This window comes from Rhizobium sp. O111 (assembly GCF_055616315.1).
Genome location: NZ_JBSHXL010000002.1, coordinates 1025001 through 1082671 on the forward strand (window position 1 = coordinate 1025001; position 57671 = coordinate 1082671).

The following is a 57671-nucleotide window of genomic DNA, read 5'->3' on the forward strand; positions in this document are numbered from 1 at the left end:
GAAGCGTCGGACCGGTAGTCTCGTCGACAGCAGCGGTCAGCCGGTCAACGAGGGCATGCTATCGGCGGCGCTCGGCGGGATCGGACGCGATGCCTACCGGACGATGTTTTCACTCGACGACCACTCCTTGAAGGAGGGCGGTCAGGCGATCATCCAGAGCAAGGGCGAGCTGGGCGAATTGCTGTTTTCTGCAAGCTCCGGCCTGGCTGGCCTCAACAGATCGCTGGTCATGGCGGCGGACGATGCGGCGGCCATTCATCGCAAGCGTTCGTCGAGCACCAAGCTCGCCGAGCTGAAGCGAGCGCTCGAGACGCTGAAGAACGAGCGCAACGCTATCGACACCTTCGCGGCCGCCTATTCGGTGCTCGCGGCAACCTTGGCGCAGGCCAGCGCATCCTACGATGCGGCTGGCGCGGAGTTGGCCGAGGCCAAGCTTCGCCACACGGAGCTAACGCGCATTCTCGCGACGCTGCCGCTGACTTCGGAACTCGATCGCCTGGCGGCGGAATTCGCTGGTCTTGGCGAACTGCCGCGCCCGCCGGCGGATTGGTTCGCGCTGCTGCCGCAGCTTTCGCGCGACGAGACACGACTGCAGGCGCTTACGGAGACGGCGGAACGCTCCATTCGGCAGCTGTCGGATGAGATCGATGGCATGATCGTGGATGAAGAGGCGCTATCGATCGCCGCGATTATGGAGACGCTTGAGATCGGGCGAGCACGCTACCGGGCGGCCGCGGATGATCTGCCGAAACGCAAAATCGCGCTCGCCGAGCAGGAAGGCATCCTGTCGCGGTTGCTCTTCAATCTCGATCAGGCGGGACATGAAAATCCCGAGAGACTGCTGCTACCGGCTCCATCCGTCGGCGCCATCCGCGACTTGATGGAGAAACGCTCGGGGATCGACGCGGAAATCGCCTCCGCGGAGCGCGAGCTCAAGCGCGCGAAGGATACCCTCAAGCGCTTGAAGGAGGACGCGGCTGAGTTTGGTGATGGAACCGAGATAGCCCCAGACACGCAATCGCGCATCGAGAGCGCGCTGGCGAGGTTGACGGATACCGACCTGCTCTCGCGTCTTGCGATCGAGGAGCGGTCTTATCGTCAGCTGCAACGCAATTTCGATGAACGGACAGCACTGCTAGCGCCCTGGTCGGGTGATATCCATGATCTGAAGGACATGAAGGCGGCGGAAGCCCGGCAGCTGGATATGTGGCGATCGCAGGCGACGTCTATCGACAGGCGCGTGAACGAGCATCGCGGCAAGCTTCGCGACCTCACCAGCGAGCGAGCCGCGAGTTCGGCGCGGATCGCCGCCTTCGCGAGCGAGGGTACGATCGACGACAGCGCAGCACACGCCCTGCGCGGCGCGCGCGACGCGGCCTGGCAGAACCATCTCTCCACGCTAGACAGTGCCACCGCTTCGGTGTTCGAGCAGGCGATGCGGCAAGACGATGCCGCGACAGACAACCGGCTGGCGCGTGCCAAGGAGCTCGCCGAGCTCCGGCAGCTGACGCTCGCAGCCGCCGCCAGCGCGGCCGCCATCGACCGGCAACAGGAGCTGCTTGCGGAAGCACTGGAAGAACACGATGGATTGGCGGACAAGATCGGCGGTTATTTGCCTGACGCTGTCGAGGCCGGACCGGATGCGTTGGAGCGCCTCTTGGCGCTTGAGAACTGGACAGGCAGGCGGAGTGCTGCGCTTTCGGCCCGGGACGATTTGAAGAAGGGCGAGTATGAGCTGGAGGCGCTACGCTCCGAGCTTGGGCGGCATCGCACAGAGCTTGAGGCAGCCCTGACCGAAGCCGGCGCGCGGTTTGATGCCGACATGCCGATCGCAGACCTGACGCGAGCGGCGGCGAGACTGCTGGCCGACAGCAGGAGCAGGGAGGAAGCGCGCGCCAACCACAAGAAGGCAGTGAGCGGCCTGACGCGCGATATTGCGGAGCGGGAGCGCGACCATCAGCAAGCTGTCCTTTCCGCGGATGCATGGCGCGATGCCTGGACGGAGGCGCTGTCAGGCACATGGTTTGCCGACAAGGCCAAATCCGTCGCTGCCGTCGGCGCCATTTTGTCCACTCTTGCAAGCTTGCCCGGCGTCCTGAAGGAGCGTCAGGATCTGGCGCAGCGGGTGTCGGCGATGGAGAATGACCAGAAGCAATTTCGGGTCGAACTGGCCAACATGCTGGGCCGGTTGGAATCCGATATACCGTCGGGCGACGTGCTCGCCGCCGCCAATGCGCTTGTCGAGCGCTATAACAGCGCCTTGCGCGATCAACAGCACCGCGCGGACAGGCAAGCAATGCTCGAAAAGCTGCAAGCCGACCGCCAAGCGCTCGACGCAGAGCTTGCCGTTCATAACGCCCGCAAAGCGGAGCTGACAGGCTATTTCGGCGCCGATACGCTTGCTGCCGTGGGGACCTACCTCGAAGCGGCCAAGGAAAGGGACCGGATCGAGCGGCGGATGGCGGAGCTTCGCGAGCAGATTGCCCAGGGCCTGCGCGCCAAGACATATGAGGGTGCGGCACGGCTATTGTCCGATATAGACCCCGCCGAGGTCGAGCACAGCGCGCTCAATCTCGCCGCCCGGATCGAGGACCTGACGGAGCGCGCGCGGGAGCTTTACGCCGACATGACCCGCGCCGAGGACAAGCTCGATGCCGTGGGTGGCGACGACGCCGTTGCCCGCATCGAAGCCAAGCGCCGGACGCTTCTGCTTGAGATCGAGGCGCTCGCCATTCGCTACCTCACGCTTCGAACCGGCACGCTTGCCGCCGAACAGGCGCTTCATCTCTACCGCGACAAGCATCGCAGCTCGATGATGAACCGCGCGTCACAGGCGTTTCAGACGATCACCGGCGGCAATTACTCGGGCCTCGCCACGCAGCCGGATAAGGACAAGGAGATCCTGATTGGCGTATCGCGCGATGGCGGATCGAAACTCGCCGATTCCATGTCGACGGGAACGCAATTCCAGCTTTATCTGGCGCTGAGACTCGCTGGATACGAAGAATTCGCGGCCGTTCGCCCGGCCGTGCCCTTCGTTGCCGACGACATCATGGAGAGTTTCGACAATCCGCGCTCCGAAGAGGTGTTCCGCCTGCTTGGACAGATGGCGAAGGTGGGCCAGGTCATCTATCTCACGCACCATCTGCATCTGTGCGAGATCGCCAAATCCGTCGTTCCCCACGTGAAGATTCATCAGCTGGGATAGGGCGTTCGAGGTCGAGGAAATAGTGATCACTCAGCATTGGGCGCGACTGGAGTGCACGATCGAGATCTGGAATCTCGCGGGCTTTCTTTCGTGAGACACGCGTAGCTGTTCCGTCGGGAGCACAACCCGCTAACCCCATCGGCGTCCCGGGAGTGACCGCGTAATTGGCGAACAGCTAGCAGCAATTTTACAAACGACTGGTGTCTGCCGCCGATCACGCATGGCGGCCTGCCAGCCCCCGGTAAGCGCTCGGATCGGGAACTGGTACGGCTGCGATCAGCGCCTTGGTGTAATCTACCGTCGGGTTCTCGAAAATCTCGCGCCGGGTGCCTGTCTCCACGATCTTTCCGCCGCGCATGACCGCGACCTGGTGCGACATGCGCTCTACCACGGCCATATCGTGGCTGATGAAGAGATAAGCGATTCCCATCGTTTCCTGCAGCTCAAGCATGAGGTCTAGCACACGGGCGCGAACCGAAACATCGAGCGCCGCGACGCTCTCGTCAGCAACGATCAGCTTCGGCTCAAGCGCCAACGCACGGGCGATGCAAATCCGCTGGCGCTGGCCACCGGAAAATTCATGCGGGTAACGGCCGGCAGCATCCGGCGACAGGCCGACACGGCGCAACAGCTCGGCCGTGCGGTCCTGCCGCTCGCTCTTGTTGCCGATACCGTGGATCACCATCGGCTCGGCAATCGCAGCACCCACGGCCATCCGGCTGTCGAGCGATGCATAGGGATCCTGGAAGATCATCTGCGCGCAGCGCCGGACCGAGCGCATCTCGCGATGGCTGAGCCCGGAGATATCCTGACCGTCGATCATGACACCGCCGGTGAACGGGATGAGGCCCAACACGGCCTTCCCCGTCGTTGACTTCCCCGAGCCGCTCTCGCCCACAAGGCCCAGCGTCTCGCCGGGCATGATGTCGAACGAAACGCCGCTGACCGCGTTGACCGGTGGCTTGCCCTTGGAGAACCGGCTGACGGGTGCGCCGTAGCTGACGTTGAGGTCGCGCACGTTCATTATGGGCGCCGCGCCGGGCTTGGGCAATTCGGCCTTGCCGGGCGTAATGCGCGGTGGGCCATCGGTTCCGGCATGCGCGCCGAGCCGCGGCACAGCGGCCAGCAGCTGGCGGGTGTAGAGCTCCTTTGGCCGCTCGAAGATTTCCAACGACGATCCGCTCTCGATGATGCGACCGCTCTGCATCACCAGCACGCGATCGGCCATTTCGGCAACCACGCCCATGTCGTGGGTGATGAGAATGATCGATGTTCCGAATTCAGCCTTCAGCTCGCGCATCAACTTGAGGATCTGCGCCTGAACCGTAACGTCAAGCGCTGTTGTCGGCTCGTCGGCGATCAGCACCTTGGGTCGGCATGACAGCGCCATGGCGATCATCACGCGCTGTCGCATCCCGCCCGATAGCTCGTGAGGAAATTGATTGAGGCGCTTCGCCGGATCGGTGATCTGAACAGTATCTAGCATGCGCAGCGCCACGGCGTCGGCATTTTCGCTGCCTTGATGCTCGCGGATCGCCTCGGTCAGCTGCGCGCCGATCGACATCACCGGATTGAGCGACGTCATCGGCTCCTGGAACACCATGGCGACATCGCCGCCGCGAACGCTGCGCATCGCGCGGTTCGAGAGCTTCAGCAGATCGCGCTCGCCAAGCACAATGTTGCCTGATGTGACGCGCAGCGACGCCTTTGACAGCAATCCCATGATGGCAAGCGAGGTCACCGATTTGCCGGATCCGGACTCTCCGGCGATGCAAAGCGTCTCGCCGCCCCCCAGCTCGAAGCCCACGTCCCGTAGAACCGGCTTCAGCCCGTCGGGCGTCAGTGCGTCGACGTTGAGTTTGCGCACCGACAGGACGGGCGAGGAAGCGGAAGACGATGTCACGCGAATACGATCCTCGGGAAGTAGAAGGACACGACCCAATTCGGCTGGTCGACGATCTCGCTGATCCTGAGATCGCCACAGACCGAGCAAAGCAGATAGGCGTCGACCGCGCTCATGCCGTGCTCGGCACCGAGCAGGTCGATCATCCGCATGACGCTTTCGCGCGCGCCCGTCATCAGATCGGGACCGATCCCGGTGGTGACTTCGTAACCAGCGCCATCGAGGTGGCGGGTAACAGGCTCGGTTGTCGTGAAGCGCGGCGTCTGCAGACGGGCATCCTTCACCAGCTCGATCGTCGCCTCTACGTTCATCTGGCTTTCGATCGCCGTGCCGCAGACCTCGCCATCGCCCTGAGCGGCGTGGGTGTCGCCGATCGAAAACAGCGCGCCCTCAACCTCTACCGGCAGATAAAGCGTAACGCCCGCCGTCAGATCGCGAATGTCCATATTGCCTCCGACGCGGCGCGGCGGAACGACGGAGTGAGTGCCGGGTTCGGCGGGCGCCACGCCGATTGTTCCCGCGAAGGGCTTCAGCGGCACACGGCCACCGGGGCCATAAAGCGCCGGTGCCATGCTGGCAGCGTCATAGGACCAGACGTGCAGTGCAGGATCCTTGAACTGATCGGCGAGCAACCCGAAGCCGGGAATATTAGCCGTCCAGCCGTGGCCGGAGGGCTCGAAGCGGCGGATCGTGACCTTCAGCGCATCACCCGGCTTGGCGCCTTCGACATAAACAGGACCGGTGACCGGATTGATCTTACCGAAATCGAGCGTGTTCAGCGTATCGAGCGTAGCATCCGGGCCGAGCTGACCGCCGGATGAATCCAGACACTCGAAATGGATGGTCTCACCGGCTTTGGCAACGACGACAGGCTCGAAATCCTTGTTCCAGCCAAAATTATGCTGGGCACGGTGAATGGTGTAGGTGCAGGCAACGCACATATCATGTCTCCCTAGTTTCTTGGCGCCCTCCCGATCTGACCGGGAGGGCGTTTTTTTTATCGAGGGCTTATTGGTTGACGTAGATCGCGTCGTAATTGATGACGCGCGTCGGATCGATGTAGATGTTGTCGGCGCCGCCCATGCGCAGGGACTTGGCAACGACGCGGCGCTCGTTGATAACAGGCACCCACGGCGCATCGGCCATGATATCGGTGAAGACCTTGCCCCACGCGGCGGTGCGCTCGGCCGTTTTTGCCGGATCGGACATCGAGTCGGCCGCGACCGCGCGCTTGTCGAGATCGGCGTTGCAATACCACGACCAGTTCCAGCCGCCGGCGACGGCACCCGAGCAACCGAGGATCGGACCGTAGAAGTTCGACGGATCTGGGAAGTCGGCGATCCAGGCCATGCCACCCGACCAGATCATCGGTGCTTCGCCTTCCGTGCCGCCAGCAGCGATGACATTCGCCTGCGCCAGCGCGCGGATTTCAGCCTTGACGCCAACGGCGGCGAGATCCTGCTGGATCGCCTGGGCGATACGCGGCTGCGGATCGGTATTGGTGGCGTAAAGCACCGTTGAGAATCCATCGGCAAAGCCGGCTTTCGCCAGCAGCGCCTTGGCCTTGGCCACATCATACGCATAGCCGGTGAAAGACTTGTCATAGCCAGGCATCAGCGGCGGCAGCGGCTGGTTGGCAGGCGTCGCGCGACCGTTCAGGATACGCGTGATGCGCTCCTTGTTGATCGCCATGTTCATGGCCTGGCGAACCTTGACGTCGTCGAAGGGCTTCACCTTGGTGTTGAGCGTGATGTAGCCGGTGTGCAGTTGCTCACCATCGACGATCATCTTCGCGCCGTCGGCCGAGTTTTTGATCTCGAGGAATTTGGCCGGCGGGATGCCATCGCCCGCAATATCGACCTCGCCTTTCTGCAGACGAAGAAGTGCTACGAGCGGCTCCTGCCCCACCTCGACGCTGAAGCTGTCGATATGCGGAACGTCCTTGACGAAGTAATCCTTGTTGCGCTCGAAGAGCAGCTTCTGGCCGATCGTCCAATCCTTGAGAACGAAGGGGCCGGATCCGACCGGCTTCTTGCCAAAGTCCCCGCCCGCGGCCTCAACGGCTTCTTTCGGCACAACCGAAGCGAAGTTGATAGCGAGCACGTGCAGGAAGGTAGCATCCGGGCGAGATAGGGTGAAGATCACAGTCGACGCATCGGGCGTCTCGATGCCTGACAGCGTGGTTGCCTTGCCGCCGGTCACATCCTCGAAACCCTTGATGGCGCCGAAGAAGCCGGCGCCTGGTCCCTGCGTCTTCGGATCGACGGCGCGTTCGATCGAGTATTTCACATCCGACGCGACGACTTCGCGGCCATTCGAGAACTTCACGCCCTTGCGCAGTTTGAAAGTGTAGCTGAGACCATCGGGCGCTACAGTGAAGCTTTCGGCAAGCGACGGCACGAGGTTCGGCGTACCGGGCTCGTAATCCATAAGGCGCGAATAGAGGCTCTTGATCATCGACCAGTTTACCCAATCGTAGCCGATGGCCGGATCTAGCGTGGTAATGTCGTCCTTGTAGGTGACGACGATGTCGCCGCCCTGCTTGGGCGCGTCTTGCGCCATGAGCGACAGCGGAGCGAGTGCCACCATCGTTGCCATGGTTGTGGTGTGAAGCCAGCGTTTGAACATTCTCGGTTCCCCTTCTTTGGTTGCTGTCAACGTGTGCGAATGCGTGGATCGATAAGTGGCGCAATGAGGTCGGCGAGCAGGTTGCCGATGACGATGGCGAGCGCAGATACCAGCGTGACGCCCATGATGATCGGGATATCCACCTGCTGGATCGCCTGCCAGGCAAGCTGGCCGATACCCGGCCAGCCGTAGACGGCCTCGACCACGACCACGCCGCCCATGAACTGGCCGATATCGATGCCGATCATCGCGATGACGGGCAGAATGGCGTTCGGAAGCGCGTGGCGGAAGACGATGCGGCGGGAGGACAATCCCTTCGCGCGGGCCGTGCGGACATAATCCTGGTTGAGGACATCGATCATCGCCGACCGAACCATGCGCGCATACCAGCCGGCGCCGAGAATGCCGAGGGTGGTGGCTGGCAGCACGACATGGGCTAGTGTGCCGTAGCCGCTCATCGGAAACCAGCCGAGCGTGACGGCGAAGACATATAGGAGCAGCAGCGCGACGACGAACTGTGGCGCCGACACGCCGACGAAAGAGGCCATCATGACGACCCGATCGACGAAACCGCCGCGGCGCACCGCTGCGACCGTCCCAAGCATCAGCCCAAGCACCACCTCCACGAAGATGCCGGCAAGCATCAGCGTCAGCGTCGCGGGAAGGCGCGCGACGATCAGGGTCCAGACATCGGTCTTTTGCGCGTAGGAACGGCCAAGATTGCCGGAGAGAAGATTGTGCAGATACGTCCAGAACTGCAGCAGCATCGGCTGGTCAAGCCCCAGCTCGTGACGAATATTGGCCACGGTCTGCGCCGTTGCGCTGCGGCCGGCGATCATGCGCGCGGGATCGGCAGGCAGCGCATAGAGCAGTACGAAAGTGATGGCAGCCACGCCGAGCAAGATCAGAGCGGCCTGGACGAGGCGGCGGAGAACGAGAAACATTAGCCCCGGCCCCGCTGCGTCGGATCGAGAATATCGCGCAACGCATCCCCTACCAGGTTGAACGAAAGAGCCGTCAGCAAAATCACAGCGCCAGGGAAGAACACCAGCCAGGGTGCAGCCTGAAAGTAACTCTGGCTCTCGAAGATGATGTTGCCCCAGGACGGCTGCGGGGGCTGAACGCCGATGCCAAGGAACGACAGGGTCGCCTCCAGAAGCACTGTGGTCGCGATACCGAGCGTGCCCCAGACGATCGCCGTCGGGATCAGATGCGGCAGGATGTGCAGGAAGAGCACCCTGAGATGTCCGGCACCCAACGATCGCTCCGCCATGATGAAATCACGCTCCGACAGGCCACGTGTTTCGGTATAGACGATGCGCGCCACCTGCACCCAGTTGACCAGCGCGATAACCATCGCAACGATCCAAAGGCTCGGCCTAAGCAGAGCAGCCAGGACGATCGCGAGCAGCAGCGCCGGAAAGGCCATCATCAGATCGGTGAAACGCATCAGAATATTGCTGGCGATGCCCTTCACATAACCCGCGACGATGCCGATCATCAATCCGATCGCAACCGCGATCCCGTTTGCCACCAGGCCGATGACGAGCGACGTGCGTGCTCCATAAAGCAGGCGCGAGAAGAGATCCCGCCCAAGCGTATCGGTTCCAAGCAGGAACTGGCCGCCGGGAGGCAGCGGCGCTCCCTCGATCGAGAGTCCGTCGAACATCTGATCATCTGGATTGAACGGCGCGATCCAGGGCGCGGCGATCGCCAATACGATGACAGCGACGACGATCGCGAGACCGAAGACCGCCGCCGGCTGGCGCAACATGGCTTTCAGGACACGCATCAACCGACCTCCGGCAATGGCTCGGCACCGCCGATGATGAAGGCCGCGAGCTGTTCCATCGGCAGGCGCCGGCGCATCGCGCAGTCCCGCAGGATCGCGTAGGCGCGTTCCTCATTGACAGCGTGGACACTCATCAAGCGCTCCACGGCTGCATGAACCAGCGGACGCAAGCGCACGCGCTCTTCCAGGAACTTGACGCGCTCGGCCACCGTCTGTCGTTCCTGATGAATCGATACGGCCATGACGAGCGCCGGATAGACAGCGGAGGCGGCAACAGGCTTTGCGATGATGGCGCCCGCCCCCTGCTCCAGCGCCCAGGCGATGCGGCCCGGCGCTTCGGACCCAAGCAGCGCCACGACAGGGCAAGCCGGCATTGTGTCGCGCCATGGGAGAAGGTCATCCCAACCTTGGTCGGCATCGACGATGACCAGATCCGGCACCGCGGCAGCGCCCAAAGGCGCCCATTGCAGCGTCGGCTGCGCACCGAGCAGGCGAAGCTGGCGGACCAGCCTTTCGGTGTTGCTGTCTTCGCGATGAACGACCGTTACGCACCAGCCGTTGAAATTCGGTGTCTCCCTCATGACACCACCCGCAGTCTCGGTGCGGCCGGCTGGCTGCGCCCGGTGAGGTAAGGATCGGCGGCAAGTGGCGGTCGCGAACTTATGACGTCGAAGCCGTTCTCGGCGTTGATGCGCCCGAGATGAAAAGGCAGCGCCGCGTGATTTGTTTCGCGATCAATCGACAACGACCCGAACAATGTTGGCCAAGCGGATGAGTGCAGCATCCGGCGCACCTCGAGCGGATTGTCGTCGTCAACCGCAACGATCGCATCGGCACACAGCTTCGCAGCCGTATAGGCGCCGGCAAACACGCTCGAAACACGCCGCTGGCTGCCGAATTGCGCCGCGACCCGTGCCTTGAAGGCAACATTGTCCGCCGTGTCGAGATTGTCGAAATAGGAAGCGGCGCAGAGCTGTCCGAGTGCTGCACCCGGTGACATCTCGTCCAGTTCGCACTCCATCAGGTCGCAGCTGACAACTGGGCAATTCTCGGCCCGAAACGCCGCGTCGCGTTCGCCGAGTTTGCGGATCTCCGCAAGGAAGGCATAGCTCGAAGGGCCGATCAAATTGTTGAGAATGAAGCCTGGGCGGCGCTGCTCGATATCGGCGACGATACGATCGACGGACGTTTCCTCAAGCGGCAGGTAGCGCTCGCCAAGCACTTCGCCGCCGGCATTGTGTATGAGCTCTCTCGCCAACCGGTTCATCTCCCAGCCCCAGACGTAATTGGCGCCGACCAGATAGGGGCGCGCACCAAAACGCGGTATCAGATGATCAAACAGCGGTATCAGGTGCTGGTTCGGGCAACCACCGATGTAGATGACGTTCTCGTTGGCTTCGAACCCTTCATAGGGGCACATATACCAGAGCAAAGCGTCGTGTTTTTCGACAAGCGGAATGACTTCCTTTCGCGCCGCCGATGTGATTGTACCGACGATATGGCGGCAGCCGGCGCGCAGAAGTTCGCGCGCGCCTTCGAGATAGGCAGAGAGGTCGGCATGCGGATCGAAGAACACCGGCTCCACCGCCCGGCCGCTTGCCGCGGCGAACTCCGACAGCGCAAACTCCGCACCATCGCGCGCATCCCGTCCCATCGGCGCATATGGGCCGGAGGTGGAAAACAGAACGCCGATCTTCAGTGCATCAGCCATGCGGACCCCAAAAACGAAAAACCCCACGACGCGGTCCCATCGATGATGGGGACGTCATGGGGCGAAACTGCCCAGCGACTATCGAAGTCATGTGTATGCGGAGACCATTTGCCTAATCCGCAGGCCTGCATAAAATACAGGCTCATAGGTTTTGTCAAGCGCGATCGACAATTCCAAAAACACGCTACCGACGATGCCCCGCTTGACCTCAAGCCCAGTGCTTCCCAGGTATCCTTGAGCCTATCCGAATGGCATGGGCGCAGCAGGAGATAGCACGATGCAGATTACCTACCACGTCGGACAGCACAATGGTGGCTATGGATACCGCCTTGGCGATGTCTGGTCCGAAACATTTCCCACGCATGGCGCAGCACTTGCCGCGGCAAAGGCCGCCGCGAGCCGCCAGCATGTCGAAGGCCGTGACGCCGAAATCCAGTATCAGACCGCGGATGGTTCGTGGCATACGGAACATGCCAGAGGCGGCGATCGCCCCGATACCGAGGTGATTGACGATCGCTGAGCGTTGGGCGACCTTTCGCCAGAATTTCACCGACACAGGAATATAGAATGGCCACGACACCCCGACGCCCCGTCAATGCAATGGATGCGGCGGAAGCCTTGTTCAAACCCGCCAAGAAGCAGCCGGCTGCTGCCATCGAGCGTCCTGCGATCCCGAATACGAAGGAGATGGTGTCGATCAAGATCGACAGCGATGTTCTGGCGTTCTTCCAGGAAGACGGTCCCGGCTGGCAGGAACGGATCAATAACTGCCTGCGCGCGGCGATGAAGGCTGGCCGCTGATCCCTGGACGAGCGCATCGCATCGCCGTGGTGCTAGCCGAGATGCTTGGCAGGGGGCCACGACGATGCGTGCTGCGTGGCAAACTCAGACTAGCGCCCGCCTTCAACGAGGGAAATGGGGCATGAATATGACGTGTACGTAAAAGGAAATATATCAGATCGAATATCTCTTACTCGGGACATTTTCTTATCGAAACGCCCCGATCCGTAGCGATCGGAACCGAAAGCAGCGGCAACGACCTTGACAGCATAAGCCTTGCGCTCAAAAGCCGGGACATATGTTTGCTTAAGGTTATCGGCATGAAACTCCTCACGTCACTCTCCGCGTTTGTCGGCAAGACATTCGCCCTCTGGGTCATCCTCTTCGCCGTTCTCGGCTTCCTGCTGCCGGATGTGTTCAAGCACGTGACACCCTATATCGTCACGCTGCTCGGCATCATCATGTTCGGCATGGGCCTGACGATCTCCGTCGATGACTTCCGTGAACTCAGCCGCCGCCCGGTCGAGGTCGCGATCGGCGTCGTCGCGCACTTCGTCATCATGCCGGCTCTCGCTCTGCTCTTGACCGTGCTCATCCCGATGCCGCCAGAAGTCGCCGCCGGCGTCATTCTCGTCGGCTGCTGCCCCGGCGGCACGTCGAGCAACGTCATGACCTATCTCGCCAAGGGCGACGTTGCGCTCAGCGTCGCCTGCACCAGCGTCACCACGCTGGCCGCCCCGATCGTCACGCCATTCCTCGTCTGGATGTTCGCGAGCCAGTATCTACCTGTGAACGCCATGGCGATGTTCATGAGCATCCTGCAGGTCATCATCCTGCCGCTGGCGCTCGGCTTCCTGGCGCAGAAAGTGCTGCCTCGCCTGGTCGAAAAGACAGTCCCTGCCCTGCCACTCGTCAGCGTCGTCGGCATCGTGCTGATCGTTGCGGCCGTGGTCGGCGCCAGCAAGGGCGCCATCGCGCAGTCCGGCCTCCTGATCTTCGCTGTCGTAGTCTTACACAATGGGCTTGGCTATCTGCTCGGCTTCTTCGCCGCCAAGGCGTTCGGCCTCAATCTCTACAAGCGCAAGGCGCTGGCCATCGAAGTCGGCATGCAGAACAGTGGCCTTGGCGCCGCGCTCGCCACCGCCTATTTCTCGCCGGTCGCCGCCGTGCCTAGCGCCATCTTCAGCGTCTGGCACAATATCTCCGGCGCGCTTCTGGCGAACTACTTCTCCAGCCGAACCGATGAGGCCTCGGAAAACAAGGCAGTCGAGGCCTCCTGACCTCGCGCGCAAAACACCACACAATCGATCGAATGGCTGGCCGAAAGCGGGCCATTTTCATTTTCGATCAGGTGCTCGGCGAGGCCTCACGATAAAATAACCAGTTGGTGAATTGTTTACTTGAACGGCCGGTTCGAATCGTCAAAGGTAAGCACGCTAACCAATCCCGTCATCGATTTGCCGTCCCTCGCGGACCCGCGCCGATACACCTCTATTTTGGAATGATACCGTGAGCAGCGATGCTTTAAACCGTGTAGCGAAGCCCTCGGCTTCGATGGCAAAGGCGACTGCGGCAGGATGGGGTAAGGGCCTCTCCACGTTGGTCCGCATCACCGTCATGGCCTTGCGCCACCCATGGCAGTCCGGCCTTGCGATCGGCGCCACCCTGATTGCCTCTTCGTTTCAGTTGATGATCCCGCGCCTGCTCGGGCATGCGGTGGATCACACCCAGGCTGTCGTCGAAGGCGGTGCCGCGGGGCTGGTCGCCCAGGATGCGCTGTTGACGACCGCCTTGCTGCTGCTCGGCGCCAGCGTGATGCGCGGCGTCTTCACCATGGTGCAGAACTATTACAGCGAAAGCGTCGGCCACCACATGGGCTACGAGCTTCGCATCGCCTGCTACGAAAAGATCCAGCGGCTCTCCTTCAGCTTCCACGACAGCGTGCACTCCGGCGACCTGATCACCATCGGCCTGCTCGATCTGGAAGGCGTGCGCATGTACTTCTCTACGGCGCTGGTGCGCATGGTGCTGCTGACCATGCTGATCGGCATCGGCGCCTACATGCTTCTATCGACCGACGTGGTGCTCGGCCTCCTGGCGCTGAGCTTCGTTCCCTTCGTCGGCTGGCGTTCATCGGTGACGCAGCTGCGGCTGCGCGCCACTTGGCTGGTGCTGCAGGAGCGGCTTTCGGTCCTGACCCGGATCATGGAAGAAAACCTTGGCGGCATTCGCGTGGTCCGCGCCTTCGCGTCCCACGCCTACGAGATGTCCAAATTCGAGGCTGCGTCGAAAAGCGCGCTGGAGCTCGCGCATCAGCGCGTCGGGATCCGTGTCATCAACACCAGCGCCATGACCTTCTCCTTTTTCGCCGCGATGGGCCTCGTGCTCTGGGTCGGCGGCGGCAAGGTGATATCGGGCGAGATCACCGTCGGCACACTCGCATCCTTCCTCACCTTCATGACCATCCTGCAGATGCCGGTGCGCCAGCTTGGCCTGATGGTCAACGCTTTTGCCCGCGCCTCCACCTGCGGCACACGACTGTTCGAGCTGCTCGATCTCGAGATCGCCGTTCGCGATGCGCCTGATGCGAAGGAATTGAAGATCACCGACGGTACACTTCGGTTCGAGAATGTAAGTTTCAGCTATCCAAGCACGCCGACGCAGCAGGCGCTGCGGGGCATCTCCTTCGAGGCGAAACGCGGCGAGACGATCGGCATCGTCGGCCCTCCCGGCAGCGGCAAGTCGACGCTGGCGCATCTCATCCCCCGTTTCTACGATGTCACCGGCGGCCGCGTCACCATCGATGACCAGGATGTGCGCAAGGCGACACTTCAATCGCTGCGCCGCTCTGTCTCCATCGTGCAGCAGGATTCCTTCCTCTTCACGACATCGATCGAGAACAACATTGCCTATGGCGACCCGTGGGCGAAGGAAAGCCGCATTGCCGGCGCCAGCGAGAGCGCGCAGTTGCACAACTATGTGCTCGGCCTGCCGACGGGCTACGATACGGTCGTCGGCGAACGCGGCGTTTCGCTCTCTGGCGGCCAGCGCCAGCGTCTGTCGATCGCCCGAGCCCTGATGCTGAAGCCCGCGGTGATGGTCTTCGACGATTCCACGGCCGCGATCGATGCCGCGACTGAGCAACGCATCCGCTCCGCCATGCGCAAATACGCCGCCGACCGCGTGACGATCATCGTCGCCCACCGGCTGAGCTCGCTGATGCATGCGGACCAGATATTGTTCATCGAGGAAGGCGAGGTCGTCGAGCGCGGCACACACGAGGAGTTGCTGGCCGCGAACGGGCGTTACAAGGCGCTTTACGATCTGCAGGTGCGTCCCGGCGACGAAGCCGTGAGCGCCTAGGGAGGAAGACATGGCCGAGGAAATGGAAACCGAACGCTCCGACGTTCGCGAGGACGGTCGCCGGCCGCCGCGCGCGGTCGTTGGATCGCAGCGCGTCGAGGAGGAGATGTTCGGCAAGGCCTTCGACGGCAACGTCATCAAGCGGATCTGGGCCTTCGTACGGCCCTATCGGCGCGACGTCGTGCTCTCGGTCTGCGCGGTGCTGACGTTCACGCTGATGCAGCTGCTGATCCCGCTGATCATCCGCTATGCGATCGACCACGGCATGCAGCAGGATGGTAGCCATTCGGCGCTGACATGGGCCGTCGTCGCCTTCCTCGTGGCGATCCTCATCAATTACGGCGCGAGCTACGCACAGGAGACGCTTGTCGGTAGCGTGGCCGAAAATGTGCTCTTCGATATTCGGCGCCAGATGTTCTTGCACCTGCAGCGCGTCTCGCTCTCCTTCATGGACAAGACCGAGGTCGGCCGCCTGATGTCGCGCCTGCAGGGCGACGTCAATTCGATGCAGGAATTCCTGGAAACATCGGTTCTTTCGGTCGGCGACATGACGCTGCTCGTCGGTATCGTCGGCGTCATGCTTTATCTTGATCCTAAACTTGGCCTGCTGACACTCTCGGTTCTACCAATCCTGTTCATCGTCCGCCTCTTCTGGCTGCCGCTTGCCCGCAAATCCTTCATGGCGGCGCACGAGACCAATTCTGTGGCCAACGGCGCCCTGGCCGAGGCGATCCATGGCGTGCGCGCCGTACAGAGCATGGACCGGCAGGGCGTGAACTTCACGCTTTACGACGACAAGGCGAAGGCGAACCTTCAGACCCATCTCACCGCCGCGCGTTACGCGCAGGTGATGGTGCCGATCGTCGATTCACTGACGGGTGTCGCGATGGCGCTGGTCATCGTCGTCGGCGGCGCGCGTGTGCTCAACCAGGCGCTTGATGTCGGCGTGCTCGTGGCGTTCCTATTCTACATCCAGCGCTTCTTCGACCCGATCCGTTCACTGACGCTGCAATACTCCGTCATGCAGCGCGCCATGGCATCCGGCCAGCGACTGACAGAAGTGCTGGACGTGCCGATCGACATCAAGGACGCAGCCGATGCGGTGGTTCTCTCCAAGGACATGGACGGCTCCGTCGAGTTCCGCGACGTGGTCTTCGGCTACAATCCGGAGCATCCCGTGCTGAAGCATGTCTCTTTCAAGGTCAACCCAGGCGAAACGGTCGCTCTTGTTGGACCGACCGGCTCTGGCAAGTCGAGCTGCATGTCGCTGATCCACCGCTTCTATGATGTGCAGCAAGGGCAGGTGCTCGTCGGCGGCCATGATGTCCGCGCGCTCACACAGGATTCGCTCGGCGACCAGATCGCCATGGTGTTGCAGGAGCCTTTTCTCTTCACCGGAACCGTGTTCGAAAACATCCGTTATCACAAGCACGACGCAACGCGGGAGAAGGTCATCGAGGCTGCCAAGGCCGTCGGCGCGCATGAGTTCATCATGCGCCTGCCAGAAGGATACGACAGCATGCTGGGCGAGCGCGGCGGCAATCTTTCGCTCGGGCAGCGGCAGCTTCTGTCATTCGCGCGTGCGCTGGTGGCGGACGCGAAAATCCTGGTGCTGGACGAGGCGACGGCGAATATCGACAGCTATACGGAGATGCTGATCCAGAAGGCGCTGGTGAAATTGCTGGAGGGTCGCACCGGCCTAGTCATCGCCCACAGGCTGGCGACCATTCGCGAGGCCGACCGGATCATCGTCCTGCAGAACGGCGAGCTCGTCGAAAGCGGCAGCCACCAGCAGCTCATGGCAAACCGCAAGCTCTACGCACGGCTCTACGACCTCAACTACGCGTCATTCGACGATATTCCGGAAACCGTTCTGGAAGAGACGACGGCAAGCGGATCGGCGACCTATAATACGCGTCAGCAGACTTGACACTACGTCATCGCTTGACATCATTCCAGAGTTGCATTGGCGCCGTGAAACCATCTTGGAGAGCGCCGCCATTGGATGGTTTCTGAGTCACTCGCCGCTACCACCGACACCAAATGATGGCGTTGAGATGCGAACCGCTAGCCAGCTCTAACCGTTCGCGGGGCTCTGACCAGGGCGGCTTACCGACTTCGAGGGCCAACCGATGACATCCTCGACTGCCAGGCACGGCGGGACTGAGATTGCGCGTGGAGCAAATCTCAGCCCCGACTTCCGCTGCTTCGCTGAGCGCGGCATCCCATTGGCATTCCCTTTGCCCCTCCATAGCCACGCGACAGGCTTGTCTCTTGCAGTCAGACACCAAGCTTGCCTCTCACGTTCCGACACGATGGGATGTTGTTTCCCTCATAAATTGTAGATAGAAGTGAGCGTTGCGAAAGCGCTTGGCACGCGACCGCCACGCTCGCCGCAAGGTCGGCACAGGCAGCGGCGACGCTACGGCCAAGACAATCCCCACTTCAATGTTCGAGACGCGCCCCGCTCCTGCCGCCTAGCGGCTCCCTTCTGACTGAGCAATGCCGGCCTGCAGTGAAACTGGTTTCGGAGGCTTGGACTGAGGCTCCGGCAGATTGCGCCCGCTTGCCGTGTCTCTTCGCCTGTCTGACGAGCGGCCGTTGGTCACGCCTTCGGCGGCTGCGCTGCAGGGCGGCCCGTTAACCGTTGCGATGGGACGTTGCCGTGGGACTTGGCAACACGGCGGTGGCTCTTCCGGCCTGACGATAGTGCTCGACAACACTTTGCCGCTTGCAACGCCGGTGGTCATCCTTTTGAGAAAGAAGGAGACCACTATGAGTACAACGATGACGCTGCGAGATGGCACAGAGGAATGGGTTAGCCGGTGCTACTTTCCGACAGAAGAGCGCCTTGCTTCTCTGGGAGTTGCGATCGGATGGGTCGATGAACAGGGAAACGCGATTGATCGGGTGCCTGACAGACTAGACCAGCGGTATGCGGTGCTTTCGCCAGATGGCCACGTCTGGATATCGTGCCCGCTGTTCGCGACGGGCTTTGAGGAACTCTCCCTCGAAGACGCGTTGAAATTGGGCTTTACGACGTCCGAGTACCAAGCTGGCATCAGGCACAGGCTTCTGACGTCAGAACTCCTTCAAACGGAGGAAGGACTGATGGCTGAACAGATCGCACCGCGCGACGAGGCTGAAGCAATCTGTAGAGAAGGCGTCTTCACTGACTGGAACGAACCAAGCGAAGCCCGCCGGGTTCCCTATCCATGCGAGCAGGACTTTGAAGGCTATGAAATTGTCGGCTGGGTGGATGATACGCCGCTCGATAGACTGCGGAGTGAATACCTGGTCAGAGATCTATCGAGCGATGAGGTTCGGCAAGACGTCAAGGCATCAGATTGAAACCGTCTGCAATGCCGTCGGCGTGCCAGGTTGCAATGTGCTTGAGGCATCGCACCTAAAGTCAATTGAGATCATTGGTATCGAGACAGCAGATGGTTATTTGGTGCCGGACGCCCGCCGGGACATCGCTGCGGTCGCAGTCATTGAGCGCTATCACAATTCCGGTCGGGTGGGCAAAGGCTTCGTCAAAGGTTTCGGACTGAAGCGTGGTGAAGTATCGTCGAGCACGAACCATAGTAATCATCATGTCTGCGCGATCGGCACCAATTACGATGACATGCAGCTAGCTCTGTCGGAGCTGAAACTAATGGGTGGCGGCTACTCGACGGCAAGGTCATCGGAAAACTTGGGTTGCCCGTCATGGGAATGATCTCAGACCTGCCAGCGGAGCACTTGGCAGCGGAGATGATCGAGTTCGAGCGGACGATGGTCGAGGATCTCGGGTGCGCAGACGTGAGGCGTCCAATGTACGCATTGAACTTTCTGTGTTCGCCAGTAGTCATGAATTATGGGATCACAGACCTCGGACTCGTTGACTTGTGAACATGGAACGGGTCGCGCTTTTTGTGGGCAACTGAGTTTCTACGTGTCCGCTACCCCATCGCATCCAAAGCTTCGTTGCGCGCAGATGCACTCGCTGCTCACTGTTTGGTTGGGTTCTGATACTCCATCATATACCTCCGCCAGGCTTCTTGCGACAGCTGATCAATCCTTGAGCCATATGCCCCGACCTTAGCCCGAGACCGATCTCGTGCCGACTGGGCTGGCGAATTGGGAATCACTACGACTCCGCCCACCAGTCCCCCGAGTCCGCCCATTCCTCCTTTCGGAGGCGAAACATCCGTCCGCAACTCGATCACCTTGCTACCCTGTTCCTGTGCCGAAGTGGTCACCACCAATCCATCAGCCTGCGCTTCTTTCACCAGTGCGTCGAGTTGCACGGCAAGCGAGGTGGGGGTAGTCGGCCCCCCCGCGGGCGGGATCGGAGAGAAGATCGACGCATCCGGTATTTCGATCTTGGCGCCAGAATTGATTGCGTCAAACTGAAAGATTTTAAATTGGACAGGATTACAAAGCCTAGTCCCTAGTTGGAGCGGCTTCTCCTTAAGCAGTGTGAGCAGACTTCCTACGGGTGTCATCACGCTGAAAGCGGTATATTTCGCATGCCTGGCACGCAATATGCCAACGACGTTGAACATGTAGATCACGGGCCCGCCGCTCTCGCCTCTTTCAGCCGGTGTTGGGATGAGTTTGACAAACGGCTGAAAGTCTTTGTCGCTTGACTCAATCTCAATAGGCATCGGGGAAGGCGTGTGCATTCCGCCGGGGATGCCAAATCTGACCGCATCTACGAATGTGACATCCTCTGGACTCAGTCCGAGTGCACACATTGGCGGAGGTACCGCGGAGCTGAGCCTAAGGACGGCAACATCGTCACGAAGCGTCTCCACCGTGCCATATAGCGGAACGTTCAGCAGAGATGACGACAATGCAATTCTCGGAGGGCCACAGTTCTTATCCAGTGCGAAGACGTGGCTGGCGGTGACGGCGACGTCTTCACCGATAAGAAACGCCGTCCCCTCGGATTTACAGATGTTCTCGCCGTCAAGGTTAAAGACCACTTGAGGCGAAGAGACGTCCACTTTTAATATGGCTCGCGAGAATACCTGCTCGACCTGCTTTTGCATCTCGGCAGCGTGAGCCTCGGCATTGAAAATCAGCGAAATCGGTATGATTGATTGAGTGAGGTTTCGAAACAGGCTCATCTTTTAGCCTACTTCAGAGAGACGTATTTCATGAAGCGGCTCTGCGGCGAGGTCGACATGTTCGCGATAGTTATCGCCCCACCGCTGCCGGGGGAAGTCTGGTTTCCACCTAGTACCTGCACCAGATTATTCGACGGATTACGCAGATAAAACGCCACGTGGCCTTGGCCAAGGCAGTGAGCGGTTGCTGCGTCTGTCCCGGCGTTCTTGAACACCGCAAGCTCGCCCCGTACCGGGTTCTTAACTTCAGTCCAGCAACGGAACGAACCAGAGGCGGCACTATTTGTACTGTGGTTTTTGAGATTTTCGACCTTGAACGGCTTGCCGCTTTTCGAGAAGAAACTGGGCGACTTTCCTATCTCGTCCGCTCCTGAAGCGTGAGCTCTAAGGATGCACCAATTAATGAAGGCGGCGCACCAAGCGGTGACGTCACCCTCTGGTTTTGTCTGCGTAGCAGAAAAGAAGTGGAAAATGACTGGGTTCGCGCGCTCTGGCCACTCCCGCGCAAAACGCCGCGCCTCTTGACCATAGGCTCCTGCACCCACGCTGAGAAAATATTCAGCGACCTCAATGGGAGAACAATTATAAGGCGAACCGATCAAGACCTGATACGCGGCATCTACCTCGTCGTCACGAGGACGAGCTGTCCCGACAGCGTCAAGTTCGATATAGGACGCCGGTGGCATTCCTGCCTTGGAGACGAGATCTTCAGGCAGTGGCGGCACAGAGCCTATAATGGCGACATCGCTTTCACTCGCCAGTACACTTCCGGTGAGGCTGAGCATTGCACCAATACCACCAAGCACAAATCCGCGCCTATACATCGCCCACCTCATCGTTATTGGAAAGGTCCCCAGTCAATATTAGTGCCTCATCGTCGACCGAAATGCAAGTCAAAGTTTTATAGTCTGATTACTATAAAATCGCTTGTGTTGCATTACGCCTTCCGTCATCAGTACGACTTGCAGTGGCACGCTGTGAATCTGATGAAAGGTTGGGAGCCGCGAATGAGGTACTTACTCGCATTACTTCTTTTGTTCATGGGTTCGGCGACGGCCAGCTCGCAGACGGTTGCAACTGGAAGAGAAGGACCGCTTAAGGCCGGGACGCTCTACTATGTGACATTCAGTTGCAGCACAGATCTTGCTAGGGCGCGCGGAACTCTCGGAGGCTTCCTAGGTCTTGGGGGCTATCAATCAGCCACCCACTTCTTCAGTCTTACCGCCGAGGACAATGACCTGTCGGATGGGAAGATCGAGCGACGAGACAGTGTCAAGTTCGTCCACGTTTTCTCGAACAACAGTGGGAATGTCATAAAGCAGGATTGCCGAGGCCAGCTTCTTATGAATGGCAGCGACCTCCCTAAGGTCACTGTATATTTCAAGAGGACAAAGAAACACCTGCCGGATACCGCGATCAGAACGATCGTTTTATTAAAGGATCTTTCGTCGCCGTTCCTACGCCTTGTGCGAGGCGATGAAGCGGCAGATAAGGACAAGGAGGCCGTAGCTGAAGCGGGAAAGATTCTTACAAGCTACGAGGCATACCTTCGGCTATTTGAGAACGAGGTGAATTCCGACACCATAGAGAGGCCTTTGGCAGTTGGCACAAATCTTATCAGGACAGATGCCTCGACTGTGCGCATCAGCGTCAAACCGGTCAATGGTTGCGTCTTGTCTTCTAGCGTCCCATTCTCCAAGCTTTACGACAAGCTGGTAGACTTTCAGTTTAGCGTTGACAAAAAATCCCCGCACGACGCCTGCGTCGACTTCTTAAGCGCGATCCGGAGGGCGGGCTTCACCCATTTCGATGACCGCGCGTACATCCTCTATCATGAGGATCTCTTCACCGAGAAAGAAAAATATCTCGAGTGCCTACAGGCGGACGACCTTGTACCTTCAATGCTTGAGAACAGGCGCTTCTATTCCGATCTACCTAAATCGATCGTGATAACCAGAGCAGACTTTGACCGCTACGTCTCAGAGCCCATTGCTTTGGCACGTGCGGCGACGAGGGATGCGGACCTGAGACCGCGTGTCGAGGCGCTCGTGGATTTGCTTGGGAGATTCGGAAAACAGAAAGGTATCGTACCTGATGATCGACCTGAATTCGACAAACTAGCTGCCGATCTCGTGGAGGTGAATGATAAGACCGACGAGGCTCTCATCTCGCCCAAGGTCGAATCCTTGGCAGACTTGAAAACGATAACCACTGGCACGATTGACGCTGGTCTCAAACGTCTCACAGACGCCGGCTATTCGCAGTTCGGCTGCTACCATCTCGTTCGCTCAGCTTCTGGACTTGAGAGTTACGATGGCGCGGAGGCGATGATACTTGCGGGACTTCCAGACGACACGGACAAAAAAAGGACTCTGGGCCTTCGGTTGATATTCGATGACGATCGTCGGCTGGTCAAGGTATTGGTGACTCAGCGACTGGTGCCCACTCTGCGGACATCGGTGGCTGGCTGCTCGCTATAGCTGTTCCCTGGCTTGGCTATGCCGCGGCCGATAGTGCAATGTCGCCTCAAAGCAATCCGACTGAGAGATCCTTTCATCAACAGGCACTAGCATCGCATTGGCAATGTGTCCTATCCATCTCCCGACTGGGATCGGGTCCTCAGTACCGTGTTTTCCGAGGATGCTTTTTGTTCCGTTTTGCCTCCGCCATTTCCTCCGCTGCCGCACCTTCTATAACTTGCAAGATCTCGGCGTCCCACCGCCGGGTGAGGAGCGACACCACGTTGAAGGCGCCATAAAAGGTGTGATGTAGTGTTATCGAACCTTCGTCTCCCAAAGGTGCAATCACATTGCAGAAATAGACGGGCTGCATGTCAACGTCCATCGACGTGGGCGCCGTCATGTCGGGATGAACTTTGGAGAGCTGCTCAATGAATTCCTGTGCGGAGGTATTCAGGGCGTTATCCTCTGCATCCGAGCTAATAAAATTGGGGTATCTGTGGTGAAGGCGGTGTTTCTCATCATCGAAGCGCTTGCGGAAATGAGCATAGAAAGTTGCGTGGCAGATACTGTCCAAAACTCTATCGATACGCTCGACGTCTACCCGATAGGCACGAGTTCCATCGCCTAAGGTTTCGGAGCCGTCTATGAGAACAGCCGCATACCCGCCAGATTGGCGAACTTGCGGAAGAACCTTGTTGACGAAAGTGTCGCGAGCTAGATTTCCTTCCCGCGAGCAGTGGATGGCAATATGAGCCAAAAAATATTGATCGTCATTTGATCGAGCACTGTTATGAAGGAAACAAGAAGGCACCGTCTTAAGTTGCAGTTTCGAGTTTTTGGGAAACAACGCTTTCGGTGGATAGTGTTCGCGACTTGTCGCCTTCTCTCCGCACCGGTAGCATCTTGCCATTCTTCACACTCCCGGTAGCTCACGCGTTTAGCTGAAACGGCTGGACCCACTCGACCTTCGTAAACGAAATGCGGAAGCAAGTCGCTTTCTTCAAGATCGGCATTCAGGCAGTCGCGATGAAGCGCCTAAACCTCACTGCGAACAGCGTCGGGCTCCGCATCGATTGCCCTGTAGCTACTAAATACGGCCGCGTCCAGACCCGTTGCAGCCCCGAGCCTTTTGCGACGCTGCGGCGTCCCGCTCAAGACTTTTGGCTAGACAAGATGATCGGCCCAAAATCCCAAGTCTCGGGACCAAGCAAGCTGCGCGGCTACGTTATCATATTCTGGTATGTCAGGATTGAGGAAGCCGTGATCGGTGTCATACCTGTCTATGACGGGCTCCTTGCCGTGTGTCTCAAGCTCTCGCTCCAAAGCATCCACCATCGACGGAGTGGACCATGTATCTCTGAGCACGAAATGGTCCTTGATTGGATTTTTCACTTCGCCTGCCGCGGCAAGAGACGGCGATGGAAGCCTATTGTAGCACGACGATGCGCTTAACACTTCAAGCCGGATAGCTCCCAGCACCGACACGATGCCTCCAAGACAGAAGCCGGTCAAACCTACCTTGCAGGCGAACTTCAGAAGGAAATTGGCAGCCGATAGAACCTGCAAGTCGGCGGCGCTCAGAAAGTCGAGCGCGTTCATAGCCTCCCCGGCCACCCCCTCGTCATGATAAGGCACCGTCCGACCCGCATATAGATCGGGAGATATGGCATGATAGCCAGCCGATGCGTACTTGTCGCATACCGATTTGATCTGGTCTTGCAGTCCCCACCACTCCTGGATGACAACTACTCCAGGTGCCTTGCTTGACCCCGCGCTGGCGAAGTAAGCCGATCCGCCTTCTAACTGCACGATTTCACCCATTGACTTGAAGTCTACCCGGCATCAACCATTGCTAACATCAGGCGGCCGGCCTTGAACCTGATCGCAGGGAGTCGAAATTCATCGACTTCAGTAGCTTTGGTGCAACGAATCCTTCGCGGCAGCGAGGTTTCTCTTGAAATGCGCGACCCTCTCGCCAAGGATTCGAAGCTCTTCCGGGAGTTTTGCACGCCGCGCCATCACCTTCGCAAGTGCCTCTTCCTTGCGCTTGAGATCTGTGCGATTGCTCGCGATCCGCAATGCCAGATCCTTGGCGCGTTCGGAGGCGAGCTCGGCTACCGACTTAAGCTTTGCCCGAAGCTGGCGATAGGCCATCTCGAGATGCGTCGCACAGAGCCCAAGGTGCTGATAGAAAGAGACCTTGAGATCTCCCGTCCATCCACGACCGGCTCTCAGCTTCGCCAGAAGCAGCCGTTCGGCGCGGCTCATCAGCGCCGCATATTCGTCGAGAACGATAGCGAGAGCGGGTCTACCGCCCTCGCGCAAATCCAATCTCGTTTCGAATGTTCTGATCAACCGACGCCGCCCTCCAAACCAACCTTAGAAGAATGGTCCGGGCAAAATCGATCGGCCGCATGCGCCTTCGGTAGGGAGCGCCTCCAGCGCCGCTTCAACCATTTGTGACGAATACCCGAATGATCCTCCGTGAAGAGAGATGCCCCTGCATCCCCTGCAGCCGCAAAGGGCTCCTCGCCGGATATCGGAGCCAACTCGAAGCGCCGTCAAACGTCAGCACTTGCCCGTTCGGGCATCCCGCATGTGGAATGGGGCGTTTATGGCAACGATGCGTCCGACAGAGACTCCACTTGGGTAGCCGTCCGCCAGCTTTTGCGAAGCGAACAAACGCGTAATCTTCGACATCCCTGCGGGGGCTCCAAGAAAGCGCTAAAATGCTCGTATCAATGGGGGCCGGGTCCAAAACGTCGACGGTTGCTTTTTTTCGCAATCCATTGGATTTTAACTGCCTGATTACCTGCATGGAAAGATCCCCTCCTTATGGACGTTTCGAAACAGGACAGTCCGCATGACCGAAGTCGACATCAAAGCTGAAGCGCTTTCCAAGGCCAAAAAACAGATCTTGAAGATCCAGGAGGCGATGACAGCCCGCGTCCTAGAGATGGCAGCCGAAGTAGAAAAGCTCATGGCGATCGTTCCTGTTGCCGAAGCCAAGCACTTCCTGAAAGCGCGCTGTAACTTGCCAGCACGAGAGCTTTCTAGCTACGTCGGCTTTGCGCAGACCCTCAAGGGATCGGAGGAGGTTCTGCGCAAAAGCCGTGCTTCCTTCCCGGTGGTGAAGGCCCTTGTGGAAGCCGATGCCGAAACTAGACGGGAAGTTATCGAGCGCATGCAGATTGGTGCTCAGGTGGACACCAAGGACGTTGCAGCCATCCGCAGACGCCTTGCCGAAGCAAAGCTCTCGGGCTCCGATATCCAGACTGCTGTGAACAAGAAGATCGTAGCTACCGCGGCGCGGACTCACGTGAAGGCGACCATCACGTCGTTCGAACGCCGGGTCTCCTCTTTTTCAGAAGAGCTCAGGCTTCATTGCAAGAAGGGCAGTTCTTCATCCGCAGTTGTGCAGACCGGGCTGCGTCACGAGGCAGGAAGTTTGCTAGCGCAGTTCACGTCTCTGTTCGGAGATGAACTGCCTGCTGTTTCAAGCTTCAAATCGAGGTCGTCAGGCTATTGGATGGCACGCGCACATGAAGTTTTGAGGGACTTCGCAAATGGCACGCTTACCGAGATCGGTCCGCAGCACACGAGCTCTTTGCAGGTGGTCTCGGGGAAAAGCAGGATTTTGTTTGACGGGCGCTGGCGCAAGGCCCTGACCGAGCCCCCGAAGGGGTTTGCTCCACGTGTGATTGAGCTGTGTGCTGGTGCCGGTGGTCTGGCTCTTGGGCTTGAGCGTGCTGGGTTTGAGCACGTCGCACTTATCGAACGCGACAAGCACGCTGCGGCGACGCTTCGCAAGAACCGGCCGGACTGGAACGTAATCGAAGCCGACATCCGGCAGATTGATTACACCCAGTACAGAACAGACAATATCGACCTGCTGGCTGGCGGTCTTCCGTGCACGCCGTTCAGCACTGTCGGCGAAAAGAAGGGAAAGCACGACGAGAACGATCTCCTGATGGAGGGCGTGCGGGCGGTATACGAGATCAGACCCAAGGCATTTCTTTTCGAGAACGTTGAAGGGCTGCTGCATGCCCGCCATGCGGACTACGTGGCCGCTCTGCTTCAGAAGCTAGCTAAGGCCGGCTATGAAACTACGATAAATCGCATCAACACACGCGATTACGGCGTTGCGCAGGATCGCTCGCGGATCATGATCGTTGGTTTTCAGAAGAACCTGGACTCGCATTTTGTGATGCCGCCGAAATTCCCGCAACTAGCCAAGAACATGGGCGACGTCCTCGCGGACCTCATAGGCGCCAACGGTTGGACAGGCGCTGATGCCTGGGTCCGGATGATGAGAGAGCGGCCTGAGCAGGATCGATTTGGCAGATCACTTGGTGCTGGCGCATTGTCGGACACTATACGGAAATACCAGGGAAGTCCTCAGGAGGGCGAAGCGCGGCGCGCAAAGAAGAACGGGGTCTCATACGCGCCGCCCGCAAAGTCTGCGCCCACGAACGAAGACGCCGCCAAGCCGGGCTTTTTGCCCGGACTTACAAACCGTATGCGCGCCAGACTGCAGGACTTTCCAGATAACTGGCACTTTGCGGGCGGACTTCAGAGCGTCACCGATCAAATCGGTAATGCGGTTGCTCCGGCGGTGGGCCAGGCAATGGGGCTGGCATTGTCTTCTGCCCTTAAAGACTGGCAGTTCGATTGGTCTGCGATCTTCGAACCTATGAAGAGTGGAAGCCGACAGCTGATTGATGCGCCATCAATAGCTGCCGAGCTCAACTTGACGGCTAGCGATCCGAAGGTGGACTTGGCAGGCGCTCTTACCGCCGCTGAAGCGTAGAAAGACGGCACCTCTCCTTTCATCAGTAGATGCGCCGTCCTTTTCTGCGCCCCGAGCCCAAGATTTATTTGTGTAGTCGGGTGACTATATCGTCTGACAGCACGAAGTCTGCGATCGGGGTCTTTGCAACGACGCGGTCTTTCAGAATAGCACGAGCTGTATCAACGATGATCAGCCACGCCCCTGCCATGATGACCGTATCCTTCAAGACCAGCCGTCCGGCGCCCGATAGGTATGGGAAGCCATGCTGGGCGTCCCCGAGAGCCGGGACCCAGGCTTCGGGCGTGGTAATGAGAAAGGAAAGCGTCACGATGGGCGTCGCGAAGGACAGGGCCGCTCCGGCAAGGCCGCCCCACTTGGAAAAGAAGCCGGAGAGCGTCAAAGCCGCGATGATCAGTTCAACAGTCCCCAGTCCGTCGGAGAATTGGTAAGTGTGATTTTCTGTCTGCCAAGCACGCTCTTCCGGCTTCAGTTCGCCTTCTTTGGTCAGATGCTGCTTGTACTCTTCAGGGTGCGCGTAGAAGAAAGACATAACCGGGCTGTTTGCGACGAACGGCGTGATACTGTCGGCCTCGTAGGGTACGAACTTCAATAGTCCGATCCAAATGAAGACGATGGCGATGGCGATGCGGGTTGCGCCGATGCCGATCCGGCTCGATCTGGGGCTGGCAATCAGTCCGAGGGTGTTAGTCAGAATTGCATTCATTGCTGTTGTCCGTGATACACGAGTGGTCGAAGGCGGTCAGCCCGGATGCACCAATCATCTGCCGTAGGGGACAAATGTTGAACGCTCATCCGTCTCAGCTTTTGGCTCCATCGTATCAAAGTAGAAAATATGACCGGTGTGAAATGGACGTCTTGAGTGAGTTGATCGGTCTCGCGCGTCTGCGCCCTGCTGTGGACGTCCACTGTTTGCTGGGAGGACGATTTAGTGTTGACCACGAGCCGACAAGAAGGGGTGTCATGCCTTTTCATCTTGTCCTCGGCGGCGAGTGCGTCATCGAGCTTGAAGGCGGACAGCGAGTCGAGCTTCAATCCGGCGACATCCTATTACTGACCAGGGGAAGCACCCATAGTATTGTGAATCGCCATCCAAGCGGCGCGACAACAGATCTCGTGATTGAGGACGGCCCCTTGATGCAGCGGCGAACAGTTGGCGTCGCCGCGGACGTAGATCTTCTCTGCGGTCATTTCGACTACGATCCCAAGGCAAGCGGGCTTCTGCTCGACACACTACCCGACGTCGTTCAAGTCTCACTTACAGGCCAGCAGTCCGACGTGCGGCTTGCTTCGATCGTGGGCATTCTAAAGGACGAGACAGCTCGAGAACTGCCGGGATCACTGACGATCATGGCCTCGATGTCACTTGCTCTTCTAGCCATGGCTCTTCGCAACGCCGGACCCGACGTCGCCGGGCTTCCAGGCCTTATGAAAGACTATCGCCTATCAAAGGCGGTCAGCGCGATGCTACAAGACGTATCACGCCATTGGAAACTCGAAGAGCTTGCCGATATATCTGCGATTTCGAGGGCCACATTTGCCAGGCATTTCAGAGCTGCGTCTGGCATGACTGTCGGCGAATTTTTGACGGAGTTCCGAATGACAAAGGCGGCGGACCTTCTTACGCGGGGATCCTACCCCGTCGCCGAGGTGGCGGAGGCCGTCGGCTACGACTCAGAGGCAGCCTTCGGGCGTGCGTTTCGTCGAAGCCGCGGCACGACACCTAGCAAGTTCAGGCACAGTGCCGTCGGCAACCGATCCTAGATGTGATCTGCATCAGCAGGCTGGCTTGGCAGAGCTCCTGCTCATCAAGCGCCGATGCGTGCCTTTCGGGCGGCCCCTCACCTCTCGAACCTCTTCTGGTAACCGACGCTTTGTCATCGGTTAGTGATTTTGCGACGTGTTTTCGTCTCTTTACCCTTAAGGATGGCGAACAACTCATCGAGGGTTGGGTCGCAGATAACGCCCGCGAAATCGTCCACCGAGATAATGACGAAGTGACGACCTTCAAGCGCGAATAGTTGTGGCGTTCCGTCCCCAGCCGCAACAGCTATGGAAAACAGACGAACGCGGGCCTGTCTTAGGGACAACGCGCCGCCGCACGCTTTTGTCAGCACTTGCAGCGTAGCTGCCATCAAATCGTTACCCGGTTTCGCGCGTAGCGCTACGATTTCGCTCCTCCAGTCACGACCCATGATTTCCCCCGAAAGATGAAAACATTACGCGGGCGGTCTCACCGTCTACCGAACCCTTATCGACAAGAATGGACGCGAGCGCTTCGACGAAGGGCCGATTGTCTGTGACGATGGTGATAGCATTCGCCAACTGCGCGCCTAGGATCACCTCGACCTGTCGGCTGACGGCGGGCGTAGTGCGCCGCAAATGTTCAAGCTCATGCGGATTTTTGGCAGCGAAGTAGTTCAAGGAGCTTCCCATCCCGTAGAAAGCAACCATCGTGGTCGCGAGATCGGCAGCATGGTGCAGATCTCCACCAGAGCCACCTGCACCATTCATATGCGCCCCGAACACCACTTTCTCGGCGGCCATCCCAGCAAGATCCACGGCGATCATCGTCAGATAATAGTCGTTCGTCATGAGACGCTCGCCGCCATCGAAGTGGGCGGCCCCTCCGATCCCGACTTTTCCGAAGCTCTCCATCAACACGACGCCAGTTAGCTCGCCGTAGTCTAGCGCGAGCCCGACGACGACATGACCAGCCTCATGGATAACGATGCGGCGGCGCAGCTCTCCATCGATCGGCTTCTCTTTCGGAAGACAGGAGAGGGCATGTTCTAGCCACCTACCACTACTTCCTCCCCGCCTTACTTTTCGCCGCGTGTCACGCGCTAACTGAGCAAGGTCTGCTCCGGTGAAACCGGCGGTCTTCCATGCAACCTGATCAAGCTCTTCGACATTCAACTTCCCACCGAAATGGGTCGACAGTATCCCCCTTCGCGCAGCGAAATCCGGGGAGGCAAGTCTATAGTGCCTGCCCAGTCGCCCTGGACGTAGCAACGCTGGATCAATGCGGTCAGGGTTGTTGCAGGCGCCGACAACGACGACGCCTTCCCGCCGGTACGCTCCGTCTAGGCATTCCAGCAAAGCAGCAACGACCTCGGTGCAATATTGGATGTGGTCGCCAGAAAACTTGGACCGATCTCCGATGCTGTCGAACTCGTCCAACAGGAGTACACACGGGGCCTGCTCAGCAGCGAGCCTGAAGGTCGACCTCATCGCTGCGAGAGTATCGCCCAAGTGCCCTGCGGCTTGCCACTGCGCCAGAGACGACGCATTAAAGGCGCAGTCGCAACTACGAGCGAGTGATCGAGAGAAGAGCGTCTTTCCCAACCCCGGCGCGCTGCTCAAAAGAATGCCGGCATCGACGTCTTCCCACGCCAGCTTCCCATCCTTCCACTCCGCTAAGTCAGCCTTCAGGTCCCGCGCCCACTCGGCAGCCTCTCCATATCCACTCAACTCTTCGAGCAGAGGGACCTTTGTGTCCATTCCGCTCCATCGCACGGCCTCTAACCTGTCCAAGACATCGGCATGCGCCCGTCCGGGGCGAAGTGCTGAAAGCACATTAGAAATCGGATAAGCCAGCAGTTGTGTGGCCTTGTCGTGGTCAAGCACGGCATCATGGTTGGTCTTGACCGCCTCGACGAGCATCTCTGCATCCATCGGAACGATAGGAACGATCTTGTCGGCCGACGCAACAACGAATGCTGGCACCCCTTCCTCCTTCAGAAGAAAGATGACAACGCGCTTGCTGAGCCGGAGGACGATCTTGATGTCGCCGTGGTCTCTGCGACCCCGGTCGCTAATGACCTCACTGCCCAGTTCGACGTCGGCCAAGATCTTTTCGGTTTTCTGTAGATGATCAAACGCTCGTTCCAGATCTTTTCGAGCCTCCGCCGGTATCAGGAGCGCCAAGGTGAAGGGCGCTCCCTCGAATACGGGTGGGTGAGCTTTTAGCGAGTTTTTGAGGGCGACCGCCCAAGCGGTGGTCGCGAACCCAAAGGGTATTTTAATATCCGTATGGCGGTACATCTCTCCTATCTCCGAAACACGCTGACAGTGGTATGGGGAGCGATTAGTTCGACATCGAGATCAATGGTCACCCAGCGGCGAAGGATCAGAGAAGACAGGCCAGCCATCGGGCTGATCTCGCGGAAGACCGACAAGCACTCGGCTACGGTTGCCGAACCTTCCTGTTCGAGCGCGGCCAGCAAGCGTATTCGGTCGCCCAGAGGTGTCTGATAGCTAGCGTATCTGAGGAGATCTTTTGCATTCTGGAGGCGGCACCCTGCCCTTACCTCCTTCGAAGATACAAATCGGTGCCTGATGCGCCGGCAGGCGGCCGCTTCGGTGACCTCCGGATCGCCTTCGCCATCGACAACGTGGAAATAGACATCTCGCCCGTCGGCGTAGCTCGCCAGAAGATCTACCGGCGGCCCCTCCCACCCGATTTCCAGCAAAACTTCATCCATGCCATATGGCCTGCAGCACCATCCACTAACGTCATCATCGACGTCGAGAAGGCAGGCGAAATCGCGACCGAGCTGGTTGCGGAAAAATGGAGGATTCGAGCACCGAACAGTGCCGTAGGGATGGAAGCGTTCTACAGGAAAATGGGCTGAATTACGGGCCGCACGACCCATCGCATTCGAAGGATTCATCGTCGTTCTCCACAGCAATCACCAAGGTTTCGCCGCGTTCGCGGCGAGACATTCAGCGTTGTTGAGGTTGTCGACGGGTCCTAATCATGCGAGAACAAATACAGAACTGAAAAACGGGCGTCAAGGCGCCCCCGCCAGATTCTTTTCGGCGATACGATCTGTCATCATTCAGCGCAGGCGACAACGAAGATTAGCCCGTTACTTGCTGCGCTCGAGCACAACAGTGAATTGTTGGTGGGTTGGCTGGCCTACACTTCAGGCGACGCGATGGACCGACGCCACTCGGCGAACTCTTCATTGCTCATGCCTTTGATGAGAGCCGCGGCTGACAGAACAGCCCTCAAATCGTCGAGTGAGAGCTTGTCCAAATTGCGCTTAATGTCCTTCTCCACTGCCTCGCGACTGCGGTTTCCCATCTGGCGTTTCGTCATCGAGCAAACTCTTAACCACGTGGTAAAATGCAAAGCTGTTTTGCCAGCGGCGTCAACATTCATATGACCAGTTTTCTCAGACGGGAGCGGAGAGTTTGGCGCTGGCGAGAGACGGGTGTCGCGGAGGGCACCGGGTGACGATGTAAGGTAAGCGCGAATTTCTGCACACCTTCTGAAGAGGGGTGCTCTGATGCATGAAGTGTCCACTAAAAACAGGTGGACACCTAATCATGGACGATACTCCTAAACTGCAGGTGCGGCTTGTTGGTCGCGACGGCCGCCGTCGATATGACCCGGCTTCTCGGAATCAACTAATCGCAGCGTGCTTAGAGCCTGGCGTTTCGGTCTCACGACTGGCGCGGGAACACGACGTGAATGCCAATCTTGTTCACAAGTGGATAAAGAAGGCCAAAGCGGAGCGGCCGTTGCCTTTGGTTCCCGCGTTTGTCCCGGTTCAGATTGCACCGGAATTGAACTCAGATGGCGGCGGTTTACCGAGCAAGAGTGTGCGATTGGGCAGGCCGTGTCCTGCGTCGAAGGTGAGTGCACTCTTGCCCAATGGGATCAGCCTTACCGTTGAGTGCGACGATGAGAGTGGCCTGATCGCAATCATAGGAGCGTTGAGCCATGTTCAGACTGGGCGCTGATCTGAAGGTCTACCTCCATCGGGAACCCATCGACTTCCGCGCGGGCATCAACAGCCTAGCGGTCCTTGTGCAAGAGGTGATGGAGCTAGACCCGTTTGCTCCATCAGTGTTTGCCTTCTGCAATCGCAGGCGTAACCGGGTGAAGCTCTTGTTCTTTGATCGGTCCGGGTTTGTTATGGTCCTGAAGAAACTAACGGAAGACCGGTTCAGGTGGCCCCGCCGGGAAACCGCGGTGGTGACGCTGACGACAGAGCAACTCCACTGGATCCTCGATGGCATCGATATCGATGCGATGATCCGCCATCCCGTGCGGCAGTATCAGATTGCTGGCTGAGGATGGCGAATTGAGATTGACGCGCAGGGGCGGTTCAGATTCAAGAATCTGATGACGCGCACCGGCGAACCGAGCATTGCAGAACTGATGGCGCAATTAGCAGCCAACGCTGCCGAAATCGCTGCGCTCAAAGCCGAGAAGGAAGCGCTCTCGCAGCGGGTCGTCAAGCTGGAAGAAGAACTGGCACTGGCAAAGCTCCATCGCTTTGCGCCCCGCAGTGAGAAGCACATTGATCGTCTCTTCAACGAGGCCGAAGAGGCTGCGGTCGAAGGTGGTCGCGAGGAAGACGATGTTGTCGAGCTTCCGGATACTGGCTTGCCTGCGGCCGAGGGCGTTACGGGCAAAAAGCGGGGACGCAGGCCTCTGCCGGCAGACCTGCCGCGCGAGCGTGTTGAATACGACCTTGCTGACGATCAGAAGGCTTGCCCGTGCTGCAAAAGCCCAATGCATCGCATGGGCGAAGCCGTTAGCGAGCAGCTCCATATCGAGGTCAAGGCAAAGGTCCTGCAAAATGTGCGGTTCAAGTACGCTTGCCGCCACTGCGATCGTACCGGGATCAACACGCCTGTGGTAATCGCACCGATGCCACCGCAACCCTTGCCGGGCAGCATCGCTACTGCTTCGACGCTGGCCTTCGCGCTCGTGCATAAATACGTCGACGGCACGCCGCTCTACCGCGTGGCGCAAACATTCGAGCGTGCTGGCGTTCCGATCAGCCGTGGCGCTCTTGCGCATTGGGTCATCGGCTCGAGCGAGAAGCATCTATACCGCATCTATGATGCTTTGAAGCTGCGACTACGATCGCAGTCTCTCATCCATGGCGATGAGACGACGGTTCAGGTGTTGAAGGAAAAAGACAAGGAAGCGACCAGCACGTCGTACATGTGGGCCTATCGCAGCAGCGAGGACAGTGACGAACCAATCGTGCTTCTCGACTACCAGCCCGGCCGCGGTCAAATCCACCCACAGACCTTTCTCGGTGACTACGACGGCATATTGGTGACCGACGGCTACACAGCCTGGCGCACATTGCATGGCGCAACCCATGTCGGATGCATGGCGCATTCACGGCGGCGCTTTGTCGAGGCCCTCAAAACCAGGAAGAATGGAGGCGGACCGCCGGAGCAGGCGCTCCGGTTCTTCGAGCAGCTCTATCGGATCGAAAAGCAGGCAAGAGACAAGACCCCAGATCCAGGGGAGACAAAGGCCGATTGCATTCGCCGTTTCCGCCAGCAACACAGCCTGCCTGTCCTGAACGCCCTAAAGGCGTGGCTCGACAATATCGCGCCAAAGATCGTGCCGGATACCAAGCTCGGCGATGCGGTGTCCTACACCCTGAACCAATGGGATTACCTGACGCGTTACACCAGCGACGGCAGGATGCCGATCGATAACAACATTCTGGAACGCGAGATTAGAGTTTTTGCCACCGGAAGAAAATCGTGGCTGTTCAGCGATACCGTCGATGGAGCCAAAGCCAGCGCCGTGATCTACAGTCTCATGCTGACCTGCCGCGCCTGCGGCGTCGATCCGCTCGCCTGGCTGCGCCATGTGCTCACCGAGTTGCCTCAGCGCAAGGAAACTGCTGGCATTGGCGACCTGCTGCCGTTCAACTTCTCCAGAAACTCAGCCGCCTAACTAGCCGCATGTCGCTCTCAATGTAAACGACCTGGCCCTAATACAGCCGTCAACGCGCATGGAAAATCGCGCTTACGATGTAAGCGGCCTCCCTTTTCGTGCGATCGATGACATTGAGCATGAGCCTCTGCTCTAGTCAGAAGGGCCTATATTCCTTTTTGGATTGCAGCTTGATAGAAATGAGCGCACCTTGCGTTGCCGGCATTGACGCTGGCATGAGATCGACTGTCGTCGACCCCAAACCGACGCAAGTCGATCTCGCTAATGCAGTGTGTCGAGATCCGGATGCCGCTAGCTCACTCTGTCATGCACAGAGGGCACAAGTCGCTCGATCGCTACTCCAGGCACTGGCACTCAACCGCAACCCAATGATACAAGCATCACATAGCCACCTGGGTTCACATACCGGCTGTGTTTGTTAGGAGGCACACGTCCGCCGATGTAAGATCGGAAGGCGCATAGTGCTGCAGCTGAGGATGGCTCCTATGGAATGGTTCCCGATAGTGTTCTTTACGTTCAAAATTCTCGCGTTGGGTATCGGGATGTACTTTGCAATCAAGTGGCATTACGACCAACTAGACAAGCCGAAGAGAGGCGCCGCGCTCCGCACCAGCGCCAAGATGGCTGGACTGTTCGTGGTAGGCCTCGTGAGCGTGGGGCTCATCGCCTTCCTCGTTAGTAGGACACTGGGCTTGGACCTGAGTCTGAATTGACGCCATTTTAGCTCTCCGCTTTCATCTGGCGCACCGAAGGATACGCCACCTCGGTGTCACTAGACCGCTTGCAGGAAGATTTCGATGCCGATGCCAAATCTTACAATAGCTATCCTGGCCTAGACGACATCCTTGCCTTGTCAGCACAATGCGAGGCAGACCATGAGATACTTTGAGAACGACCGCTCTACCCGAAATGCAGCCGTCGGCACCATCCTCATCGCAGATCCGTTTATAGAGCGCACGGCATCTCTGGCCACGGGCCTGCGCGAACTTGGCTATGATGTAGTCAGATGCACCACTCTCGGCGACGCGACGTCAATGTGTCTCGATACCCGCCCCGATTTTGTATTGTCGGAACTGCGGTTTCCCGATGGTTCCGGAATGACACTCGTTCGCTGGATTGCGAGCCATCTGCCATCAACGAAAATCGTGGTGCATACTTGGTTTGCAGATATCCCAACCGCAGTTGCCGCAACAAAAGCTGGGGCAAGCGATTTCGTGCCCAAGCCTACCGACCAAGATTTCCTGATTAGCATCCTGCTCTTCGGAACCGACAGCATTCCGCACGACTGCCGGATTGAGGCACCAGATCGAATCCGGCGAGAGCATGTGGAGGAGGTCATGAGGATCAGTGGTTCGAACGTCTCAGACGCCGCCCGCAAGCTGCACCTGGATCGCCGCTCGCTTCAGCGAATGCTCAAACGCTTCGAGGCCGGCACTTCGCCACACATTTAGGCTGCCTTGATCGGCAGTGTAAACTCGAAGCGGCAGCCTGGCACTCCTGCCCTCGCCAGACGCATTTGACCACCATGGCTTTCGACGATTGTGCGGCAAATCGAAAGTCCCATACCCATGCCGTTCACCTTGGAAGTCTCAAACGGCCGGAAGATATTCTCGGCACGATCCAAAGACACGCCCGGCCCGTTGTCGTTCAAGCCGACAGTCATAAACTCCCCGTCCGAACCCACGTCGATGGTAAGAGTTCGGTCCCTCTCTGTCATTTCCCTCATCGCCTCGATGGCATTGAGAATGAGGTTCACGAAGACCTGTTGCAACTGGACGCGGTCCACTGGCACTGCAGGAATATCGGCGGGAATCTCCAATTTTAGCGCAACCTTGCTCTTCTGAAGCTCCCCGCGTGTTAGCGTAATGACGTCGCCAACTAGCTCGGCCATGGCGATCGGCTCGACCGAAGCCATCTCCTTCCGAAACATCTTGCGAATTCTTGTGACGATCTCGCTGGCACGTCTGCCGTCGTCTATGACGTTTTTGAGGCTCTCTCGAGCCTTGATCACGTCCGGTGTTGCTTTCGAAAGCCAACGCAGGGCGGCGCCGCCGCTTGCGACGATCCCTGTCAGCGGCTGGTTGACCTCGTGCGCTATCGAGGCTGCAAGCTCACCCATCGTCGTCGCGCGGGCGACATGTTCGAGTTCCGCTTGGACTTCTCTCAAGTGTGCAGCGCTCCTGAGCAGCTCGGATTCGACCCTCTTGCGCTCGGTGATGTCCATCGTCGTTCCGACATAACCTGTCACGTCACCTGACACCCCGGTCACGGCGCGCCCGGTGGAGAGCAGCTGGATGATGTTTCCGTCCGGCAGCGTCGCCTGGTACTCAAACTGGAAATCTCTTTTCTCGGCAACCGCTTCCTTCATCGAGCTCTTCACGATCGCGGCCTCTTCGGGCCGCATTCTCGCGAGCATGTCGTCGATCGTTCCTCCAACCTCGGAGACGTGGTAGCCGAAAATATTGCCGTGCTCCTCGGACCATTCGAGCTTGTCGGTCAAAACGTTCCACGCCCAGCTACCCGTGCGGGAAATACGCTGTCCTTCCGCCAGCATGGCCTCGCTCTTCTTGAGCGCATCCTCGGACAGCTTGCGTTCTAGGACGAAGCTCGCCAGCTGAGTGAAGCGGTCAATGGCCTGCCGCTCGCGATCGCCCACTGAACGCGGAGTGTTCGAGTAGACGGCGATCGTGCCGAATACCGAACCGCGGCCAGACATAATCGGAGTGGACCAGCAAGCTTTGAAGCCAAAACGGTCGACCAGATCTCGCGCGCAATCCCAACGTGGGTCGGTGTTGACATTGTCGACCCACACTGGCTCTTGCCGGAAGGCAGCTGTTCCGCAAGAGCCGAATTCAGGGCCGACGGGAATTCCACAGACTGCCTCACTGAAACCTTCCGGCAGCTTATGCCCGCCGCCGGGCTGTAGCGTGCGTCCCTCTTCGTCTTGGAGCATTATCGTTACGAAAGAAGCGTCTGTGAGCACAAAAAGCGTCTGGCAGAGGGAATCCAGAATTGTCGAAAGCGGCTGCTCGGTCGTCATCATCTCGAAAGACCGCTTCTCCCCCGCCAAAAGGATTTCAGCTCTCTTCAGGTCGTCGATGTCACTCTCGGCGCCATAGCACCTCACAATCCGCCCTGTGGCGTCGCAGTGAGGTTTCGCTCTTACGATGAACCACCGGTATTCGCCATCATGCCGTCGCTTGCGGGCTTCAAGCCCGCTTACCTCGCGCTTGGTAACGATCCGATGCCATGTGGCTGCCGATTCAGCACGGTCGTCCGGATGAAAGACATACTTCCAGCCGCCGTTGCAAGCTTGCTCGGGAGTGAGCCCGGTATATTCGTACCATTCCTTGTTGAACCATTCATTGGCGCCGTTCGCGTCGGCACTCCAAGTCATCGAGGGCATGGTATCGTTCGCCATCCTGAACTCGTGCTCGCGCTCGGCCAGGTCGGCTTTCTCCATCTCCAGTTCGGCGAACAGCTTTGCATTATCGAGCGCGATCGCGGCATGCGGCGCGATGGCCATTAGGGTGGCAATAGAATTTTCTTCCTTCCGGACGCTCGAAAGATGGAGAATGCCGATTAGTCGCGATTTCTTCACGAGCGGGAAAAAGTGTCCACCATGTTGGCGAAGACCATTCCCCTGGCCAGCAGTCCCAGAGGGTGCGCCATCCGCTGCGTTCACGGGCTCGAGCGTCCGGGTTACCTCAAGAATAGCGGCTCTGTTGAATTCTTGCCCACTATCCTGCTTGCGCTCGACAACGAGAGTTACTTGGTCGTCGTGGCAGGATGCGGTAGCGGTGGTCGAGACGTCGTGGTTATCCACATCGATCAACGTCGCCCGTTCCGCTCCAGATAAATCCATCGCCGTTTCGAGAATGACCTCGAGTAGAGGACCATATCCGATTGTTGAGGACATGCGCTGCGAAATCTCGAGAACGGTTTCTAACTGACCGCGCTCACCGGCTATTGGAGGCCGATTCTGGACTTTGCTGGCCAATAGATCTGGATAAGCACCTTCAAGCTGCGCAACTTTGCCTTTGGCGTCCCATCGGAGGTAGCAATCTCTTGCCCTAAGTAGGTGGGATTTTGCCGACTGCTCCATGCCGGATGCGTGATAGAACCGCGCGGCCACTTCGCATGCTAGTGCCTCGTCCGCCAGCAATCCGAACCGCGCCGCAGCATCGATTGCCTGCTCGTAGAAACGCTCAGCTCTCTTCGCATCTCCATCGATGCGAGCGATCTCAGCCAGACCAAGTAAATGCTTGCTCTTGAAGGTGTCGGGGCACGTATCAGCCCAGCGGGCGAGCCAATCGACATGTCCCACAATGACGGCCCGGTCCGCTTCAGAACCGTGATCGTACACCGCTGCGAGCGCTAGCGCTGAGAAGAAATGGAAACCGACGAGTTGCAGGTGTCCTGTGCATGACCAGACAAGATCTGAAATGCGGCTTACCGCATCCACTGCCCCAGCGAAGTCGCCGTAGCTATATGAGGCTTGAGCCTTCAGTATCCAGTAGAAGCAGATGTAGGTCGGGGTCTGTTCTGGCACGAACCGAGCTTCGAAGCTGCCAACATCGAACCCACTGTTATCGAACACATCTGAGGTCCCTCTCCCGAACATCATCGTGGAGACGAAAGCCCTCTGTGAGTGGAGCGCCATCAGCGGCGCGGCGAAGCTCGCTTTTTCGACGAAGCGCACGGAGTTGTCGAGTTCCGCCGATACCTTACGAAGGCCGACGCCTTGAGCTAGCATGTAGGCGATAATGCGCACGTGGGCGTAGCAGGAATACGGGATATCGTGGCTCGTAGCCGCTGCCGCGATGCACGACTTGGTCAGTTCCATGACCGTTCGCAAGGGACGGGCCCATACCGCTACAAGTTCGATGTAGCTGATCGCCTTGACTTCGTGTTCACGGAAGCCGTGAAGGTTCACGAGGCTTCGCGCAGCCTCACAAAACTTCAGGCCATCCTGGTAGCGACCGAAGTGGTTGCTGAGAAAAAAGCCGAACAGACCGAAAGCCAGTACGGCCGCTTTCGTGATGCCATGGTCAAAAGTCAGGTTGACCATGTGGCTGAGCGTGACGCCCAGCAGTCTTTCGTCAGTCAGTTGCGCGGAATTCGTCATGGCAGAGAGGACGCTGATTACCGCCTCCACCTCGGGGTTCTCCATCTTGGGGAGATAGACGAGCTCTTCTACCGATCTTCCATATAGTCGCTCCCACACGCTGATGGTGGCGGCCTCCAGTTCAAGCTGATCTGGCCGCAATGGGATTACCAGACCGAATTCGCTCAGGCAGGACAGAGCAACGGAAACGCTTTCCGGGACCTCCGATCTACGAAGATGCCAGTCTATTTGCAGGCAGCAGACCGCGGCCCTTTCAACCCTGGTGTTCGCCAGCGTCAATGCAGCTAGAATATCTCGCTGCGATGCCGGGAGATCCGCGGAAGCCAGGCTGGACACGGCTTGCGCCAATGCCTCGGCGAACTTTTGTCGACCCTCGGCGCCGACGATCGACGTCTCACGATCTTCGGGTTGGCTGGGAAATTCGATCTGAGATGACATCCGTTCGCCCTGGGGCCGCGCCTCTCGGGCGCAGCTGACTCTAGTTGTGGCACTAATAGCAGCGATTACGAGCTGTACCTATCTCCATTGCGAAGAAAATGCCCGCGCGGCACTGCCCATCTGGATGACCCATTATTTCCCAATAGCCATCTGGACCCGAGAGGTGCAAGTCGAAGAAACTCAACGCATACCGAGCCCTTTCCAAGTCTATGGGATGAAAGGGACGCACAGTCTTGTACGAAACGGGTACGCATCGATGTTGTCGGCTGATCCGTACGACGAATCGGACGATGCGATCGTCAAATACGGATGACGGCAATCCCCTTAACGATGTCCCGAGCTGCCGAGCGCACATTCGACCGGCAGAGATCGCTTCCGTTCCATAGGCTATCTATGACCATCCTGGCATCCTACACCTACCGTAATGGCAAGCGAGCAGACGAGGTCCTGCTCAATTCCACAAGCTTTAAGTCGGTAAACGGCGAGTTCGTCTGGATTGCGCTCTCTTCACCGACGCCGGATGAGCTTGAAGCCTTAAAGACGATGTTTGCTCTTCATCCCCTTGCAGTAGAGGATGCTTTAGCTGGCAAGCAGGTACCCAAAATCGACGTCTACGGTGACCAGCTATTCGTCGTGGTCAAGACCGCCTACCTCGAGGGCGACAGGATTGCCTACGGCGAGGTGTGCATCTTCGTCGGCAAAGGGCATGTCATCTCGGTCCGACACGGTCCCGAAAAATCCCATCGGTCACTGCGTGAACAACTCGAGCAGTCTCCTCAGCTTCTTTCGCACGGTCCAGACTATGTGCTGCACGGCATCATCGATTTCGCGGTCGATGGCTACCTTCCAATCATGGAGACGATCGAGGACCGGGTGTTGGAACTCGAAAAGCATATCCTTTCCTCGTTGCTCGATCCCGACCAGATCAGGCGTATCTTCCGTATGAGACGCCAGGTGATCAAGTTCCAGCGAGTGCTTGGTCCAATGGGTGAGCTCGCCGGGAAGCTCACCCACCTGGACCTACCGTGCGTCAACATCAACGCCCGTCCGTTCTTTAGTGACGTTCACGACCATATCAGACGCGTCGAAGGCCTTGTCGGAGGGCTGCGAGAGATAATGACCTCGGTGTTTGAAGCCTCAAGCCTTCTTGAGCAGCAACGCCAGGGCGCGATTACCCGGCAACTGGCTTCCTGGGCTGCAATTCTAGCAGTACCGACGGCAATCGCCGGGATCTACGGGATGAATTTCAAGAACATGCCGGAGCTGAAGACGGGTACTATGTCGTGCTGAGCGTCGTCGCTGTATTATGCACGCTCCTTTACCTTCGGTTTCGCAGGAGCGGTTGGCTGTAGAGCGAACTACCGGTCACACGTTGCGCGCCCCCGGCCAGGTTGCCCGCCACGGCCAGTTCACCCTCCCCCGCAGGTGTCGAGATTTACAAGAAGCGAGTGCTCGATGCGCTTAAATCCGCAGAAATCCCGGATGATCATCATGCGACCCGTCGACTGATCATCCACATTTACCCAATGGAGAGCGCTATGACTGAGAAAAGCCTTACGACCGCCGCAGGCGCGCCCGTGGTCGATAATTTCAATATCGAAACAGCGGGCCGCCGCGGCCCGGCCCTGCTGCAGGACGTATGGCTGATCGAGAAGCTCGCCCATTTCGATCGAGAGGTCATTCCTGAACGGCGCATGCATGCCAAAGGCGCCGGTGCGCACGGAACCTTCACCGTCACCCATGATATTCGGCAGTACACTAAAGCCGCGGTTTTCTCCGAAATTGGCAAGCAGACACCAATGTTCGTCCGGTTTTCGACGGTTGCCGGCGAGCGTGGTGCGGCCGACGCCGAACGCGACATCCGCGGCTTCGCAATGAAATTCTACACCGAACAGGGCAACTGGGATCTCGTTGGCAACAACACGCCCGTCTTCTTCTTCCGTGATCCGCTCCGTTTTCCCGACCTCAACCACGCCGTGAAGCGCGATCCACGTACCGGGATGCGCAGCGCCGAAAACAACTGGGACTTCTGGACGCTGCTTCCGGAGGCGCTGCATCAAGTCACGATCGTCATGTCTGAGCGCGGTATTCCGCGAAGCTTCCGGCACATGCACGGGTTCGGATCGCATACCTACAGCTTCATCAACGCAGAGAATGAACGAACTTGGGTGAAGTTCACCTTCAAGACGCAGCAGTCGATACGGAATCTCTCGGACTCGGAAGCCACCGCACTGATTGGGGCCGACCGAGAAAGCCACCAGCGTGACCTATTCGAGAGCATCGAGCGCGGAGAATTCCCACGTTGGAAGATGTACATTCAGGTGATGAGCGAGAAGCAGGCGGCCTCGCATTGGCACAACCCCTTCGACTTGACCAAGGTCTGGCCACATGCGGATTATCCGTTGCACGAGGTGGGCTATTTCGAACTCAACCGCAACCCTGAGAACTTCTTTGCCGAGGTCGAGCAAGCGTCTTTCACTCCCGCCAACATAGTGCCGGGGATCAGTTTTTCGCCGGACAAGATGCTGCAGGCGCGTCTGTTCTCCTACGGTGACGCCGCCCGTTACCGCCTCGGTGTGAACCATCATCAGATCCCGGTAAACGCTCCGAAATGCCCAGTCCATTCGTATCACCGTGACGGCGCGATGCGAATTGACGGCAACCATGGCGCGACGACTTCGTACGTGCCCAACTCGGCTGACCAGTGGGCCGAGCAGCCAGACTTCCGCGAGCCTCCACTGGCCTTGGAAGGCACGGCTGCCCACTGGGACCACCGGGTCGACGAGGATCACTACGAGCAGCCTGGCAACCTCTTCCGAGCGATGTCTGCCCAACAGAGGACCGCGCTTTTTGAGAACACTGCTCGGGCTATGGCGGGCACTTCCGTCAAAGTCCAGGAGCGTCACATCCTCAACTGTACAAAGGCCGACCCAGCATATGGAGCGGGAATCGCCCGTGCGCTTGGCTTCGCCCTCAACAGCGCTGCCGAGTAGGTTTCATCTCGACAATTCGAACGCCCGAGTGTTCTGCTGGCGCTACGAATTATCGAGAGAAACCAGGAGAACGACGCTGTACAACGCACCGGTTCAGCGTCGTCGACACCTTTGTCCCCCGCCCTCGAGGGCGGGGATGACGGCTTGCCCGTCGCCGGGCCCCCGTACTCAGTAGGACTCGTCGCTAGCAGTCCAGTTTCCGGTCCTTGGACGTCAGATACCTTACAAGATCACGGGCGTGGACGGGCAGTGCGGAGAAACTGCGCGCACAGACGAGGAGGTGGCGCAGCGCCCAACCGTCTGACAGCGCGACGGTCCTGAATGCCATTTCGGCTTGATATCGCAACGCATAGACCTCGGGCACGATCGACAACCCGATACCGCTGCTGGTCATCGCGCAGATATCTTCAAAACTATCGAGTCGAACGCGCAGCTTGAATGGTTTTCCCTCCCTTGCGGCGTGCGATGCGAGATGCCCTTGAAGCCCGCTCTCAGCAGGAAGGCCGACAAAAGGCTCGTCCAGGACTTCGCTAAACTTGGCGTTCTCTCGTTCTGCGAACCGGTGGTCTCCCGGTACGACGAGCATGAGACGATCAGTCTCGAAAGGCCGGGTTTCCAGCGTCCCGGTATCGGCCGTATCTGCCGCAATGCCGATGTCAGCGTGGGCGCCCGCCACCGCTGCAATGACATCGACGCTCTGTCGTTCCTCCAAGTCTATGTCGATGGTGGGGTGGTCGGCCAGGAATCCACGTAGAATTTCGGGAAGGTGAGCCATAGCGGCACGACCGGAAAACAGCGTTACTCGCCCTCGAAGTCCGCGGGCGTAAAGTTGCAGATCTCCCCGCATCTGCTCCATCTGTCCAAGAACGATCCTGGCATGATGGACGAGCGCCTCCCCAGCGGCGGTTGCTCGAACACCTCGCGGGCCCCGATCGAGAAGCAGCACGCCGCTGGCCTCTTCCGTACCCCCTATCCTGGCGCTCGCAGAAGGCAACGCCATTCCCGCTTTTTCGGCTCCCTGCGTGATGCTCTCCCCATCAACGACCTGGAGGAATAGGCGCAGATCAGCCAAATCGAAGCGCATCGCTTTTCCTCTGAGGACCCTTCGGATTTACCTAAGGGTCACCTTGTATCTCCCGCATTGTAGAAAGTCGCCCACTCGAGGAACCTATCATCGAAATTTTCCAGGGAGGGAAGATAGATGGACGCTTCTGAGGCACTCTTGCGTGCAATTGCATGGAGACTGGCACTGCTTTTGATAGCGGTCTTCGTGGCGAGAATTGTTCCAGATGGCAGGCCTGCTGAGGTGCATGCCCCTGCTTTACAGGACAGCTCGCTCAACTAGCGCCGCGACTTTTGAGAACTTCAGTGTTTGGGGAGCGGCTGTCTGCGAATGATGGCATATGAAGATCTGCCGATGTCGGCATGCGCATTCAGAAAAGCGGCGGAAAGTATCCGCCGCCGTAGAAGTCCGATTCCCATTCACGCAATTTGGCACAAGGCTTTCAGCTGGCCAGCGGCACAGCGCGTGAAGCGGCCGCCTGGGCAAGCCGATCGGCCGCCTCTTCCGTCGTCCACAAAGCGTTGGCGAACCAACGGAAGTTTACCAGAGCCGCGAGATAGGCGTCGCCCTCTGGAAGTTTGCTTCCCGCAGTGGCGTCGCGGACAACAGCAACCTCGAATCCTTTCTCGACGAAGTCTCGCAGATGGGACTCGACGCAGAAGTTCGCCGCCATGCCCGCGAGGATGACTTTGTCGATCCGCTTCTTCCGCAGCTGAAACACGACATCGTTGGTCTGTGGACCCGCAATCTTATGCGGCGATGCCACAATGGTTTTGCCATCTTCGATGTATTGTTTGTACTCGGGCATCCAATCGGCACCGGAGTTGTCGAAACCTTCGAGCGAAAGCGGGTCGCGGCGGTCGAACATCCGTAGTTTGTGCATGAGCGTCTCGCCTGTGGCAGCGAAATCCCAGCGGTGATCGAACGGATAGTAATAGTGGGGCGAAATGACCACCTCAATGCCGGCCTTCTTCGACGCTTCAAAAAGCTTGCCGATGTTCTCGACCGTATTGTGTTCGGTGATGCTTTCACCGAACGCGCCCCAGCCAGCGCCCTTAGGACTAAGGAAGTCGATCTGCGGATCGGTGATGACTAAGGCCGTCCGCGCGGTGTCGATCTCGACGTCGGTCTTTGGCAGCGCCGGGTTCTGGGGGTCGCGGTAAGCGAGTGGAATGATTTTGTCGGTCATGGAGTTATCCTCTTGAGCGGTTTCTTGCGATCCTGCAGCCAGTTGGCTGATCTCTGGAATTGGTACCCTTCGATTTCGGCCAGCCGTCCAATTCCAGGGATGCGGGCGTCGACCTCAATGAATACGGAGACCAAATTGGAGCTGCCAAGCGCTCAGCGATTGTAACATTCGGTCATTCGCCGCCTGGATCGCCAGTGAAGTCGCGGTGCCGAGGGACGGTTTGAAGGGGTATTCGTCACAAATGGTTGAAGCGGCGCGGAAGGTGCCCTGAAAAGATTCCTACCGAAGACACTTGCGGCCCATCGATTTTGCCCGGACCATTCCTATAGGGTTGGTTTGCGGGGCGCGTTCGGTTGATCAGGACATTCGAAACGAGATTGGATTTGCGCGAAGGCGATAGCCCCGCTCAAGCTGTCGTTCTCGACGAATATGCGGCGCTGATGAGCCGCGCCGAGCGTCTGCTGCTGGCGAAGCTTAGAGCCGGCCGTGGATGGACGGGAGATCTCAAAGTCTCGTTCTATCAGCACCTCGGTCTCTCGGCGATACATCTCGATATGGCGTACCGACAGCTTCAGGCAAAGCTTAAGTCGGTGGCAGAGCTGGCCACCGCGCGCGCCAAGGATCTGGCTTCGAAGGTCGCGAGCAAGCGGACCGACATTAAACGCAGGGAGAGGGCACTCGTAAAGGTGATTGCGCAGCGCTCGAAGCTTCCAGAAGAGCTTCGAGTCCTTGGAGATAGGGTCTCCCATTTCAAGAGAAACCTCGCTGCCGCGAAGGATTCGTTGCGACGAAGGTACTTGTCCGCCCTGAAGCACAGTCTCTCAGAGCTTCACGCGAAGACGGCGGCGTCAGCATCGATCGGTCGACGCATTCATGCACAGCGCGCGGCGCTGCACCAGCACAAGCGACGCCTAGCTATCCTTGAGCATCGCAAAGTCGTGGCTCTGCGGCAGGCGGCGCAGCCGGCGCTGTGCTTCGGTTCGCGCAAGCTTTTTCGGGCGCAGTTTGCTTTGAAAGAGAACGGCTACAGCGAGGCCGGCGACTGGCGCAAGGATTGGGCGTCGAAGCGGTCAGCACAGATGACACTCGATGGGAATTCGTCGAAGGAGAGCGGCAATCAGTTCGCTCGCCTTCGTCGACGCCCCGACGGTCGCTTTAATCTTGAACTGCGGCTGCCGAAGCAACTTGCGCAACGGGCGACGCGCTCCTTCGTTTTCGCTGGTTCTCTCGTATCTTGCGTCGATTTTGCCAACTTGTCGTTCAATCACGGCAATTCGGTCATCCAGCGCGCCATCGACGCCGGTCGGCCCGTCACGTTGAAATTCCTGCGCGACGAAAAGTCTTGGAAGGTCTACGTCTCCGTCGACGATGGCTCCGAGACCAAGGCCGCGGATTTCTCCGGCGGTGCTCTTGGCATCGACCTCAACGCCGGCCACGTGTCCGTCTCCGTTGTGGACGCTTCGGGAAACCCGGTCGAATCCTTCAACATCCCATGCGTGACCTACGGCAAGACAAGCGACCAGGCGCGGGATACAGTTCGCAAGGCGGCTGCCGAGGTTTTAGCTGTCGCCAAGCGCTTTGGCGTTCCGGTGGCGAGCGAGAAGCTCGATTTCTCGAAGAAGAAGAGTTCGTTGAAGGATTCGAACGATGCGCGCTACGCCCGCATGCTATCGTCTTTCGCCTATTCAGCCTTCGACGCCGCGCTGGCATCCGCCTGCCTGCGCCGAGGCGTCGGTCATCGGCGGGTCAATCCCGCCTACACCTCCATCATTGGTCGCGTGAAGTTCGCTCGCCGCTACGGCTTGAGCGTCCACGAGGCCGCATCCGTTACCATCGCCCGCCGGGCGATGGGCTGCTCCGAGAGACTACCCCGTTCCAACGATGGCACCGTCACGGTGCCGACGAACGGCTCTGTCCATGTCACCCTCGACCTACCCGTGAGGAATGGTTCTAGGCATGTATGGACGGAGTGGAACGGACTGAACAAGGAGTACCACGAGAAGGCGCTTGCAGCGCAAGGATCGTCGGGGCGAAAGCCTCGACCCGGAAGGCGACCCAAGACGTCGACCGGGCGGAGCAGAGCACCGCTCCATGGTCTCTCGGCAGAGGCGGGACGTTCCCGCCGAATGCCGCTTCAGTCACGCGATCCAGGGGTTGGTCGCGTGCCAGGAATTGTTTCCTGAACTACAAATCGTCGCCGTGGTTGAGATCCAGTTTCAACCATTCGTGACGAATACCCGTTTGAAGCGGGCCACGTTCCAACGCAGACCACCTAGCGGATTATCAGCGCTCTGGCTGACCGGGTTCAAAGAACGCCTACCAAGGTGACCGCGACGCCCTGCCCGTCTCAAGACATCTCGCGCTGGCGGTCCCAGTTAACCGGGGTCAGCCCCGTCATGGCGCTGCTTTTTGCGGCCGAGTTTCGCTCGGCGTCGAGCATGTAATCGCGTGCCAGAGGAACGGTTGAGATGTTCTTTGTAAGCTGAAGCTGCCAGTTCATGTGCCCCATACGGCGAAATGCCAGCTCGGAACCAATGAGGTAGAACTCGAACATTCGGCAGAAGCGTTCGTCGTAGAGTTTTGCCAACTTGCTTCTGTTGTTGGCGAACCGATCGTGCCACCGCTCCAGCGTCTTGGCATAATGGAGACGAAGAACCTCGATATCCGCGGCCCAGAGCCCGGACTTCTCGACGACTGACATGACTTCAGAAATCGCTGGGGAATAGCCGCCTGGGAAAATGTACTTGGCAATCCAGGGGTTTGTGCTGCCCGGACCATCTGCGCGACCGATGGCATGGACGAGTGCAACGCCGTCTTCCGACAGGATCGACCTGATCTTGTCGAAGTATGTTCTGAAATGGTTGACACCTACGTGCTCGAACATGCCGACCGATACCACGCGGTCGACTTGCCTTGTCCAGTTTCTGTAGTCCATCAACTCGAACGTGACCATATGATCGAGTTGCGCTTCCTTTGCACGTATCCGGGCTTCCTTGAGCTGCTCTTCGGAAAGAGTGAGCCCAGTGACCCGTGCGCCGAATTCCTTGGCGAGATAAAGCGCCATGCCTCCCCAGCCGCATCCGATATCGAGCACCTCTAGTCCGGGCCGGTCGAGCATGAGCTTGGACGCGATATGGCGCTTCTTCTTGAGTTGGGCTTCTTCGAGCGTTTCGTCGCCTTCAGGGAAATACGCGCATGAATACTGGCGGTCTTCGTCGAGCATCAGCGAATAGAGGCGTCCGTCGAGATCGTAGTGGTGAGCAACGTTTTTCTTGGAACGCCCGGCAAAGTTCAACTGGTCAAGGTTGCGACGAAACCAGCGAACCTTCTCCATGAACTTATCCAATGGATGGCTACCGCCTCCCATGGAGTTCAAAGCCAGGAAATCGAGCGTCTGAAACAACCCGCGCGGACCAGGCTCGACTTCCCCATCCATGTAGAGTTCTCCGAGTGCAAGCGCCGGGTTCAGAAGCAGACGACGTTTGGCGCGGTTCGTGCGCAGAACGATTGAAGCGCGAGGTTCACTTCCCGTGCCAAAGGTCCGTGAGCTCCCGTCAGGGAACCTGACTGTCAGGGAACCTGACTGTCAGGGTGCCGATCTTGATCAGTCTCGTGAGGGCGGCTTCCAGCAGCATCCGTAACCCTTTCTGGCCCATTGGCCAAAATCGTTGAATTGCTGGATTCAATAGGCGCTAGTTGGCCGGGATTATTGCAAAATCCGGTTCGTAAAGGGGTATCGACGAATCCCCGTACACCGCCGGCGACGGCGCGACCGCCGCCGATCGCGAACGCTTGCCAGTATATGGAAAGGACTGGGTATCTCGGCGCTCGATCTAGCTTATCCCTGGTCGCGACCAGGGATCTCTGCCACACACCGCACGAGTTCGTCGGCGTCGATCGGCTTGTTGAGGAAATGGACTGCGCCATTCTCAAGAGCTCTCGCCCTCGTGACCTCGTCGTCGTGCGAGGTCACGAAAATAATAGGAAGAGTACACTTCTCTCGTTTGAGCTGAGCCTGAAGCTCCAGGCCGCTCAATCCCGGAAGCCGCTGATCAAGAATAAGACACTCGACTTCGCTCTGGCAGCTCGAGGTGATGAATTCTTCGGCGGACGCGAACGCCCTGACTTCGTAGCCATAAGAAGACATCAAGTCCGCATATGCGAGCCGTATTCCGTCGTCGTCCTCAACTATGGCGATCGTCAGCAAATCATTTGGCTCCGATGGCCTTTCTGAGAAAGCCGCAACGGCTTTCCGGCATTGTTATAGCGTAGCGCAGTCCGAGGGCAGTCGCTCAACCAAAACCACATACGACGACGGCAGTCTAAACTGAAACACGATGCTACGGCCTTATAAGTAGACGTACGACGACGATAGCTCAAACTCAACCCTTACGGGTTTCGTTCATGTGACACGAACGTACGCGCGACACTATCAGAACGGAAAACCGAGTCCACCTAGCTCTAGGGATAGGCGAGCGAGGAAGGTCTCATGTGCGCGATGATACAATAACGACCAGTTTCTGCGTCGTAGTCTGCTTTCATCGAGCCAGAAGGCGCTGGAAATGGAGTGTGGAAATGAATGACGTCAACACGGTCGGGAGCTTGTCCGGAAGCTTCAAAATCGGCGAGTTTGTTGTAAACAGGCTAGGGTTTGGTTCCATGCGCCTCACGGGCCGTGGGGTCTGGGGCCCTCCGGCGGATCGTCAGCAGGCATTGGCCACCCTGCGGAGAGCGCCTGAACTGGGCGTCAACTTCATCGACACGGCAGATTCATACGGTCCGGACGTCGCCGAAGAATTGATTGGCGAAGCGTTGGCGGGCCGTCGTGATGTTCTTGTCGCGACCAAAGCGGGCCTTCGACGTCCGGGCCCCGATCAGTGGATGCCGCATGGTCGGCCGGAATACCTTATCGAGCGCGCAAAGAGCAGCCTAAAGAAGCTTCGGGTTGAGCAGATTGGGCTGTGGCAGTTGCACCGTATAGATCCGCGCGTCCCAACGGAGGATCAATTCGGCGCCATCCAGCAACTCCTTAGCGAGGGCGTGATAGCAAACGCAGGCCTGAGCGAAGTTTCAGTCTCCGAGATCGACACAGCCTCGCGCTTTTTCAAAGTGGCAACAGTCCAGAACCGCTATAATCTCGTCGACCGCGGAAGCTTGGACGTTCTCAATTATTGTGAAGCCAAGGGTATCGGCTTCATCCCCTGGTTCCCCCTTGCGGCGGGTGATCTGGTTCGCCCAGGCGGCGTTCTCGATACGCTCGCGAGGCAACATTCCGCGACGCCGGGCCAGATCGCACTTGCGTGGATGCTCAAGCGAAGCCCGGTCATGCTGCCGATCCCAGGGACCTCGAAGGTAGCTCACCTTGAACAGAACGTGGAGGCGGCCCGGATTCAGCTGTCTGATGACGAATTCCAGGAACTGGACCAAAGCGTCCGCTGAAAGGAGCCGCGTCGTGCAAGCTGCTGGCTTGGAACGACGTGGCCATCTCACGCAAACTCCCAACAGGTGTATCATGGCAATCGACACGTCCGGGTATCAGCCCAAGCCGCAGGCGTGCCTTCTGTTCTCCGGAAGGCTGCAGGGCCAGCCCTCCGCATCAAAGTAGCGTCGGCAGACCAGGCCCCCGCCAACCACTTCATCAACTCTGTACCAAGATCTTTGCCCGGTGCGCTTTGTTCCGCCGGGTGCTGGCTCCCTGTTGCTGGAAACCTTTTTCTCCCTACGCAGCCGATCTGCAAACGATAAGGATTTGAAATGATCGCCACACTCGAAACCGCAGCAACCGAATTCGTGGACGCCAAAGGTACAAGGCTCGCCTACCGCCGGATCGGCCATCGGCACGAAAGAAAACTGGTACTTCTGCAGCATTTTACCGGGACTATCGACGACTGGGATCCAGCCGTTGTCAACGCCCTCGCCGAGGTCAGCGAAGTGTTCGTCTTGGACAATGCCGGCGTCGGGGCTTCAGGCGGCACGACGCCTGACAACGTTGACGACATGGCGGACTATGCGGAAGGTTTCATCACGGCTCTCGGCTTAGGGGAAGTTGATCTTCTAGGTTTCTCCCTCGGAGGCTTCCTCGCGCAGGTAATGGCGGCTCGGCGCAACGTCGCCATTCGTAGGATGGTGATAGCAGGCAGCGCACCAATGGGAGGTGAGGAGCACCTACTCAAGGTCGTCGCGGAAGCCTTCGCGGAAAACGCGTCCGACGTCCGCCTGCCGCTGTTTTTCACACCGTCTGATAGAAGCCAAGCTGCGGGCAAAGCTTTTATCGAGAGGGCGCTGGTACGCACGCATGACCGAGATCCCGCGCGTGGCGAGCAGGTTAGCGACCCGCAGGCGAAGGCGATCATCGACTGGTGTGCGCGACCAAACCCTGGCCATCAATCTCTGAAAGCCCTCAAGACTCCGACGCTCATTGTCCATGGTAGCGACGACACGATGTTCCCGTCGGACAACGCCTACGCGATGTTCAAGAACATTCCGGATGCGACTCTCTTATGTTCATTTGCAAGCTCGTTAGGCGCGTTTTTTCTTTCGCCTTTGACGAGGAGGTCATGCGTAAAGCTGATGCACAAAGCAGGAGACAGGGCATTTAGACGACGGCTGGCATACTCTTATACGCGGGTTGGGTACCGCATTTCCGTGTGTTCGTCTGGGGCTGCCTCTGTCTAATCTCGGGCATGGATGTATCCGCCACATAGAGTCCGCGAGGGTTCCCCACCGGAGCCCTGCCTCCAACTTTGCACATCAGACAGATGATTGAGTTTCTCGATAATTTTCCGCCGACGGTCGGCGCTTTAAACCTTTGTTGCAGGAGCGACCTCCTGCCCAATCGCCCACAGGAACGCGGCCATTTCTCGCGCAATGGCGGTGACCGCGACGACCTTCGGCTTGCCTGCCGCGATTAGTTTTCGATAGCGCGCGCAAAGCCGTATTTGGCCTTTCCAGGCAATCTCGCGAACTGTCCTTGGCAGTCCCTCCAGCCGTGCCTGGATCGTCGGGCTTACCCGTGCAGGGAAGCGATATGTCCAAGCCCCTTCAATGAGAACTCTTCGAGCCCTTGTGTTACCCGCCTTGGTAATCCCACCACGCTTGACCCGTTCGCCCGTCGAGCTCTCCGACGGCACGAGGCCAAGATATGCCATCAACTGACGGGGATTATCAAAGCGCCTGACGTCGCCGATTTCGACGACAAAGGTGACCGCCGTCATGAACGCGACGCCGCGCATCGCTTGATAGGCGGCCACAACCGGCGCCATCGACCAGGAAGCTGCGGTCTCCGCCACCAACTTCGTTAGCCTGTCCAGACGCACGCCGGCATCCTCGATGGCCTGGCAATATTCTGCCAACAGGATTTGGTGGGCGGGGTGATCAAATCCCTGGCACGCCAGCCACCGTACATGGGCGCGCGTCCATGGCTTGCGTCCGGTATAGATGCGGCCGTGACGCAACAAGAAAGATTGAAGTTGCTGACGCGCCTGTTTCAGCGCGTCGTTGGCAGCTTCGCGGGCTCGTACCAGGTCGCGGATCGCCTCATGACCTTCGTCCGGAACCCAGACCGAGGTCAGTTCGCCCGCCCGGTGCAGCCGCGCCAGGCTTACGGCATCCCGGCGGTTTGTCTTCACCCGGTCGCCCGCACGCCTGGGCACGAGCGATGGTGCCACCACCACGCAGTCGTGTCCCAGTTCGATAATCTGACGGTAAAGGCCGTAACCGGTCGGACCTGCTTCGTAGCAAAAGTGAAGCTTCCCTCCACGCTTTGAAAGTCTGTTGACCATCGACGTCACAGACGCCGGTTCCGAGGAGATGTCGCCAAAAAACCGCACCTCGCCGTTGCGCGCTCCATCGGCAACCGCAACTGAAATCTTCGACTTGGATGTATCCAGGCCAATGAAGAATACGCTATCTTCTTTCATGGTTCGCCCTCGCTAAGCATGGGGCAAGGCTCCGGCCAATCCAGAGCAACCCCCGAATTCAGCTTACCGCGGGGGCGGGCCACACTCACCCCGCGAACATACGGTCTAATTCTCTATCCGGATTCGGGACACGGTGCGCTTTTCCAGCAACCCGAAACATTCGTGGCGCACGTCAAAACCTTCCTCGATCTTTGACACCGAAAACCCAAAGGAAAATGAAATGAACTCCCTCGTAAGCAAGATAATCGACGCCCATGGTGGCCTCGCCCAATGGAAAAAGTTCTCCCTCCTCAAGGCTCGCCTGGTCCAGGGCGGCGCACTTTGGACTTTGAAGGGTCAGCCGACGACTCTTTCCGAGACGAGCGTGACCGTCGACCTTCTTAGGGAGTGGGCGTCCCATTCGCCGTTCGGTACGGAGGCGAAGGTATCGAGCTTTGAACCCGGCCGTGTTGCTCTGAGTAACGTTCAAGGCCACGTCCTCGAGGAACTACGCGACCCGCGCTTGTCTTTCGCGGGAGACACCTTGGAGACGCCTTGGAGCGAGCTCCAGCTGGCGTACTTTGCTGGTATCGCGATGTGGACCTACCTCAACATGCCGTTTTTGCTCGCCCACGAAGACGTTGTGGTCGAGGAAATGCCGGATTGGTCTGAGAAGGGCGAGACTTGGCACAGACTCAAGATCACTTTCCCGGAAGACATCGCGACACACAGCACCGTCCAGACGATCTACTTCGGTGATGACGGCCTCCTGAGACGCCATGACTACGACGTCGAGATCGCGGGCAACACCCCAGGGGCTCACTATATCGGCGGCTACACGGACGTTCAGGGCATCAAGATCCCGACGAACCGCCGCATTTTTCCGAGACAGCCTGACGGCCAGGCAATGGCCGAGCCTCTCGTGGTGTCGATCGACCTCCACGACATTCAGCTTTCTTGAACAAAGCGATTCCGGGCGCCGGTGATCCGCGCGCCCGTTTCACAACGTCTTGGGCACCGGCGATACACGATCTTACAAGAAGCTGCTCCGTTCATCTGCAAAAAGCACACCAGCGGAAACCAAGAGGCCAGGAGCTCGATATGACCGACACGACCGATACCTATCTCGCCGTCCACGCAGTCTCGCCTGGCAAACTCGAATTTGCCAGGAAACCGATGCAGACACCTCTGCCCGGCCAGGTCCGCATCAAGATTGAGGCATGCGGCGTCTGTCACTCGGACGCTGCGACTGTCGAAGGTCTTTTCCCGATCGCCTGGCCCAGAGTTCCTGGGCACGAGGTCGTTGGCAAGATCGACCTGCTTGGAGAAGGTGTAGAGGGCTGGAGCATTGGACAGCGCGTCGGGGTCGGGTTCCTCGCGGGAAGTTGTGGCCATTGCTCCGAATGCCGCTCCGGGCATCTGGTGAACTGTGCGAACCAAGAGTTTACAGGCGTTCACCACGATGGGGGCTACGCGGAGTGGATGGTAGCGAAAGCCTCGGGTCTGATGTCTATTCCCGACGATCTGACGGACGTAGAGGCCGCTCCACTCCTTTGCGCTGGCCTGACGACCTTTAGTGCGCTCAGGAATTCTGGCGCAAAGGCGGGGGATCTCGTGGCGGTCGTAGGGATCGGTGGCCTTGGCCATCTTGCCGTGCAGTACGCTCGCAGCATGGGATACGAGGTGGCTGCCGTCGGGCGCGGCGCCGCGGTTGGCGAGCTTGCTAGAAAGCTTGGCGCTCACCACTACATCGACAGTACGGTGGAAACCGTCGATGTGGCCCTTCAAGCGCTGGGCGGGGCAGATCTCGTTCTCGCTACCGCCTCGGGCGGCAAGGGTGTCGCGGAAACCGTCAAAGGACTGAAGCCACGCGGTACGACTATCGTCCTCGGCGCCACCGCCGAACCAATCGAATTGGCTTCGGGCGACCTCTTCTTCAAGGAGCGATCGGTGACCGGAGCCCTTACGGGCGACCCGGCGACCGGGGACACGACCCTGCGCTTCAGTTCGCTGTTCGGCATCTCCGCGATGATCGAGGAGTTCCCGCTTGAGAGGGCGGTCGAGGCTTACGACAAAATGATGCACGGCAAGCCGAGATTCCGCATCGTCCTGACGATGTAAATCGCGATGCCACGCCGCTTTGCCGCCGGATGCTGCAAGTATCCGGCCGATAGGTTGTGAGCGGGCGTCAATGGGAGAGGCGCGACTGAACAACGCGATCGATCGCCGAGCAGCCGTGGCCGTGGACGTGGACGAAACCGACAGACGAACCGGAGTTTGCCTATGACCGAGACTTTTACGCTTCAGGAAGCCATTGCCGACAACTTGATCGGGCTAGTCAACGCTGCCGACGGCATCGATAGCCGCAGCTTCGCCGAATTTCTTGAGGCCGCGGCAAGGAGACAGGCGGAGCGCATCGCCGTAAAGAACGCTGTGGAACCCGGCCACGTGGGGTCTGACGCGTACTTGCCGATCCAGTCACGGACTCAATAGCTCGCTAGTCTCTCCACCGATATCAAGCGCCTTCATGCAGGCGCTTGACCTGTCTCTTGGGATAGGTCGTGCCAACCCACAGTACAATTGTTCCCCGCCCTCAGTCGTATATCGATTGCATGGGGCAGCTTAGAGAGACGCTGCCTCAGGTTTCTACCTTAAGATCGATCGGCCAGACCTCCCGTATCGATGTAAAAAGTGGGCACAGGTGGACAATGACGATCTTGCTGTTTGACGATTTCGAAATGGATACCCAAAGCCGAAGCCTTAAGCGTCGGGACAAAGAGGTTCGCATTGGATCGCGAGCTTTCGACATGCTGACGGCTCTCACCACCAAACATGGGCAAATCCTCTCCAAGGCCGAGCTGATGGAAGCTGCGTGGCCGGACACTCATGTCGAAGAGAGCTCTCTTCGAGTCAACATTGTCTCCCTCCGGAAAGTGCTAGACAGGGGTAATCCCAGCAGCATGATCGAGAATGTAGCTGGCCGCGGTTACACCTTCACCCTACCCGTAACGAAACGGGATGGTCACAAAAACTTCGTCGCAACCTCGCCGATGCATGAGACCGAAGCGCTTCCTAACGCGGGCGCTCGCCTTGTCGGACGAGAGGACTTGATCGCGAGGTGGTCGAATAATATCGGCCCTGGTATCACGACCATCGTGGGACAAGGCGGCATTGGGAAGACCTCCATCGCAATCCAAATTGCGCGCTACGTCACGAATGCGTACGAGCGCGTACGGTTCGTAGATGTCGCCGATAGGGCAAACGACACGCCATGCCCGTTGGTTCAGGCATTGAAGGCGGAGACCCTGACCGCCGATGTGCTCGACAAGGCCATCGAGAGCTTCTGCGGTGAACCCGTACTCCTCATTCTTGATGGATGCGACTGGTCGATTGATCGCGTCGCTTTGATCGCCGAGTCCATTGCTGACAGAAATTCAGACGCCGCGATTCTGGCGACAAGCC

The 57671-nt window shown here is 58.6% G+C and carries 46 protein-coding genes and 3 pseudogenes (2 of these 49 cut by a window edge); 26 read left to right on the plus strand and 23 right to left on the minus strand.

The genetic code is table 11. From position 1 onward, the window contains the following. On the plus strand, window positions 1–3208 hold the 3' portion of the coding sequence (locus ACVTFQ_RS24330) for an AAA family ATPase (RefSeq protein ID WP_470424038.1). 266 nt of this gene lie to the left of the window's left edge; 3208 of the gene's 3474 nt are visible here — the last part of the coding sequence; its start codon lies off the left edge, out of view; it ends in the stop codon at window positions 3206–3208. Between the two features lie 214 nt (window positions 3209–3422). Here the strand turns inward: ACVTFQ_RS24330 and ACVTFQ_RS24335 are convergent, their stop codons facing one another. The 7 genes from ACVTFQ_RS24335 to ACVTFQ_RS24365 all read right to left on the minus strand — a co-directional run bounded on the left by ACVTFQ_RS24335 (window position 3423) and on the right by ACVTFQ_RS24365 (window position 11242). Then, window positions 3423–5111: an ABC transporter ATP-binding protein gene (locus ACVTFQ_RS24335; protein WP_113177503.1), complete on the minus strand. Its 1689-nt coding sequence runs from the start codon at window positions 5109–5111 to the stop codon at window positions 3423–3425. After that, the gene (locus ACVTFQ_RS24340) at window positions 5108–6052 is read right to left on the minus strand and encodes an acetamidase/formamidase family protein (RefSeq protein ID WP_113177502.1); all 945 of its coding nucleotides are present in this window, start codon (window positions 6050–6052) and stop codon (window positions 5108–5110) included. Before ACVTFQ_RS24340 ends, ACVTFQ_RS24335 begins: the two co-directional genes overlap by 4 nt. Before the next feature lie 67 nt (window positions 6053–6119). Next, window positions 6120–7739, minus strand: coding sequence for an ABC transporter substrate-binding protein (locus ACVTFQ_RS24345; protein ID WP_113177501.1), 1620 nt, complete (start codon window positions 7737–7739; stop codon window positions 6120–6122). A gap of 26 nt (window positions 7740–7765) precedes the next feature. After that, the gene (locus tag ACVTFQ_RS24350) at window positions 7766–8683 is read right to left on the minus strand and encodes an ABC transporter permease (protein WP_113177500.1); all 918 of its coding nucleotides are present in this window, start codon (window positions 8681–8683) and stop codon (window positions 7766–7768) included. Further along, entirely contained in the window at window positions 8683–9531 is an 849-nt protein-coding gene (locus tag ACVTFQ_RS24355) for an ABC transporter permease (protein ID WP_111560918.1), read from the minus strand. Before ACVTFQ_RS24355 ends, ACVTFQ_RS24350 begins: the two co-directional genes overlap by 1 nt. Next, window positions 9531–10112 (minus strand): ANTAR domain-containing response regulator, encoded by a 582-nt coding sequence (locus ACVTFQ_RS24360; RefSeq protein WP_113177499.1) that lies wholly within the window; start codon window positions 10110–10112, stop codon window positions 9531–9533. Before ACVTFQ_RS24360 ends, ACVTFQ_RS24355 begins: the two co-directional genes overlap by 1 nt. Then, window positions 10109–11242 carry a transporter substrate-binding protein gene (locus ACVTFQ_RS24365; RefSeq protein ID WP_113177498.1) on the minus strand — a complete coding sequence of 378 codons (1134 nt, stop codon included), beginning with the start codon at window positions 11240–11242 and terminating at the stop codon, window positions 10109–10111. Before ACVTFQ_RS24365 ends, ACVTFQ_RS24360 begins: the two co-directional genes overlap by 4 nt. Before the next feature lie 277 nt (window positions 11243–11519). On the opposite strand from ACVTFQ_RS24365, the gene ACVTFQ_RS24370 reads away from it, so the two are divergent. The 7 genes and pseudogenes from ACVTFQ_RS24370 to ACVTFQ_RS24400 all read left to right on the plus strand — a co-directional run bounded on the left by ACVTFQ_RS24370 (window position 11520) and on the right by ACVTFQ_RS24400 (window position 19279). Next, window positions 11520–11762 carry a DUF2188 domain-containing protein gene (locus tag ACVTFQ_RS24370; RefSeq protein ID WP_113177497.1) on the plus strand — a complete coding sequence of 81 codons (243 nt, stop codon included), beginning with the start codon at window positions 11520–11522 and terminating at the stop codon, window positions 11760–11762. Window positions 11763–11809: 47 nt separating this feature from the next. After that, window positions 11810–12043, plus strand: a complete 234-nt coding sequence (locus ACVTFQ_RS24375; RefSeq protein ID WP_113177496.1) for a BrnA antitoxin family protein — start codon at window positions 11810–11812, stop codon at window positions 12041–12043. Window positions 12044–12342: 299 nt separating this feature from the next. Beyond that, on the plus strand, window positions 12343–13302 hold the full coding sequence (locus tag ACVTFQ_RS24380; RefSeq protein WP_113177514.1) for a bile acid:sodium symporter family protein: 960 nt from the start codon (window positions 12343–12345) through the stop codon (window positions 13300–13302). A gap of 274 nt (window positions 13303–13576) precedes the next feature. Then, the gene (locus ACVTFQ_RS24385) at window positions 13577–15385 is read left to right on the plus strand and encodes an ABC transporter ATP-binding protein (protein ID WP_113177495.1); all 1809 of its coding nucleotides are present in this window, start codon (window positions 13577–13579) and stop codon (window positions 15383–15385) included. Between the two features lie 10 nt (window positions 15386–15395). Further along, a complete protein-coding gene (locus ACVTFQ_RS24390) occupies window positions 15396–17315 on the plus strand; it encodes an ABC transporter ATP-binding protein (RefSeq protein ID WP_470424039.1) in 1920 nt (639 codons plus the stop codon). A 671-nt stretch (window positions 17316–17986) separates the two neighbouring features. Beyond that, window positions 17987–18736, plus strand: coding sequence for a hypothetical protein (locus ACVTFQ_RS24395; protein ID WP_313760949.1), 750 nt, complete (start codon window positions 17987–17989; stop codon window positions 18734–18736). Next, window positions 18702–19279: pseudogene (locus ACVTFQ_RS24400) on the plus strand (adenine deaminase C-terminal domain-containing protein). Before ACVTFQ_RS24395 ends, ACVTFQ_RS24400 begins: the two are co-directional and overlap by 35 nt. Window positions 19280–19377: 98 nt before the next feature. Here the strand turns inward: ACVTFQ_RS24400 and ACVTFQ_RS24405 are convergent. Further along, window positions 19378–20502, minus strand: a complete 1125-nt coding sequence (locus tag ACVTFQ_RS24405) for a trypsin-like serine peptidase (RefSeq protein WP_470424040.1) — start codon at window positions 20500–20502, stop codon at window positions 19378–19380. Window positions 20503–20510: 8 nt separating this feature from the next. Further along, window positions 20511–21326 (minus strand): C40 family peptidase, encoded by an 816-nt coding sequence (locus ACVTFQ_RS24410; RefSeq protein WP_470424041.1) that lies wholly within the window; start codon window positions 21324–21326, stop codon window positions 20511–20513. A 183-nt stretch (window positions 21327–21509) separates the two neighbouring features. Between ACVTFQ_RS24410 and ACVTFQ_RS24415 the strand changes: the two genes are divergently transcribed. Further along, entirely contained in the window at window positions 21510–22982 is a 1473-nt protein-coding gene (locus ACVTFQ_RS24415) for a hypothetical protein (RefSeq protein WP_470424042.1), read from the plus strand. A gap of 139 nt (window positions 22983–23121) precedes the next feature. On the opposite strand, the gene ACVTFQ_RS24420 is transcribed toward ACVTFQ_RS24415, so the two are convergent. The 3 genes from ACVTFQ_RS24420 to ACVTFQ_RS24430 all read right to left on the minus strand — a co-directional run bounded on the left by ACVTFQ_RS24420 (window position 23122) and on the right by ACVTFQ_RS24430 (window position 25295). Continuing rightward, complete coding sequence (locus ACVTFQ_RS24420; RefSeq protein ID WP_470424043.1) at window positions 23122–23874, minus strand: hypothetical protein; 753 nt, start codon at window positions 23872–23874, stop codon at window positions 23122–23124. 254 nt (window positions 23875–24128) lie between these two features. Further along, on the minus strand, window positions 24129–24785 hold the full coding sequence (locus tag ACVTFQ_RS24425) for a dienelactone hydrolase family protein (protein WP_470424044.1): 657 nt from the start codon (window positions 24783–24785) through the stop codon (window positions 24129–24131). Window positions 24786–24872: 87 nt separating this feature from the next. Further along, the gene (locus ACVTFQ_RS24430) at window positions 24873–25295 is read right to left on the minus strand and encodes a hypothetical protein (RefSeq protein WP_470424045.1); all 423 of its coding nucleotides are present in this window, start codon (window positions 25293–25295) and stop codon (window positions 24873–24875) included. 532 nt (window positions 25296–25827) lie between these two features. On the opposite strand from ACVTFQ_RS24430, the gene ACVTFQ_RS24435 reads away from it, so the two are divergent. Then, window positions 25828–27774, plus strand: coding sequence for a DNA cytosine methyltransferase (locus ACVTFQ_RS24435; RefSeq protein ID WP_470424046.1), 1947 nt, complete (start codon window positions 25828–25830; stop codon window positions 27772–27774). 64 nt (window positions 27775–27838) lie between these two features. Here ACVTFQ_RS24435 and rclC read toward each other — a convergent pair whose 3' ends face one another. Continuing rightward, window positions 27839–28480, minus strand: coding sequence for a reactive chlorine resistance membrane protein RclC (rclC, locus tag ACVTFQ_RS24440; protein WP_470424047.1), 642 nt, complete (start codon window positions 28478–28480; stop codon window positions 27839–27841). A 143-nt stretch (window positions 28481–28623) separates the two neighbouring features. On the opposite strand from rclC, the gene ACVTFQ_RS24445 reads away from it, so the two are divergent. Then, on the plus strand, window positions 28624–29538 hold the full coding sequence (locus ACVTFQ_RS24445) for an AraC family transcriptional regulator (RefSeq protein WP_470424048.1): 915 nt from the start codon (window positions 28624–28626) through the stop codon (window positions 29536–29538). Between the two features lie 113 nt (window positions 29539–29651). On the opposite strand, the gene ACVTFQ_RS24450 is transcribed toward ACVTFQ_RS24445, so the two are convergent. The 4 genes from ACVTFQ_RS24450 to ACVTFQ_RS24465 all read right to left on the minus strand — a co-directional run bounded on the left by ACVTFQ_RS24450 (window position 29652) and on the right by ACVTFQ_RS24465 (window position 32881). Then, window positions 29652–29969, minus strand: coding sequence for a hypothetical protein (locus ACVTFQ_RS24450; protein WP_470424049.1), 318 nt, complete (start codon window positions 29967–29969; stop codon window positions 29652–29654). Further along, a complete protein-coding gene (locus ACVTFQ_RS24455) occupies window positions 29959–31821 on the minus strand; it encodes an AAA family ATPase (protein ID WP_470424050.1) in 1863 nt (620 codons plus the stop codon). Before ACVTFQ_RS24455 ends, ACVTFQ_RS24450 begins: the two co-directional genes overlap by 11 nt. Before the next feature lie 5 nt (window positions 31822–31826). After that, entirely contained in the window at window positions 31827–32450 is a 624-nt protein-coding gene (locus tag ACVTFQ_RS24460; protein ID WP_470424051.1) for a hypothetical protein, read from the minus strand. Between the two features lie 248 nt (window positions 32451–32698). Continuing rightward, window positions 32699–32881, minus strand: a complete 183-nt coding sequence (locus tag ACVTFQ_RS24465) for a hypothetical protein (protein WP_470424052.1) — start codon at window positions 32879–32881, stop codon at window positions 32699–32701. Between the two features lie 230 nt (window positions 32882–33111). On the opposite strand from ACVTFQ_RS24465, the gene tnpA reads away from it, so the two are divergent. The 5 genes from tnpA (at window position 33112) to ACVTFQ_RS24490 (ending at window position 36951) form a co-directional block, all read left to right on the plus strand. Next, window positions 33112–33528 (plus strand): IS66-like element accessory protein TnpA, encoded by a 417-nt coding sequence (gene tnpA, locus ACVTFQ_RS24470; RefSeq protein ID WP_470424053.1) that lies wholly within the window; start codon window positions 33112–33114, stop codon window positions 33526–33528. Next, entirely contained in the window at window positions 33509–33862 is a 354-nt protein-coding gene (gene tnpB / locus ACVTFQ_RS24475; RefSeq protein WP_470423747.1) for an IS66 family insertion sequence element accessory protein TnpB, read from the plus strand. The genes tnpA and tnpB overlap by 20 nt, the downstream gene beginning before the upstream one ends. A 51-nt stretch (window positions 33863–33913) precedes the next feature. Beyond that, the gene (tnpC, locus tag ACVTFQ_RS24480) at window positions 33914–35500 is read left to right on the plus strand and encodes an IS66 family transposase (RefSeq protein ID WP_470423746.1); all 1587 of its coding nucleotides are present in this window, start codon (window positions 33914–33916) and stop codon (window positions 35498–35500) included. A gap of 485 nt (window positions 35501–35985) precedes the next feature. Then, window positions 35986–36213 carry a hypothetical protein gene (locus tag ACVTFQ_RS24485; RefSeq protein ID WP_470424054.1) on the plus strand — a complete coding sequence of 76 codons (228 nt, stop codon included), beginning with the start codon at window positions 35986–35988 and terminating at the stop codon, window positions 36211–36213. A gap of 162 nt (window positions 36214–36375) precedes the next feature. Continuing rightward, on the plus strand, window positions 36376–36951 hold the full coding sequence (locus tag ACVTFQ_RS24490) for a response regulator transcription factor (RefSeq protein ID WP_470424055.1): 576 nt from the start codon (window positions 36376–36378) through the stop codon (window positions 36949–36951). On the opposite strand, the gene ACVTFQ_RS24495 is transcribed toward ACVTFQ_RS24490, so the two are convergent. Further along, a complete protein-coding gene (locus ACVTFQ_RS24495; protein ID WP_470424056.1) occupies window positions 36948–41066 on the minus strand; it encodes a GAF domain-containing sensor histidine kinase in 4119 nt (1372 codons plus the stop codon). The genes ACVTFQ_RS24490 and ACVTFQ_RS24495 overlap by 4 nt on opposite strands. A 393-nt stretch (window positions 41067–41459) precedes the next feature. Here ACVTFQ_RS24495 and ACVTFQ_RS24500 point away from each other — a divergent pair. Both ACVTFQ_RS24500 and ACVTFQ_RS24505 read left to right on the plus strand, forming a co-directional pair. After that, window positions 41460–42418, plus strand: a pseudogene (locus ACVTFQ_RS24500) (magnesium and cobalt transport protein CorA). Between the two features lie 186 nt (window positions 42419–42604). Then, window positions 42605–44059 carry a catalase gene (locus ACVTFQ_RS24505; protein ID WP_470424057.1) on the plus strand — a complete coding sequence of 485 codons (1455 nt, stop codon included), beginning with the start codon at window positions 42605–42607 and terminating at the stop codon, window positions 44057–44059. Between the two features lie 184 nt (window positions 44060–44243). Here the strand turns inward: ACVTFQ_RS24505 and ACVTFQ_RS24510 are convergent, their stop codons facing one another. Then, complete coding sequence (locus tag ACVTFQ_RS24510; protein WP_470424058.1) at window positions 44244–45143, minus strand: LysR family transcriptional regulator; 900 nt, start codon at window positions 45141–45143, stop codon at window positions 44244–44246. A gap of 421 nt (window positions 45144–45564) precedes the next feature. Continuing rightward, window positions 45565–46311 (minus strand): cysteine hydrolase family protein, encoded by a 747-nt coding sequence (locus ACVTFQ_RS24515; RefSeq protein ID WP_470424059.1) that lies wholly within the window; start codon window positions 46309–46311, stop codon window positions 45565–45567. A 377-nt stretch (window positions 46312–46688) separates the two neighbouring features. Between ACVTFQ_RS24515 and ACVTFQ_RS24520 the strand changes: the two genes are divergently transcribed. Next, window positions 46689–48494, plus strand: a complete 1806-nt coding sequence (locus ACVTFQ_RS24520; protein WP_470424060.1) for an IS200/IS605 family accessory protein TnpB-related protein — start codon at window positions 46689–46691, stop codon at window positions 48492–48494. A gap of 164 nt (window positions 48495–48658) precedes the next feature. Here ACVTFQ_RS24520 and ACVTFQ_RS24525 read toward each other — a convergent pair whose 3' ends face one another. Further along, entirely contained in the window at window positions 48659–49885 is a 1227-nt protein-coding gene (locus ACVTFQ_RS24525) for a class I SAM-dependent methyltransferase (RefSeq protein WP_470424174.1), read from the minus strand. A gap of 264 nt (window positions 49886–50149) precedes the next feature. After that, entirely contained in the window at window positions 50150–50518 is a 369-nt protein-coding gene (locus ACVTFQ_RS24530; protein WP_470424061.1) for a response regulator transcription factor, read from the minus strand. 368 nt (window positions 50519–50886) lie between these two features. On the opposite strand from ACVTFQ_RS24530, the gene ACVTFQ_RS24535 reads away from it, so the two are divergent. Then, window positions 50887–51750, plus strand: coding sequence for an aldo/keto reductase (locus tag ACVTFQ_RS24535; RefSeq protein WP_470424062.1), 864 nt, complete (start codon window positions 50887–50889; stop codon window positions 51748–51750). Between the two features lie 315 nt (window positions 51751–52065). After that, on the plus strand, window positions 52066–52986 hold the full coding sequence (locus tag ACVTFQ_RS24540; protein WP_470424063.1) for an alpha/beta fold hydrolase: 921 nt from the start codon (window positions 52066–52068) through the stop codon (window positions 52984–52986). A gap of 125 nt (window positions 52987–53111) precedes the next feature. Here ACVTFQ_RS24540 and ACVTFQ_RS24545 read toward each other — a convergent pair whose 3' ends face one another. Continuing rightward, window positions 53112–54230 carry an IS110 family RNA-guided transposase gene (locus tag ACVTFQ_RS24545; protein WP_112989820.1) on the minus strand — a complete coding sequence of 373 codons (1119 nt, stop codon included), beginning with the start codon at window positions 54228–54230 and terminating at the stop codon, window positions 53112–53114. A gap of 105 nt (window positions 54231–54335) precedes the next feature. On the opposite strand from ACVTFQ_RS24545, the pseudogene ACVTFQ_RS24550 reads away from it, so the two are divergent. The 5 genes and pseudogenes from ACVTFQ_RS24550 to ACVTFQ_RS24570 form a co-directional block, all read left to right on the plus strand. Further along, a pseudogene (locus ACVTFQ_RS24550) lies at window positions 54336–54425 on the plus strand (alpha/beta fold hydrolase); the annotation flags it as partial. A gap of 25 nt (window positions 54426–54450) precedes the next feature. Continuing rightward, window positions 54451–55170 carry a hypothetical protein gene (locus ACVTFQ_RS24555; protein WP_470424064.1) on the plus strand — a complete coding sequence of 240 codons (720 nt, stop codon included), beginning with the start codon at window positions 54451–54453 and terminating at the stop codon, window positions 55168–55170. A gap of 140 nt (window positions 55171–55310) precedes the next feature. Beyond that, window positions 55311–56330, plus strand: coding sequence for an alcohol dehydrogenase catalytic domain-containing protein (locus ACVTFQ_RS24560; RefSeq protein ID WP_470424065.1), 1020 nt, complete (start codon window positions 55311–55313; stop codon window positions 56328–56330). 162 nt (window positions 56331–56492) lie between these two features. Beyond that, window positions 56493–56702 carry a hypothetical protein gene (locus ACVTFQ_RS24565; RefSeq protein WP_470424066.1) on the plus strand — a complete coding sequence of 70 codons (210 nt, stop codon included), beginning with the start codon at window positions 56493–56495 and terminating at the stop codon, window positions 56700–56702. A 215-nt stretch (window positions 56703–56917) separates the two neighbouring features. Continuing rightward, a protein-coding gene (locus ACVTFQ_RS24570) for an ATP-binding protein (protein ID WP_470424067.1) crosses the window boundary here: on the plus strand, window positions 56918–57671 show its 5' portion. The gene runs 731 nt beyond the window's last position; only the first 754 of its 1485 coding nucleotides appear in the window; it begins with the start codon at window positions 56918–56920; the stop codon falls past the right edge of the window.

Excerpts from the sequence above, each read along its gene's own strand:
- ACVTFQ_RS24425 (WP_470424044.1), bottom strand. The coding sequence starts at position 24,785 with ATGGGTGAAATCGTGCAGTTAGAAGGCGGATCGGCTTACTTCGCCAGC.
- rclC (WP_470424047.1), bottom strand. The coding sequence starts at position 28,480 with ATGAATGCAATTCTGACTAACACCCTCGGACTGATTGCCAGCCCCAGA.
- ACVTFQ_RS24505 (WP_470424057.1), top strand. The coding sequence starts at position 42,605 with ATGACTGAGAAAAGCCTTACGACCGCCGCAGGCGCGCCCGTGGTCGAT.
- ACVTFQ_RS24460 (WP_470424051.1), bottom strand. The coding sequence starts at position 32,450 with ATGAATCCTTCGAATGCGATGGGTCGTGCGGCCCGTAATTCAGCCCAT.
- ACVTFQ_RS24545 (WP_112989820.1), bottom strand. The coding sequence starts at position 54,230 with ATGAAAGAAGATAGCGTATTCTTCATTGGCCTGGATACATCCAAGTCG.
- tnpA (WP_470424053.1), top strand. The coding sequence starts at position 33,112 with ATGGACGATACTCCTAAACTGCAGGTGCGGCTTGTTGGTCGCGACGGC.
- tnpC (WP_470423746.1), top strand. The coding sequence starts at position 33,914 with ATGACGCGCACCGGCGAACCGAGCATTGCAGAACTGATGGCGCAATTA.
- ACVTFQ_RS24340 (WP_113177502.1), bottom strand. The coding sequence starts at position 6,052 with ATGTGCGTTGCCTGCACCTACACCATTCACCGTGCCCAGCATAATTTT.
- ACVTFQ_RS24385 (WP_113177495.1), top strand. The coding sequence starts at position 13,577 with ATGGCAAAGGCGACTGCGGCAGGATGGGGTAAGGGCCTCTCCACGTTG.
- ACVTFQ_RS24405 (WP_470424040.1), bottom strand. The coding sequence starts at position 20,502 with ATGAGCCTGTTTCGAAACCTCACTCAATCAATCATACCGATTTCGCTG.
- ACVTFQ_RS24495 (WP_470424056.1), bottom strand. The coding sequence starts at position 41,066 with ATGTCATCTCAGATCGAATTTCCCAGCCAACCCGAAGATCGTGAGACG.
- ACVTFQ_RS24375 (WP_113177496.1), top strand. The coding sequence starts at position 11,810 with ATGGCCACGACACCCCGACGCCCCGTCAATGCAATGGATGCGGCGGAA.
- ACVTFQ_RS24355 (WP_111560918.1), bottom strand. The coding sequence starts at position 9,531 with ATGCGTGTCCTGAAAGCCATGTTGCGCCAGCCGGCGGCGGTCTTCGGT.
- ACVTFQ_RS24490 (WP_470424055.1), top strand. The coding sequence starts at position 36,376 with ATGAGATACTTTGAGAACGACCGCTCTACCCGAAATGCAGCCGTCGGC.
- ACVTFQ_RS24380 (WP_113177514.1), top strand. The coding sequence starts at position 12,343 with ATGAAACTCCTCACGTCACTCTCCGCGTTTGTCGGCAAGACATTCGCC.
- ACVTFQ_RS24370 (WP_113177497.1), top strand. The coding sequence starts at position 11,520 with ATGCAGATTACCTACCACGTCGGACAGCACAATGGTGGCTATGGATAC.
- ACVTFQ_RS24350 (WP_113177500.1), bottom strand. The coding sequence starts at position 8,683 with ATGTTTCTCGTTCTCCGCCGCCTCGTCCAGGCCGCTCTGATCTTGCTC.
- ACVTFQ_RS24560 (WP_470424065.1), top strand. The coding sequence starts at position 55,311 with ATGACCGACACGACCGATACCTATCTCGCCGTCCACGCAGTCTCGCCT.
- ACVTFQ_RS24445 (WP_470424048.1), top strand. The coding sequence starts at position 28,624 with ATGGACGTCTTGAGTGAGTTGATCGGTCTCGCGCGTCTGCGCCCTGCT.
- ACVTFQ_RS24435 (WP_470424046.1), top strand. The coding sequence starts at position 25,828 with ATGACCGAAGTCGACATCAAAGCTGAAGCGCTTTCCAAGGCCAAAAAA.
- ACVTFQ_RS24555 (WP_470424064.1), top strand. The coding sequence starts at position 54,451 with ATGAACTCCCTCGTAAGCAAGATAATCGACGCCCATGGTGGCCTCGCC.
- ACVTFQ_RS24360 (WP_113177499.1), bottom strand. The coding sequence starts at position 10,112 with ATGAGGGAGACACCGAATTTCAACGGCTGGTGCGTAACGGTCGTTCAT.
- ACVTFQ_RS24565 (WP_470424066.1), top strand. The coding sequence starts at position 56,493 with ATGACCGAGACTTTTACGCTTCAGGAAGCCATTGCCGACAACTTGATC.
- ACVTFQ_RS24535 (WP_470424062.1), top strand. The coding sequence starts at position 50,887 with ATGAATGACGTCAACACGGTCGGGAGCTTGTCCGGAAGCTTCAAAATC.
- ACVTFQ_RS24390 (WP_470424039.1), top strand. The coding sequence starts at position 15,396 with ATGGCCGAGGAAATGGAAACCGAACGCTCCGACGTTCGCGAGGACGGT.
- ACVTFQ_RS24420 (WP_470424043.1), bottom strand. The coding sequence starts at position 23,874 with ATGGCAAGATGCTACCGGTGCGGAGAGAAGGCGACAAGTCGCGAACAC.
- ACVTFQ_RS24345 (WP_113177501.1), bottom strand. The coding sequence starts at position 7,739 with ATGTTCAAACGCTGGCTTCACACCACAACCATGGCAACGATGGTGGCA.
- ACVTFQ_RS24455 (WP_470424050.1), bottom strand. The coding sequence starts at position 31,821 with ATGTACCGCCATACGGATATTAAAATACCCTTTGGGTTCGCGACCACC.
- ACVTFQ_RS24465 (WP_470424052.1), bottom strand. The coding sequence starts at position 32,881 with ATGACGAAACGCCAGATGGGAAACCGCAGTCGCGAGGCAGTGGAGAAG.
- ACVTFQ_RS24450 (WP_470424049.1), bottom strand. The coding sequence starts at position 29,969 with ATGGGTCGTGACTGGAGGAGCGAAATCGTAGCGCTACGCGCGAAACCG.
- ACVTFQ_RS24365 (WP_113177498.1), bottom strand. The coding sequence starts at position 11,242 with ATGGCTGATGCACTGAAGATCGGCGTTCTGTTTTCCACCTCCGGCCCA.
- ACVTFQ_RS24515 (WP_470424059.1), bottom strand. The coding sequence starts at position 46,311 with ATGACCGACAAAATCATTCCACTCGCTTACCGCGACCCCCAGAACCCG.
- ACVTFQ_RS24540 (WP_470424063.1), top strand. The coding sequence starts at position 52,066 with ATGATCGCCACACTCGAAACCGCAGCAACCGAATTCGTGGACGCCAAA.
- ACVTFQ_RS24510 (WP_470424058.1), bottom strand. The coding sequence starts at position 45,143 with ATGCGCTTCGATTTGGCTGATCTGCGCCTATTCCTCCAGGTCGTTGAT.
- ACVTFQ_RS24410 (WP_470424041.1), bottom strand. The coding sequence starts at position 21,326 with ATGTATAGGCGCGGATTTGTGCTTGGTGGTATTGGTGCAATGCTCAGC.
- ACVTFQ_RS24485 (WP_470424054.1), top strand. The coding sequence starts at position 35,986 with ATGGAATGGTTCCCGATAGTGTTCTTTACGTTCAAAATTCTCGCGTTG.
- tnpB (WP_470423747.1), top strand. The coding sequence starts at position 33,509 with ATGTTCAGACTGGGCGCTGATCTGAAGGTCTACCTCCATCGGGAACCC.
- ACVTFQ_RS24415 (WP_470424042.1), top strand. The coding sequence starts at position 21,510 with ATGAGGTACTTACTCGCATTACTTCTTTTGTTCATGGGTTCGGCGACG.